This is a genomic window from Blautia sp. AF17-9LB, from assembly GCF_003479185.1.
GTDB lineage: Bacteria > Bacillota > Clostridia > Lachnospirales > Lachnospiraceae > Fusicatenibacter > Fusicatenibacter saccharivorans.
In genome coordinates, this window is the sequence record NZ_QUGU01000012.1 from 57,554 (window position 1) to 111,670 (window position 54,117).

A 54,117-nucleotide genomic window follows, 5' to 3' on the forward strand; every position below is an offset into this window, starting at 1 on the left:
AGGAGAACCGGAGCTCCTCTCCCGTATGCAGAACCGTCACCCTTTTTACCGGTGTTTTAATGCCTTTCACACACAGTGTCTCCTGCGGCTTATCATAGACGAAAAGATACATCGTCTTCTTATCCGCCGAAATCGTGCTTCCGCCGAGGAAATGATTGTAATCCAGTCCTTTTTCTGTTCCAAATACCGCTTCCTTATGGTCATGAATCCATCCGCCCAGATCCAGAAGAACTTTCTCCTGGCGTTCATCCAGCGTTCCGTCCTCCTTCGGTCCGATATCCAGCAGCATTCTTCCTCCAAGGGTGATACAGTCGCAGAACATGCGCACAATCTGACCGCTGCTCTTGTAATCATTGTCCGATGGACGATATCCCCAGGAATCGTTGATTGTCGTACAGAATTCCCACTCGCCTTTCGGTCCGTACAGCGGAATTCCCTGCTCCGGTGTCTCATAATCTCCATAGCCCTGCATTCTCGAATTCAATACAACGTTCGGATTCAGGGTATGCAGATATTCCCTGAATTCCGGCATCTTCCACTGTGCCGCGCTCCGTTCCCAGTCACCATCAAACCATAAAAGATCCACCGTTCCGTAATTTGACATCAGTTCTTTTAACTGATGATTGTTGAATTCCAGAAACTCCTGCCATTTCTCCGGCTCCTCCTCTTTTCCGGCCGGGGAACCATAGATATCGTTCAGACAGTCTTCTTTTTTCATTCCTTCCGGGTAAACCGTGCGGTACCGCGGATCCGACCAGTCGATCAGCGAATAATAAAGGCCGACCTTCAGACCTGCCTCACGCATGGCAGCTGTATACTCTTTTACAAGGTCGCGCGCTGCCGGTGTTTTCTTCACAACACTTAAATCACTGTATCCGGTATCAAACAGTGCCACGCCGTCATGGTGCTTCGCTGTCATAACCACGTACTGCGCACCTGCTTTTTGAAACAGCTCCGCCCATTTTTTCGCATCAAACTTCGATGCTGTAAAGCCTTCACACTGTTTCATGTAATCTTCATAAGAAATATTTCCGTTGTGGAACGACCATGACTCTGACACATCACCCACCGCATAAATCCCATAATGGATAAAAATGCCCAGCTTCGCGTTCCGAAACCAGTCCTGCATCATCTCTTCCAGCTCCTCCTTTTTTTGTACTCCCGGATTAAAAGACTCCGGGCATAGCTTTTTTATCCGATCTAATTACCCCTTTATTGTTTCTTCCCATTATATCAGTTCTTGCCCAAAAAGAAAGGCATATTACCGTTTTACACTGTAATATGCCTTTTTTCACGCCACAGGAAATATCGTTACCTTTTCCTGTTTATTTCGCGATTTCCTCGATACCCTGAGTTGCTACCCAGTCCTCAAGTCCCAGAGAGTACATACCATCTACATAAGCCTGCCAGTCAGCATCGTTGTCAATGTCAAGCTCGCCGCATACGAACTGCGCCTGCTGCTGCTCAAAGAAATCTTTGATTGCTGTGTTCGTATCAGAGAAGGTATCAATTTTATCCAAGTCAATCCAGTAGGACGGAATAATTTCTTTGGTCAGATTTGCCTCATAAGCTTCCTCTGTTGCTTTTTTCTCATCATACATCGGATGCTCTTCTACAAACTCGAAGTCTACCGGCAGATATTTCGGCAGAGACTGCGGCCACAGATTGCCCCAGGAATATTTTTCCTGATCTTCCTCAGACAGTGTGGTGGTGTCAATCGCATGGTATCCGTCATCCTCTTTGTTTACAATCACACCAACCGGTCCTCTGTTGCAGCCGATGCCGTTCTCCAGTGCGAATGCATTGTCAAACCAGCGGCAGATGATTTCCGGATGCTCTGCCTTGTTTGTGATGACAGCCTGGGTTCTGTATACGCTGAAGCCTTCCGTATCGCGCAGCCAGATTCCGTCTTTGTCTGTGTTCAGAACAGGCATGGAGTCGAAATCGCCTCTTTCCTCTGCAGCCGGGATTCCGGTAAACTCGTTGCTTCCGTATGCGATGGAAACGCCGTACAGGTCCTGATTTCCTTTACCTTCCCATGTGGAGCTGTCCTGTGTGTAAAGCTCTACGTCTACGAGTCCTTCTGCATACAGTTTGTGGAACCAGGAAAGGAACTCACGGTATGTATCGCTGACACCGCCGTAAACAACCTTTTCATTCTGGATTGCAATACCAAGTTTGTTCATCGGAAGTCCGAAGTAACCGGCCATAGCCTCGATATGTTTGTTGTTCGGGTCGGTAGAGAACGGGATTTCATCGGAAGCGTCACCGTTGCCGTTTGCATCCTGCTCTTTGAAGGCTTTCAAGACTGCCTCAAACTCGTCTGTAGTGGTCGGCATGCTCATGCCAACATTCTCCAGCCATTTCGTATTGATGTATGGGCTGTATCCAACGGTTGTATCGGTACATACGTACGGAATTGTGTAGATGTGTCCGTCCGGTGCTGTCATTTTTTCTCTTACACCCGGCAGATCCAGGATCGCAGAAATGTTCGGGCAATATTTCTCAAAATAATCTTCCAGCGGAATGAATACGCCCTGGTTTACACCATAGGTGAGGATTGCATTATCGCTTAAGGTCCATCCGCCGATCACATCCGCGTAATCTCCGGAGTTCAGATCCAGATTCAGTCTCTCCGTTGCTGTTTCGTATGGATAAATTTTCAGGTCAACGTCTACATTGGTCTGTTTTTTGAACTCATCGAGCATGATAAACTCGCCGGATTCGCTGGAATCATCGCAGAAGATGGAGAAGGTGTAATCTCCCTCGTCTACCAGCGGAAGACCTTCCTGATACATAATGCCGTTTACTTTTCCGTCCTCATCCACGGTGTCGTTTGCTGCGGATGCTGCGGATGCTGCAGAAGCACTCTTTGCCGAGCTGCTTCCATTATCACTTCCACATCCGGTAAACATAGATGCCACCATTACTGCAGTTAAAACTGCTGCGACTGCTTTTCTTTTCATGATTTTTCCCTCCTGTGTTGTTCCGGCGGCATTTTCCCGCCGGAAGCGCTTTTGCCTGTCCGTTGTCCGGACTCTTTATTTACATACCGCCGTTTCCCGTGCGGCAGATAAATCGTTAAAAAAACTTCTTCTTGTAAATCAACCCTTCATGGATCCGATCATAACACCCTTTACAAAGTGCTTCTGCACCAGTGGGTACATAACCAGAACCGGGATACTGCTGATGATGATCAGCGAGTATTTCATAACGTCGATCAGCTGCTGTTTTTCCTGCAGTGCTGCTCTTGCTGCCGCAGTTGTTGCTGTCTGGGACAGCGCGGTCTGGTTCGTGATCAGGATGTTACGCAGAACCAGCTGCAACGGATACTTTGCTTTGTCCGAAATATAAACGAGTGCTGAGAAGTATGAGTTCCAGTGACCGACACCATAGTACAGAACCAGAATTGCGATGATCGCTTTGGAAAGCGGAAGTGCAATCTGGAAAAAGAATCTCGCCTGGGTGCAGCCGTCAATTTCAGCTGCCTCATACAGCTCTTCCGAAATGTTCGACTTGAAGAAGGTTCTTGCCACGATCATGTTGTATACGCTTAAGCATCCCGGAAGAATCAGTGCCCAGATCGTGTTCAGCATCTGCAGTCTCTGAATAACCAGATAGGTAGGGATCAGACCGCCGCCGAAGAACATGGTGATCAGGTAAAAAATGGTGATCGGTTTCTTTCCGGAGAAATTGCTTCTGGAAAGTGCATATGATGTCGGAAGCGTTACGATCAGGTTGACCATGACACCGCAGAAGGTGATGATCAGGGAGTTTAAAAAGCCTCTCATAACCTGGTCGTTTTTAAATACTTCTGCGTAGCCCTTCAGGGTAAATCCGATCGGGTGAAGCAGTACTTTACCACTCGATACGGCGCTTGGCGCACTGATGGATGAAATGATAACCCAGTACAGCGGATATGCCACAACAAACAGAACCAGCGTCAGGATAATGAAGCAGGCTGCGTCAAAAACGACGTCCTCTTTGCAGCGTTTTATTTTCTTTTTTGTCACTGCGGTATTTTCTTTACTCATGTTTTTGTTTCCTCCTACCACAGGCTGTTGCCCGAAAGTTTATCAGATATCGTATTGACAATGATCAGCATAACCATGTTTACGATGGTGTTGAACAGACCGATTGCTGAAGAATACGACATATCGTTGTTGATCAGACCGACCTTATAGACGTAGGTGGAAATGATCTCGGATACACTGGCATTCAGGTTGTTCTGCAGAAGGAAGGCTTTTTCGAAGCCGACGGAAAGAATGCTTCCGCAGTTCATAATCAGAAGAATGGTCGCGGTCGGCATGATCAGCGGAAGGTCGATGTGACGGATCAGCTGTAATTTCGTTGCGCCGTCTACCTTTGCCGCCTCATGCAGCTCCGGGCTGATGCCGGCGAGTGCTGCGAAGTAAATAACAGAGCTCCATCCTGTACTCTGCCATACGCCGGTCCACACATAAATGTGTCTCCAGTAGGCTTTTTTCGCCATGAAGTTGACCGCCGGAATTCCGATTGCTTCCAGTACGTGGTTGATAACACCGACGGACGGAGACAGGAACAGAATGATCATACCACACATAACTACGGTGGAAATGAAGTTCGGCGCGTAGGTGACGGTCTGGATCACTTTCCGGTATCTCTTATGGCGGAAGGAGTTCAGCATCAGTGCCAGGATGATCGGAATCGGGAATGATACAACCAGTCCGTACAGACTCAGGATCAATGTGTTCTTGATGGTGGAAGCAAAGTATGGAGAGTTGAAGAATCTCTCAAAGTAGTACATGCCTACCCACGGGCTCTTAGTGATTCCGGCCGTCGCATTGAAGCGGCGGAACGCGATCTGTACACCATACATCGGAATGTAGCTGAAGATGAATGTCAGGATCACGCCCGGAACACAGAAAAGCCAAAGCGAGATGTCTCTCTTAAAGGCGCGGATGGTACGGCCTTTTTTCTTTGCTTTTGTTGGTTTCTCTTTCATTTCTCTCTTTCCTCCCTTTTAAAGGTTTCGTGTTTTCCTTGATTGTCGCATTTCCGGTCGTAAACATTTTGAACATTTTGCTTTCGCATCATCCTCGCGTGTTCCTTCTTTTTTGTGCAACTGCTACAATCAAATCTGTGATTTAAGATTTATCCAACACTGTTTTGTTGAATTTATTTTACCTTTTGTTACCTTATTTGTCAACCATTAATTGAACATATATACCAGTTTGTTACTTTTACGCAATTTAAGCAGGCGTTTTTTAGGCACTTTTCCTATATTTCGACGCGTTTTTCGGTTTTTCTGTCCCTTGCGGCCGTGATCCATGTTATCTTTTTTCGTATTTTCGTCCATTTCAAAGAAACAAAAAGGGAGAAAATACGTCGTTTTGTTTCGCAACATATTTTCTCCCTTTGTTCAGTTTTATTACTTTTTATATTATCTTCCGTCAAGCCTTACATTTCAGTTACATTTCCGCTCCACCATTTCTCTGCTCCATCCTCGAGCATCAGCTCATAGTCATGGCAGATCACTTCCGGTTTTCCCGGAATCTGGACAAAGTTCATCTCCTCTTTGGAAAGCTGGAACGAAACTTCTTTTTTCTCACCCGGTGCAAGAGAAATTCTGGTAAAAGCTTTCAGCTCTTTGATTCTCGCTACCACACCGCCGGAACGTTTCCGCACATACAGACACGGAACGGAGGTTCCTGCCATGGCACCGGTGTTCTCTACGGTAAACGAAACGGCAGCACCGTTTTCTTCTTTGTTCACGGAAACATCGCTGCACGCAAACGTCGTGTAGGATTTTCCCTCACCGAACGTATGCAGCGGCTGGCTCGTCATATCGCAGTATGCCGGAACGACGGAGGTACGGTAATTGTAGCACACCGGAATCTGACCGGCGTGGCGCGGCATGGATACCGGGAGACGGCCGGACGGATTCGTGGTTCCGTAGAGCATCTCTGCAACGGCCTTGCCGCCCATCGGACCCGGATAAAACGCATACAGAAGGGCATTCGAAGCATTTTCGATATCCTCGATGCAGTATGCTCTTCCTGCGATCACAACGGTTACCATCGGCTTGCCAAGGCGGGCAAGCTCTGCAACCAGTTCTTCCTGTGCTGCCGGGATGTGAACCTTTGCGGTGTCCATTCCCTCGCCGCAGTCCATCGAACGGCTGCCGGTTCCCTTGGATGCTGCACCGTTTGCATCGAACACAGCTCCGCCGAAACGGGAAGAAGAACCGCCGACAACAGCTACGATCACATCGCTCTTTGCTGCAAGTGCCAGTGCTTTTGCTTTCTCGTCCTCGTCAGCCTCTGAAAATTCACTTCCCATTGCATAGGAAACTTCCACGCCCTCCGGTGCTTCCTGTTTCATGCCCTGAAGGACGGTGACGCACTCGCTTTCCGGAACCGGCGGGGTGTAGTCGCCGAGCATGCAATAACGGTCTGCTGCGTGATAGCCGATCACAGCTACTTTTTTGTACTTCTTAGCAAGCGGCAGCACACTCTCCTCGTTTTTCAGAAGAACAGCGGACTCCCGTGCCAGGGAAAGAGATACTTCCGGGATCCCGGCTTCTTCCGGGGTGAGCATGTTTTCTTCCATATAAGGATGTTCAAACAGACCCTTTTCAAATTTCAGCTTCAGAACTTTGAGAACAGACTCGTCGATCTCGCTCTCATCGAGAAGTCCCTGCTCTACGGCCTCGCCGAGACGGCTGAACGCTTCATCCCAGAGGCTCACATCCACACCGGCTTTTCTCGCTGCAACGCCTGCATGCAGAGTATCACCCTCGGTATTCTTAAGGAAATCTACAGCCAAACCATCTGCCATCACAATGCCGTCAAAGCCCATTTCACCGCGCAGAACATCGCGGAGCAGCCATGCGTTTCTGTGGCAGTACACGCCGTCGATCTCGTTGTATGCCGCCATGATGCCTTCCACGCCTGCTTCACAGCACGCTTTTGCCGATGGAAAATGGATTTCCCGCAGCTCCCGCTCGCCGATTCTTGCAGCACTCGCGTTCACACCTCCGGTTGTCTCGCCCTGTGCGCAGAAGTGTTTTGCCACACTGCCGACACCGGTGGACTGCATACCGGTGACTGCCGCTTTTGCCATGGATGCGGCAAGGCACGGGTCTTCAGAGTAGCACTCCTCACTTCTTCCCCATCTCGGGTCGCGCGCCATATCGAGCGCCGACATCAGCGCCAGATCCACATGACCGCTCTTTAACTGTTTTCCGCATGCCTTGTAGCCTTCGGAAAGAAGTTCCGGGTCGAATGTTGCGCCTGCTGCCAGGTTGACCGGAAGCAGACCGCCGCCGAGCGCCTGATGGCCGTGCGGGCACTCGGTGCTCATCATCATCGGGATGCCGAGGCGGGAATGATCGATCACATATTTCTGTACTATATTATAGGCTTTTGCGGAAAGTTCCAGCACAATGCCGGTCTTCTCATCTTTATCTGCCCACGGATCGGCACGGTACAGGCCGTACAGGACGCCAAGCCCTCCCATGCGCTCTACTTCCTCTTTAAATTCCTCTGTCAGTGTAAACTCCTCACCCTGTCTCTCGTAAATCCGGAATCCGTACAGACGCTGATTTAACTGTCCTACTTTTTCCTGCAGCGTCATTTTTCCGAGCAGGTCTTTTGCGCGCTCTTCCGGGGAAAGGGCCGCATTCTGATATGCTTCCATTGTTTTTGTTTCCTCCTTGTCCTTCTCCTTATTTCAAGTGGCTTTATTGTACCGCATTCTTTTCATTTTGTCCACAGTAAGTTATCTTTCGTTCATTTTTGTTCATTTTAATGTTGAATTTTATTACTTCTGGTGTTATGATACCTTTTGTCGACACGTTTTCCGCGTGTTTTCTAAAAAAGCTTAACAGTAAATATTTGAAAGGGAGATTTTTACTATGAGTACAAACATCACAATTCCGGTTCCGGCAGTCCCGTTCGCACCGCCGGTTTACACCTGCCACCGCGCAAAAAAGCCGTTCGAGTTAGACGGAAACATCAACAAACCATTCTGGGAAGATGCCCCGTATACCGACGAATTTCTCGATATCGAAGGAAGCCACATGCCGCTTCCGCGCTTTGTCACCCGTGCAAAAATGCTCTGGGATGACGAGAACCTTTACGTAGCAGCCGTGCTTGACGGCGATGAAATCTGGGGACACCAGACCGAGCGCGACTCCGTCATTTTCCTCGACAACGATTTTGAAATCTTCGTTGACCCGGATTCTGATACGTACCATTACTATGAGTTCGAAATGAACGTTCTGAACACGGTATGGGATCTGTTTCTTTCCGAGCCATACCGTGACGGCGGAAGCGGCCTCAATGGCTACGACATGCACGGTCTGCGCACCGCTGTTCATGTAGATGGCTCCATCAACGATCCATCCGCAGAAAACAAGTGCTGGAGCGTTGAGGTTGTCATTCCGTTCGCTGCTCTCTATGAGTATCAGAAAGAACGCCGCGCACCGAAAAACGGAGAATTCTACCGTATGAACTTCTCCCGTGTTCAGTGGAAAGTGGACATCAAGGACAACACTTATGTAAAACGTACCAATGAAGCCGGAAACGTTCTCCCGGAGGACAACTGGGTATGGGCTCCGACCGGTGTCATCAACATTCATTACCCGGAACTCTGGTCTTTCGTTTTCTTCTCTGACGACCGCGACGACGCACCGTGTGACATCACGATTCCGGAGGACGAATACCGCAAATGGGAACTCCGCAAGCTGTATTACGCAGAAAACATTCTGTTTGAGACAACCGGTTCCTACAGCGACAGTCTTACCGTCTTACAGGAGACCCTTGCCGCTTACGCTCCAAATGACTTCAACAAAACCGTCAAAGCTCTTGACTACACCATTGAGACCACAAGCCACTCTTACCTGATCACCTGCCCGAGTGCCGACGGAGCACATTTACTCCTTCTGTCTTCCAATGGAAAGGTTGAAAAAGTTACACGTTAAGTGTATAATATGTGTTAGCACTCAAAATTTGTAACAGGATCGGTTTAAACTATGAAAAAAGTAACGTTACAGGAAATCGCGAACTCCCTGGGCATCTCCCGGACTACGGTCTGGAAGGTGTTCAGCGGACACGAAGGCGTCTCCGATTCCCTGCGCACCAAGGTCATCGCCAAAGCCCAGGAACTCGGCTATGCCATCCCGGAGGATTTTCAGTATCCGCAGAGCGCAGAGGAGACCACGCCGGTCAACATTGCAGTTGCCGTCTGCAGACCGGAAACCTCACTTTTCTGGATGACCATCATCCACCAAATTGCAAAAGTATTTTCGACACACAATGTCAATCTCGTTTACACGTATCTTCCGACTTCGGCGGATAAAACGTATTTTCTCCCGCCGACTCTTACAAACGGAAATGTTCACGGCATCATCGTTCTGAATGTGTACAACGAGCGTCTTCTGCGCCTGCTCGCAGAGACACAGATTCCGAAAGTGTTCCTGGACACTTCCTCTCTTGTTGCCCCGGATGAGCTGAACGGCGACCTGCTTCTCATGGAGAGCCGCACCAGTGTCCGCCGCATCACCTGCCATCTGCTCGAGCAGGGACGCACCCTTCCGGGCTTCATCGGTGATATCAGCTACGCACAGTCCAACCGCGAACGATATGAAGGTTTCTGCCAGGCTCTGGCGGATGCCGGTAAAAAGGTGGATTCTTCTCTCTGCCTGACGACACCGCTCGGCATCGATACGTACCGTGAAGAAATCGATACCTTCCTTTCTTCCCTGTCCCGCATGCCGGACGCTTTCGTCTGCGCCAGCGACTACGTTGCCTGCATTCTGATGCAGCTTCTCGAAAAACGGGGCTTACGCGTACCGGAGGACGTTGCAGTATCCGGCTTCGACAACAATACAGAGGATCTTCTGGCAGAACATCTGACGACCGTTCAGGTCTTCAACGAAGAACTCGGCGCACGTCTGGCACTCCAGATTCTGTACCGGATCAAATATCCGAACACGCCGCATGAAATTACGTATCTCGGCACCAACGTGCTGTACCGCGATTCCACCGGTGACTGATTTTATTTTTCATCTGTTTTCAAAAAAGACACCGTCTTCCCTTCCGGGACACGGTGTCTTTTTCTGTTGCTCGGCATATCAACAATTGGTCCAGTGGACCAATTGTGATTTCTATATTTTATTTCTGTTTTCTTACTTCGCGGTGCGGATGCGGATCGTACGGATCTCATACGGCTTGATCGTAAGCTCAATCTCGTTCTCCTTCACACCAAGCGCGCCCTCGATCGGGTTCTCGAGAAGGTCGGTCTCCTCAGCGGATGCAATTGCCTCTGCGCAGTGCAGGGTCACTTTCGTTCTTGCATTCTCCACCTCGTACAGACGAACGATTACGCCGTCGCCGTCCTCTGCCTTCTTCACAGTCTCAAGCACTACGTCGCGTTTGTCTACAGACAGGAATTCCATGCGGTCTTTCTCTGCTGCACCTGCAACTGCTTTTGCCGGTACGTTCAGGTTCAGAGCTTCCTGCTCGGTGCCTGCCTCACGCCATGTTCCTGCGTGCGGATACAGAGAGTAAGTAAAGAAATGCTCTTCCTGGTCTGCGGTCAGGTTCGGCTCAGTTCCGGATTTGATCAGAGTCTGCGTCATCACACGGTTCTTCATGGAATAGCCGTACTTGCAGTCGTTCATCAGGCTGACGCCGTAGCTTCCCTCTGAGATATCAGCCCATTTGTGGCCGCATACTTCGAATCTTGCCTGATCCCAGCTTGTGTTGGTGTGCAGTTTTCTTGTCACATTACCGAACTGGATATCGAAAGTTGCCTCGTCGCTGTGAACGTCTACCGGGAAGTGAACTTTCAGTACATGCTCGGCGAACTTCCAGTCAACGTAGGTTTCGAAGTCGATTCTGCGGTCTTTTGCATAGAAATGGATCTGCTGGCGGATGACGGTGTCCATCACTTCGCGCTCAATTTCCAGTGTTGCGCGGACCGGACCGTTTTCTGTCCACTCCATGCGGCGTACACCCTCCACCTTCCAGGATTTCTCGGTATGGAAGATATCCAGGTTCCATGCGCTGTACTGCAGAGGTTTGTCCTCATAGATACGCAGCTCGTTGCCGGTTGTTCCGCTCTGAAGCACTTCGCGGTCATTCTCTTTATCAAACAAGGAAGTGAATTCACCGTTTGCATCGATCTGGATCGTGTAGAACGGAGTCTCAAGGGTATAGCCCTCTCCAGCTTCTGTTACAGCAAATGGCGTTTCCGCAGCGGCTCCGCTCGTCGGGCGCAGAACCTGATATCCTTTGGACGGCAGGTTTTCTGCATAGACAATGGCTCCGTCTTTCGTCTGCTGTACCGGATATACGGTGGTTCCGTCGGTCATGGCTTCTGCCGCGGTCTCACCGAGTACAACAACGTCGTTTCTTCTGTGGCCGAGAGTGTTCCATACGGTCACGCTCTCGTCTTTTGTTCCGCAGAGTGCTTCCATGCGCTCGCCGATCAGTTTTGCTGATGTCTCCGCAATCTCTGCATATTCTTTCTTCGTCTGCTCATATACCTCATGGATCGAGGAGCCCGGCAGAATATCGTGGAACTGGTTGGTCAGGATCATCTCCCACATGCGGTTCAGTTCTTCGGTCGGGTATGCTTTTCCGGCGTTTTCGGCCAGAACGGACAGAAGCTCTAATTCCATCATCGCGTACTCGCTCTTACGGTTGCCGCGTTTGTTGCGTGCCATCGAGGTGTATGTTCCGCGGTGGAACTCAAAATACAGTTCGCCGATCCAGGTTGGGAGGCGTTTGCTGTCTTTTACCTTCTCATGCAGCTCGTCGAAATACGTTCTCGCAAATGCCTGGCGTACTTTCGGCACACCTTTGATGCCTTTTTCCATACGTTTGGATGTCTCCAGCATTCTTCTGGTCGGGCCGCCGCCGCCGTCTCCGTAGCCGTAGCTGATCAGGATATCGTTGTTGATGTCCTTGTTCTGGTAGCGGTCCCATCCGCCCATGATGGCATCCGGGTGCAGCATTCCGTTGTATGTGGTAAAGAAGCTCGTCTCCGGCTGTCCGACGCCGAGCGTTGTGATCATATGAGTGAATACTTCACTTCCGTCGATGCCTTCCCAGTTCATCGTATCGTACGGCACTTTGTTGAACTCGTTCCATGCCAGTTTGGTCGTCATGAAGTAGTCAATTCCGCATTTTTTCAGAATCTGCGGCATCGCTGCGCTGTATCCGAAGACATCCGGCAGCCACAGGATCTTGTTGTCCACGCCAAACTCTTCTTTGAAAAAGCGTTTTCCGAACAGGAACTGGCGCACGAGGGACTCTCCTGAAGTCAGGTTGCAGTCTGCCTCAACCCACATGCCGCCTTCCGGCTCCCAGCGTCCTTCTTTGACTCTCTGGCGGATTTTCTCGTACACTTCCGGGTGTCTTTCTTTGACAAAGCTGTAGAGCTTCGGCTGGCTCGACATGAAGTGATAGTTCGGATACTCCTCCATCAGTTTTAATACCGTTGCAAAGCTTCGGCAGGATTTCTGGCGAACCTGGTCAATCGTCCACAGCCATGCCACATCAATGTGGGTGTGGCCGATGCACGTTGCCACAACTTCGTCCCAGCCGCCCATTTTTTCATAGATCTCTTCCTGGATGCATTTTTCTGCCTCTTCGATGGAAGCGTAGAACTCTTTACTGTACGGCTTGCGCAGGTCCAGCAGATTGATCGTGTTGGTCAGTGCGGTTTCGAGATCCAGACGCGTTTTATTATCCTCGTCCATACGGTTCAGGCCCTGCATCGGAACGATAAGGTCGTAATAGATCTCCTCGATTTTCGCATCATGCTCCTCAAGGTCTGCCAGCAGACGGAACTCGCTGTGCAGCGTTCCGGTGTAGGACTGCAGGTCAAGCTGGATTTTTTCACCGGCCTTTGCGTTTTCTCTTACAAGTACTTCGCGGTGGTTGATATCCATACCCTGGATCACTTCGCCGTTTGCAAACAGCAGGAACTGCGGGTTTCTTCCGTCATCCCAGTCGTCCAGTCCTGCATGGACTCTCATCCAGAGATTTTTTCCATCGAAACTCTCCGGAATGGTGATGGTGGTGCGGAACCAGTAATGTTTGTCCGGTCCGTACCAGCGGTCATTGACCGTATCAAACGATGTCCACGGCTCTTTTGATGCATCGGCCTCTGCCGGTGTGATATAGCATCCGTTTTTCACCTGCATATCGGTGATTTTGATTTTCTGTGAAATCGAAAGTCTTGCCAGTTCCTGGCAGATCACGTTCACACGCTCTTTTACAAATTTCATAGTGCCTCCTTATGCTTTCCATGGGGTCATTTTTAAAAAGAAAGTCCGCCGGACCTGCAGGCTTCTTTCACCCGTAAGCCCGGCGGACTTGTCGCTTTTTAAGTTATCTTATAAATCAAAGGCTATTCTCTTTCACATAGTTCAGCAGCTCATCTACGGTTGTGAATGCCATACCGGTTACAGTATCTGCGCATCCGTAGTAGATAGTGATTCTTCCGGTTGCTGCATCGCTTAAGGTTGCGCACGGGAATACTACGTTCGGAACATCACCCATGCACTCGTACTGGGTGATCGGAGCCATAATATAGTCTTTCGTTCTGTATTTTACTTTCCACGGCTCGTCGATATCAAGCAGTGCGCATCCCATACGATATACGTATCCGTTGCAGGTTGTGATAACGCCGTGGTAGATCAGCAGCCATCCCTCATCTGTTTCGATCGGAACCGGGCCGGCACCGATCTTGGTGCACTGCCATGCAGACTCATCGCCGCGGACCGGGCTCATCATGTGACGGTGTCTTCCCCAGAATTCCATATCTTTACTCTGGCTGACAAAGATATCGCCGAACGGTGTATGGCCGTTGTCGCTTGGACGGCTCATCATCATGTAGTAGCCGTTGATCTTTCTCGGGAACAGCACGCCGTTACGGTTGAATGGAAGGAATGCGTTCTCAAGCTGAACGAATTTCTTGAAGTCATAGGTGTAAGCAACACCGATGGTCGGGCCGTGATAGCCGTTGCACCAGGTTACATAGTATTTGTCGTCGATTTTGCAGACACGCGGGTCATAACGGTACTCTCTTGTCAGAATCTCCTCGTCAGCGCCCTCAAATTTGATCGGTTCATCCTCGATCTCCCAGTGGATACCGTCTTTACTTCTTCCAACGAAGATGTCCATGCTGATGGAACGGCTGTCGCAGCGGAATACACCTACGTATCCGTCCTCGAACGGTACGACTGCGCTGTTGAAGATACTGTTGGAACGTTTCTGCTCGTAACGGCCGATGATCGGGTTCTGATCATAGCGCCATACCGGCATGTGCTCTCCTGCTGGTTTTTCCTGCCAAGGCATATCCGGCAGATTGTTTCCGATGATTTTACTCATGATTGTTTCCCTCTGTGAAAATTATTTTTTTCTTTCTCTCTTGTCACGCCATACGGACATTTTTGATCTTTCGATCCGATACTTCTATCTTCGTCCATTTCTGCGCAAAAGTCAAGTGTTTTTGTTCACTTTTATGTAAATTTTCGTTTTCTTTGTTACTTTTTATCGTTCATTTATTCTCTTTTTCTGTTCATTTTGTTTACAAACAGATTTTTTTATTTTTCGTACGGTTTTCTTCCCCGCAGAATATCGGCATACCAGAATACAATTTCCGCAATGTGGTGCAGATCGCCTTCTTTGCTGATGCTTCTCCAGGACGCTTTATACTTCATAAACCAGGTTTCCAGCCGTCCCGCAAGTGCCGCGCAGGCTGCCTCATCTTTTTCTTTTCCAAGCTCGATATCACACAGTCTCGCACCCGTCTCATTCCAGATGTCAATCGCTTCCATCGTGAGTTCCAGCACCGGAACCATTGGACGGCAGGATTCTTCCAGAGCACCGGCTGTCTTTTTCAGTTCTTTTTTCAGAGCCGCAATTGTTTCCTTTGCAGCTGCACGCTTCGCCTCATCCTGGATTCTCGCGTCAAACAGCGCATTCCGGTTGTTCGGATGACCGAGCACTTTTTCCTCGTAAACGACGTTGGCATCCCACCAGTCAAAGATGGAGCATTCTGCCGTTTTTGCCATATAGGAAACGAATTTTCCGCTCCGGTCGCCGTAGGCCAGACGGGAAATCTGTTCATTCAGCTCCTCAAAGCTGTCGGTATCGTCTCCCCAGGAGAAGACGGCTCCATAGATCATGCCAGGAAGGGAAAAGTCCGGCTGATTGATGTGGCCGCAGTCACCCCAGTCTGTGTTCAGAACACCTTCCGCATGGTATTTTCTCGCATAGCCGCACATCCGTGCGATATTTTTGTAGCTGTTCTCCACCAGGTTCATCCACTGGTTCCAGCCGCCGACCCCAGGACAGAGATACTGTCTTGCACCAGCTTCCGCCATCACTTTTGCCTCATGCTCTCTCTGCTCGGCTGCATAGCCCCAGGTCAGGCAGACGGTTTCCTCTGGCAGCTCTTTGATCAGCTCCGGCTGTGCGCAGATGATATCGCCCCAGAACATCGGCTTTTTGCCTTTTGCCACGAGAAACTCGCAGAGCTCTTTTACATAGTCGATATACAGGCGGTGAACGCCTTTCTCGTCTGCCAGCGGTTTCGATTTTCCTTTTCCAAGGTCGAACGTTTCGTCCGCGCAGATGTTGAATTTATCCGTGGCAAAAAGCGCCATGTACTCCTCGATCATGGCCTTGATCAGCTCGATCGCTCTGCCGCCGGAGACATCCACCGTGTGATGCTGCATCCGGTCCCAGAAGGAAAACGGCTCTTTCCAGCTGTCTGGGAATTCACAGAGGTCGCCATAGCTCTTTGTGGAGAGCAGCATGTACAGATGGCCGAACGTTGCGATCGACGGCACCAATTCGATATGAAGCTTTGCGCAGTACGCATCCAGCTCGCGGATTTCCTCTGCCGTAAGCGGCGTCTCATCGCGCCACATCTCGGAAAGTCCGGAGAACAGATACGTGTGCTCCACATAGAGCTGCAGCTGGTTCAGCTTGTAGTACGCCATGCGGTCTGCCACCTGTTTTAAATAGGAAAGTGTCAGCACACGGCCTCTCGTCTCATCGAGATAATAGCCGCGCACCGGCAGATCCGGCTCATCCTCGATCCGCACGGCAGGAAGCAGTGCACCGTATTCGTGCATCATCTGGCACAGCGTCTGCACACCGTAGAGCACGCCGGCTCCGTCTCCGCCCTGGATGCGGATTTCCTCCTCTGTCACCTGCAGCACATACTGCTGGCTTTTCCTTGTCTCATCCAGTTCCAGCACAATCGCGCCGGTCTCTTTTCTTCCCGGAACGCCGTATCCGATATCGTACTGCATTCCGGTTTCCTTTTTGATTCCCTTCTGCAGCACTTTCGCATACGTATCCCCATTTCCCAGCAGTCTGCCATCCAGTACAATTCTGCCGTCATAGCAGAGTGCATGTTCCCCCGTCAGGAGTTTTACCTCTTTTGGTTTTGGTAAAAATTTCATTTTCCTTCTCCTCTTGTTTTTTGTTTTCTTTGTAACCATAGAACTTTCACTGAACGTTAAGTAACATTTTGAAACCACTTTTCTCTTCTCCCCCATCCTACCATATTTTTTCCACATATTCCACAATAATTTGTAATTTTCTTCAATTTTTTTCAAAATTTCTTCCTGTTCTGCTCTTTTATATGTAAAGTAACTTTTGTTTCCCATTTTCATTCCGGAACAAAATCTGTTTTTTCGGATGAATGCGATCATCGGCTTTACCGCTCTGGCTGCCGCCCACGTCAATCAGCCGGACCAGGTGCAGGAATACCTGAACAAGATTTCCACCTCCGGCCAGCACCTTTTTCCGCCTGAACCAGATTCTGCTGAATCTGCTGAGCAATGCCACGAAATTCACACAGAACGGCAGCACCATCATTGTCCGTATTATTCAGAAACCGTACTATAAAAAAGGGTATGCGCTCTACGAATTCCACGTCCGCGACAACGGCATCGGCATAAGCCGGGAATTCCAGGAGCACCTCTTTGAATCGTTTACACGCGAGGAGACTTCTACGGTCAGCGGCATTCAGGGTACGGGACTTGGCATGGCGATCAACGTCAGCCATATGGTACAGGAAATCGCGATGGAGCTCCTTTCGAACGCCGGATTTTCCGTCAGCCTTGCAGACGACGGCGATGTTGCCGTTGAGACGCTCCGCACCGCAGCGCCGGATCAGTTCGATCTGGTGCTGATGGATATTCAGATGCCGAAACTCGACGGATACTCTGCAACGCGCCAGATCCGCACGCCGGACGGCGCCATTGCCAAAGTGCTTGGCTGATTCCCCTTTCTTATCTGCCGGAACCGTGAATTTTCTCTTACTCGAAAAAGAGGAGAAAAAGTTCACGGTTCCGGCAGATTTTTTCTTGCATTCTTTCGGGGAAGTGTGCTAGAGTGAAGATATCATATTTTATAAGAGGTGCTTATTTTGGATATTAATTACGAGTTATATAAGGTTTTCTATTACGTTGCCACCACACTCAGTTTTTCCGAGGCCTCCAAGCTGCTTTTTATCTCGCAGTCGGCGGTCAGCCAGTCGATCAAGGTTCTGGAGAAAAAGCTTGGAATCACGCTCTTTATCCGCAGTACAAAGCGCGTGCAGTTAACGCCGGAGGGAGAAACGCTGCTGCGCCACGTAGAGCCTGCGATCAACCTGATTGCGCGCGGTGAAGCACAGATTATGGAAGCGGGAACGCTTGGCGGCGGCCAGCTCCGCATCGGCGCGAGCGACACAATCTGCCGCTATTTCCTTGTTCCGTACCTGAACCGTTTCCACCGCTCCTTTCCGAATGTCCACATCAAGGTGACAAACCAGACTTCGACCCAGTGTGTCGATCTGCTGGAATCCGGCCAGGTGGATTTCATCGTGACCAATTATCCAAACTCGCATCTTTCCAGCCGTCTTCACACGATTCCGATTCATTCGTTCCACGATATCTTCATCGCGAACGGCGAATATTACCCGGAACTGGAAAACAGGCCGGTTCACTTAAAAGAGCTGCTGCAGTACCCGATTCTGATGCTCGACCGCAAGAGTACGACGAGTGAGTTCCTGCACAGCCAGTTTCAGCGGTTCCAGCTCGACCTCGTGCCGGAAATTGAGCTTGGCAGCAACGATCTTCTGATCGACCTGGCGAGTATCGGCCTTGGCATCGCGTTTGTGCCGGACTACTGCCTTGTAAAAGAGACGGCGGCCTTCCAGCTCGACCTCGTGGAGGAGCTTCCGCCGCGCCAGCTTGTCGTTGCCCACAGCTCCCATCTGCCGATCCCGCAGGCGGCAAAAGAGTTCATGAGCATGCTGGAAAAAGGCGCCGAATAACTTTTTCCGATCTATACGTCAAAAGAGGCAGGATCCTCAAGAAATTTTTCTGGATCCCTGCCTCTTTTTCTGTTTTTATGATCCGTTCTGGATTTACTGCTCGCTGCCGTCTTTCTGCACCGGTTCGGATGCTTCCGCTTTTTCCGGGCTTTCTGCATCCGCTGCTGCCTTTCCGGCTTCTGCTTTCAGATACTCTTTGAGCTCTTCCGGGCTGGAGATCTGAATGTTGCGGTTTACTTTTGCATCGTATGTATCGGCTCTCATGATTTCGGAGAGATCGACACCGGTCGCCTCTTTCATCGACTCAAACAGCTTTGCCATCACCACCGGCACATTGCCCGCTACGGAGCCGATGCCGTTGTCTTCGCTTCCGCCGCCGATGATCGTAATCTTGTCGATCTGGCTGAGCGGCTCTGCGATCTTTCCGGCGATCTCCGGCAGAACCTTGATCATCATCTCTGCCATTGCGGCTTTGTTGTAGCGCTGGTAAGCCTCAGCTTTCTTCTCCATACCTTCGGCCTCTGCAAGTGCCTGGGCACGGATGGATGCGGCTTCCGCCTCACCTTTTGCCTTGATACCGAGTGCTTCCTGCTCCATCGCATAGCGCTGGGCTTCTGCCTGGGCTTTCTTTGCCTCCGCCTCGCGGATTTTTTCGAACTGGTCTGCCTCTGCGTCTTTCTGACGGCGGTACAAATCTGCCTCTGCCTGCTGCTGTTTTGCGTAACGCTCGGCCTCGGCTTTCTTCTTGACTTCTGCCTCGAGGGATTTCTCGGTTACTTCTACTTCTCTGGCACGGAGCTCAACCTCGCGCTCCTGACGGGCGATGTTCGCATTCGCGGAAGTGATTTCCAGCTCTTTTCTCTGCTGCTCTTCCTGAATCTTGTACGCTGCATCTGCCTCTGCCTTTTTGATATCGGACTCTTTTTTCAGCTCTGCCGACTTGATTGCCAGATCGTTGTTTTTCTTTGCGATCTCAGTCTCGGCAAGAACGCGCTCATCGTTCGCCTCTTTATTTGCACGCGCCTGGGCAATTTTGATTTCTTTCTCGGAATTGGCACGGGCGATCGCCGCGGATTTCTTGATTTTTACGATATTGTCGATACCGAGGTTTTCAATGACCTGATTGGAATCAACGAAATTCTGTACGTTGAAGCTGATGATGTCAAGTCCCATCGCAGCCAGGTCCGGTTCTGCATTTTCTTTGACCAGCTCCGCAAACTTCTGACGGTCGGAAACCATCTCTTCCAGACGCATCTTTCCAACGATCTCACGCATGTTTCCTTCAAGGACTTCTCTTGCAACCTTGGCAATATATTCGCTGTCGCGGTTCAGGAAGTTCTGGGATGCTTTCTGGAGCTTCTGCGGTTCGTCCCCGACTTTGATGTTGACGGCTGCATCCACCTGAATATTGATGTAGTCAGCGGTCGGCACGGCGTCGCTCGTCTTCACATCAATCGCTACCAGCTTCAGACTCAGCTTGTCCAGCCGCTCAAAGAATGGGAGCTTGATGCCGGCTTTACCGATCAGGATCCGCTGGCCTTTTTGGAAACCGGAAATAATAAATGCGGTATCCGGCGGCGCCTTCACATAACCGCTCGCCAGAATGGCAAGAATGATCACCACAACGGCGATCACGGCAATCATGGTTGCATGTTCGAATACAAATTCCATCTTGTTTCCTCCCTTTTTTCTGCGGATGCTTTTCGCTCCGCGTTCTGCTTTTGTGTCTGTGTTATTTTCACTATAGCATTTTTTGCGGGATAGATACAACTGCATTATTATTACGATTTTGTAAGATTTCTGTTCGGGCAAAAACAATCCGCTGGAGCAGATTCTGATATGCCTTGCAACAAAAAAACGAAGGAGCTTCTTTTTACAGAAACTTCTTCGCCTTTCCTTTTTTTCACTGATCCTGCTCTTATGCTCTTTCGACAATCTTCTCCAGCGCTTTTGTGATCGCTGCTTTCAGCTCCGTCTGATCTGCCGGTGTCTTGACGGCCAGCTGACGGATCAGTGCTGTTACGTGATCGTCTCCAACCTCACCAAGGCTCGTAACGGCCGCGATTTTTACGTCTACATCGTCTACTTCCAGAAGAGAAGTCAGAATATTAACAGAACCATCATTTCTCGAAGCTGCACAGGCTTTTGCAAGCGCTACCTGCGTTGTCTTGTCCGAATCCAGATACTGTTTTCTTAATTTGTCCCATTTTCCTTTTTCCACCATTTTTTTCAGCTTGTCTTCCGATGCCTCTTTTGAACCAAACATTGTAAATCCTTCTTTCTTTTTGCTCTTATTTTTGGTGGATGCAGCAACTGCCGCGGCGAATCAAAAAGGTTCGTAGTGTTTTTGCTGTCGTCCCTGTCATGTCCGCCACATTGTAACCATGCTCTCGTCCATAACAGAAATTATACTCCTTTTCTTCTGGTTTTTGAACAGAAATACTATAAAGTTTTTATAAAAATTGTTACTTTTTCACATTTTTTTCTTGTTGTTCTGCTTTTTATTTCAGATATCCCGTATATTCCGCCGTATGCAGCAGTTTATTGGCGTTTTCCACGCGCTCTTTGGTCGGCGGATTGATGCCTTCGAGTTTGTATGGGATTCCTAAGGTTTCCCATTTGAATACGCCGAGGGTGTGGTATGGGAGAACCTCTACGCGCTGTACGTTGTGCAGGCTGTGTAAAAACTCATCGAGGCGAATCAGATATTTGTCGTAGTCGCTGCGTTCCGGGACGAGGACGTGGCGGATCCAGACTGGTTTGCCGATCTCGTCAAGGTAGCGCGCCAGGTCGAGGATGTTCTCGTTGGTGCAGCCGGTCAGCTCTCTGTGCGCCTTGTCGTCAATCAACTTGATATCGAGCAGCAGCAGGTCGGTGTATTTCATCAACTCATTAAATTTGCTGAAATACGGCTCCTCTCTTGTGAACGGATTTCCACTGGTATCCAGCGTTGTGTGAACGCCGTTCTTTTTTGCCTTGCGGAACAGCTCGATCAGGAAGTCGATCTGCAGCAGCGGTTCTCCGCCGCTTACAGTAATGCCGCCCTTTTCGCCCCAGTAATTTTTGTAGCGGAGCGCCTTTTTCAGCACCTCATCTGCGGTCTGCCAGTCGGCATCTTTCATCGTCCAGGTATCCGGGTTGTGGCAGAACTGGCAGCGCATGTTGCAGCCCTTCACGAAAATCACGTAGCGTACGCCAGGTCCGTCGACGGATCCGAAGCTCTCGATCGAATGGATCGCGCCCTTTACCGGGCCATTGTTATTCTGATTCATTTCACTCATATTTTTTCCTCTTCTTTCCAACTTACTATCTTTCTATTTTTCTGTATTTTCCGGTCAAATTTCAGGGTTCTGCTTGATTATACGGAAATCCGCGGTTCTTTTCAAGGCTTTTCCATGTACAAAATCGAACACATGGCAGGATAAAAATTTGGTTTGCTATATTGCATTATGATATAGTGTGTGTTATGATCTACTCAACAAGGAGGTGTTCATATGAATCCACAACTCAAAAAGGGCGTCCTAGAGCTCTGTGTCCTCTCCCAGCTGACAAAAGAGGACAAATACGGCTATGAGCTGACAGACGCCATTTCCCGCGAAATGTCCATCGCCGCAGGAACGCTCTATATGATTTTAAAACGACTCAAGGAAGCCGGTTACGTGGAAACGTATCTACAGGAATCCGCATCCGGCCCTGCCCGGAAATATTACCATCTGACTGAAGCAGGAACAGCTTATCAGCAGGAGAAAAAACAGGAATGGCTGGATTTCACCCAGCAGATCAACCGACTGATTTCAGATGAAACGATCTGACGATAGAAAGGAAAATCATGATGAATACAACGTATGAAACTTATATGAATGCATTGAAACAGGGCCTTGCATCCTTTGATTCTGCCGCCGCAGAGGAAATTTTAAACGATTTCGAATCCCATTTCGCCGACGCCCGCAGCCAGGGTCTCTCCGATGAGGAAATCTGTGCGGAACTCGGCAATGTCGACGATGTCCTCGAATTTTTCCGTCAGGAATATGCCACAACGGAGCAGCCTGTTGCAAACGTGCTGCCACAGGAGAAAACCCACTCCAATTCTGAAGAAACACATCCGAACTACCCGTACGCCCCTTCCACCGCCATCACCGCTATGGAAATCTCCCTGCGGAACGCTTCTGCCGACTTTGCTCCGGGCACTTCCGCTTCGGTTGAGTTTGACTTTTCCGGCGACTTCGATCCGGACCGCTTCGAAGCAGGCATTGAGGGCAATACGTTCTGTCTGCGAGAGAAAAAGCTCATCCCTTCCGTATTCTGGAAACATCTTTTCTGCAATAATCACCAGAAAGAGGTGTTCTCCTTCCAGGTGCCGTCCACCGTACAGAAGCTGACGCTCCGCTCTTTGAACGGCGCGACCGGGCTTGATACCCTCTCCCTTACTACGCTCGAAATTTCCGCCACAAACGGCAAAATCACCGGCGATTCCCTTTCCGCATCCAGCTGCCGCATACAGGCTGCGAACGGAAAGATCGTCCTGACCCGTCTGCGCACAGACAGCCTCGATGTTTCCGCCACAAACGGCAGACTTGAAATCACCGGCGACTGCTCCCGCGCAGCTTTAAACGGTGTCAACGGCAAAGTCCTCTTCGAGGGAACCTGTTCCGAGTCCCTGACAGCAAAATCCGTCAACGGTTCCGTGAAACTCCATCTCCCGCACGACCTTGCCGATGCGTCCATTCATGCATCCACGACAACCGGAAAAATCCGCCTCGTCTCCAATGGAAGAACGGAATCCTACACAAAAACATTCACCCGCTCCGGTATTTCTGCCTTCACCATTCAGGCAAGTACCGTCAACGGAAATGTCCTGCTCTCTGACTTGCCGGCAGAAAACTGACAAAAAAGAATGGACTGGATAAAATGTTTTTCTTTAGTCGACTGATATGTAAGAAGAACACTGACTACAAAATCAGTGTCCTTCTTTCTTCCTTTACATATATTTCATAATAGTCGGCAATAATACATTCATATCTATTGGTTTTGCAACATGATCATTCATGCCACTTGCCAAAGCCATCTTCTTATCTTCTTCAAACGCATTTGCTGTCATTGCAACAATTGGAATCTGCGATTTGTTACCGTCTTTCAGTTCTCGAATTCTCCTGGATGCTTCATATCCGTTCATAATCGGCATCTGAATATCCATCAGAATCAGACTGTAGTAATTTTGCTTTGCTTTGTTAAACATATCAATACATGCAACGCCGTTCTCCGCTCTTTCTATCATGATTCCCTCTTCCGTCAAAAGTTCCGTTGCAATTTCTGCATTCAAGTCATTATCTTCTACCAAAAGAACCCTTTTTCCTTCCAGTTTTTTGATATTCAACTGACCGTCTGCATGTTTCGGATTCCTTTCTTCCGCATTTGCTATTTTTAATGGAAGCGTGATTGTAAAAGTAGAACCTGCTCCCGGTTTGCTCTGAACTGTGATCTTGCCATCCATTAAATCCACCAGTTTCTTCACGATTCCCATGCCAAGTCCGCTACCTTCTATTCCGCTGTCTGACGAAGATCGTTCCTGTGAAAATGATTCAAAAATATGTTTTTGGAATTCTTCTGACATTCCGATTCCGTTGTCTGCTATGATAAGCTCTAATACACTCCAACCTTCTTTTTCGCCGGGATATTGGTTCAATGTACAGCTTATGTTACCGCCTTCACCCGTGTATTTCACAGCATTACTCAAAATGTTAATCGTAATTTCAGATGATCTTGCATCATCCATATACAGGTATGGATATCGAATGTTCTTATTGACTTTCAGTGTTTGATGTTTTTCTTCTATCGGTTTCCTAAACATATCAATACATAAATCAAAGTTTTTAGAAACATCTGTTATTGTTTCATCCAGCGTTGCTTGGTTGTTTTCGATTCGTGCTAATTCAAGAATGTTATCAATCAAATGCAGCATTTTCTTTCCGCACAATAATATTTTTTCAAAGTAATCCTCTAATATAGTTGGCTCCTTTAAATGTTTCTCTCCCAATTCTGCATATCCAATGATTGCATTCATAGGGGTACGAATATCATGAGACATATTAAATAGAAATGTTGATTTTGCTTTGTTAGCTGAATCGGCCAGTCTTGCAGCTTCCTGCAACAGTTTTTGCTGTTTCTGCTCATTTTCTTTTTGCTTCTTATATACAGAATATCCACAGGTACATAATATTACCAAAATACACGCTGTAATGCATCCCAGTACAATACTTAACTTATTCGTCTTCTCAACCATTCCATACGCTTTCTGCATATCCATTTCTATGCAGAAAGCACCTATCACTTCATTAGATTCATCTTCCGCTGTCACAGGATAACAGGCTGTAAAAATAGGTCCCCATGTTGTATCAACAATATCCTGAGAATATACTGTTTTTCCAGAAAGTGCTTTTTCTATATAAGGAACCATCTCCTTTTCAATCGGATCTCCTGGATGTCTGACGTCACCAGCCGATGGATCCAGTCCGTCTACAACGTAAATCAATCTACCGTCTTCATTTCTGGTTGCTGTGTAAATATATCTCGTAGAATTCAGCGTTCTGATTTCATTCATATATGTCGACATATTCTTGAATAGTTCTGTATTCTCATCAGCTTTACTTTTTATTTCATTAAAATCTTTTCGTCCCAGTCTGTTATTTACCAGCTTATGAACCGCATCTGCACTGGAAATATCTCGTTCAATTTCTGTTTTCAGAGCAGTTTTGGTATATGCTTGTTGTAAAATAAAAGTATATGCAACAACAGCCAAAATCACCATTGCCAGAAGGAATACCAACCGTCCCTCAAAAATTTTCCAATGATTTACCGGATTTTGATCTTTTCTTTTTTGTTTTATATAGTTATTTTTCATCATCGTATTTCACATGCCTTTTATCTAATTTTAATTTAATACAAAAACGTCTCAACTCTTCACGTATTTTGCAAACATGGGTTACATTTCCAGACTCATCCCTTTTTTTACAGTAAAAAGCATCCTGTGCCAACTGCCATCACACATACGGTATTCTGTGGAAATGCATTCTTCCGCCTTCAATCTTGCTGAAAGTGTAGAGATATCCAGAAATGGACGGATCAGCGAGCGGTATTCAGATGCAGCCATTGTATCACAAAACTGATACAGTTTCTGTTCTGTCATAACAAAATCCTCTCTCTATGTTTCCTGTCTGCTTATCCCATGCAACTGGAAGGCTCCTGATTGCTGCGGTTGCCTCATAATCATTCATGACAGGCATTTTGCTTTCTCAACTCTTCGCTTATGGTCTGCTTAATTTTTTCATCATCCAACGGCTTTGCAAGATGTGCGTTCATTCCTGCTTCCATACACCTTTCGGCATCTTCCCTGAATGCATTTGCAGTCATAGCAATGATAGGAATTGTTTTTGCATCCTGCCGATCCAGAGCTCTTATTGTTCTTGCAGCTGTAAGACCATCCATCACCGGCATCATAACATCCATTAAAATAACATCGTATGTTCCCGGTTCGGAAGCTTCAAAATGCTGAACAGCTTCTAACCCATTGTTCACTGTTTCTACTTTAGCTCCATTTTCCGTCAGCATAAATTCTGCTATTTCCACATTCAGCTCATTATCTTCAACCAGCAATACCCGGATATCTGATATATCTGCATCAAAATCTTCTTTTTCTTCTGGCCGTGCATTCGTATCAATTTTAAATGGAAGTATTACAGTAAAACAACTTCCTTCACCAAGCTTGCTTTCAACGGTTATGGTTCCGCCCATCTTTTCTACAAGTTGTTTCACAATAGGCATTCCCAGACCTGTCCCATTATAATCAGAACGTGGGGAATTATCTGCCTGTACAAATGGAGTAAACAATTCATTTTTTATAAATTCTTCTGACATTCCAATTCCATTATCTCTTATTTTAAATTCACATGTCATGTGATCTTCTGATCTTTCAATCGTTCTCATACTCATGTAAATAGAACCATTCACCTTATTGTACTTCATACTGTTTGTAAACAGATTCATCAATACTTTTTTCAGATGAACTGCATTGCTCCAAACATATATACCACTGTAATCATCATGTTCTCCTATAACATGAAGTCCTTTTTCTTCTGCCTGAAAGTATAGCGACTCCGTGATTTCTTTACATACCTGATCCAGATTGATGGATTCATCACCAAAAACCACGGTATCCGATTCTAACTTTGCCATATCCAAAACATCATTTACCAATGATAATAGCAGTTTCGAAGACTCATTTATTTTATTCAGGCAATCTTTTGCCCGCTCACCATCATTTCCGCTTTTTTCAAGAATTGTAAGCATGCCCATAATGCCATTGATCGGTGTCCTGATGTCATGAGACATGTTATTTAAAAAGGAAGTCTTAGCCTTATTGGCACTCTGTGCTTCTACAAGTGCATTTTGTAATTCCTGCCGTTTTTCTTCCAGTTCCTGATTCAGTTTTAATGCCTGTTCAGCAGATTTCTTGAATCTTTCCTCCGCACGTTTTGACTTCTTCCAAGAACGAAGAATGATACACAAAACAATGAAAAAAGAAATTCCAACGATAAGTGAAACTGGCAGTAAATTATCCTGAATAAAATCCCTCACTGTAACTTTTCGTGAGGAAACATTATACGAAACTACTGCACCCGAAAATTGAGCTGTAGGCATAGATGTCAGTGTTTTATTCAGAATGGACAAAAGAACCGGTTCTCCCTGCTGAACAGCAAATGAAACATCAGCTTCTTTTGTCAGGAAAGCGCTATGAAGCTTATTATTTTTCAAATAGTTTGAAACAGTACCTGAATTGCTTACAATACAATCTGCCTCCCCTTTCTGCATTGCTTTTACTGCTGCATCTGATGTCTCATATTCCATAACCTTCCATTGTGGATAATTGTATGAAAGATATGCTTTCAATACAAAATTATCTTTTTCAACAGCAGCTACATTCTCTTTATTCTCATCAAAAGAATCCTTTGCCGTAATTGCTGCCATATTGAGAGTCAACAGCGTATCCGACAAAGCAAATCCATTTGTTTCCGCAAAGTATGGATTCTGGTTTGCATGAAAAATCAGGTCTATTTTTCCATCCTGCAATGCCTGAAGCAGTTCACTTCTTGTATCATACCCCTTTAATTCAAATTCCAGAGTCTGACCTTGCAGACAATTTTCTGCAAGATCCACATAATCTGTAATAACACCTGTCAGTTTACCTGTTGATGGATCTACACTGCTGATACCTCCATCCTGATTCAGATACCCTATCCGGATTGCACCATGCTGCCCGATCCACTCACTTTCTTCTTTTGAAAGAAACGAGCTGCTCTGTGCAGAAAGATAACGCCTGTAGAGATCATCTGTGTAAAATGGGTTGTCATCCTTGATTCTGCGCATAGCACTATCCAATGCTTCTTTGATATCCGGACGTTCTGGATTTATAGCGAAATAGATTTCTGTCTCTCCAATACTTGTAAGCGGTGAAATATCCGATTCTTCCCAACGGGATTCTTCTACCGAAACGAAGCAGTCAATTTCATGTTTCGATAGTTTGTCCATAATTTCTGTGGTTGTAGAAACATTGATATGCTTCGTATGCAGACCATATTTTGATTCCCATTCATTAAGCACATCCTCCACTATATTATCTTTAGACACACCAATATTTTTTCCCTCAAAAGAATCCAAATTTCCTGCTGTAAGATCCATATTGGATGCATCCGTATAGATGTAGTATTTCTCTTCCCCCATAGGCATATCGGAAAAAAGCATATTTTCAGCACGTTCGTCTGTATAGGAAATGCCACCAAGAATATCAATCTCTCCATTTTCCAACTGTGTAAAGCAGTTTTTCCAATCACTTGTTATGTATTTATATGTCCATCCTGCATAACCTGCAATATCTTGAAGATACTCATAACCATAGCCGCTTCTTTCTCCCTTTTCATTGACTACATTATAAGTTTCCTCAAAAGATCCTACCCGGATAACATGATCAGAATTTTCTTGGGCAGATGTGGAAACAGGAAAAACAACCAAACATATCATTATGCAAAATATAAAATAACAAAATTTGAAATTTCTTATATTCTGTACTAATTTGCACTTCTTCATCTTTCTCCCACCCTCCAGGCTACAGTCGCTTGCTTGCTTGCAGATTTTAATTTTACATTCATTAATGTTCAATACCCCCACAACATTTTTATAAATATCTTTGCGACAGCTTCTGCTGTACTTTTACTATAATTATACTCTACAGCCAACTTGTGTCAATTTACTAACAGAGTAATTACATTCTTTTACTCTTTATTATATAACTATAAATGAGCAAGTTCGTGATTTTGCATAAAAGAAAGACACCTTGAATTCGATTGTATTGTATAATGAAAGTGACCAAACCAACATTTACAGCATTCACGAAAGAAGGTGCCTCCTGCAAATACTATACATCATTCAGCATTCATATACAACCAGTTTAAAAAATTAGATTTATGCAAATCGTATTCTAATCGAATGATCAATCATTTTATGAGTATCCTGATTAGCATCTTTCTTTCTGGATACCATGGAAAAACCACGGATTTTGCTAAAAACAGTTCCTGCCACAGAACTACAATTGCCCATTTCCTCAACTCTGGAAAGTGGGATGAATTGTTGCTTTCAGATACATTAAAACGGTCTGTCATTGAGATTATTTATTCAGAAGCAGCCCGCACCGGAAAACCTGTTTTCTGTATTGTTGACGATACGATAGCTTCAAAGACAAAGCCTTCGTCACGGGCTCTGCATCCGATTGAAGATGCGTATTTTCATCAATCTCATTTGAAAGGCAAACAGGACTATGGGCATCAGGCAGTTTCGGTTATGCCTTCCTGTAACGGCATTGTTTTGAATTATGCTTTTGTGCTGTATAACAAGGCAATTTCTAAAATCGACATTGTTCAGGATATCGCAAAGGAACTGCCAGCTCCTCCGGTACAGTCCTATTTTCTTTGTGACTGTTGGTACGTTTCTGAAAAAATAATCAACACCTTTGCCGTACAAGGATTTCATACCATTGGTGCTTTGAAAATAAATCGTTTGCTGTACCCGTCAGGAATGAAAAAGAAGCTCAGCGAATTGGCTGCCGAATTATCCGTGACACATAAAAACTTTGACCTTGTGACAGTTAAAGGCAGAAACTATTATGTGTACCGATATGAAGGCAATCTCAACGGTATAGAAAACGCAATTGTTCTTTTCAGCTATCCCGAAAAAGCATTTGGAAAACCGAAAGCACTAAGGGCCTTCCTTTGCATGGATGTGTCTTTATCCACAAATGAAATCCTGGACAATTACGTATGCAGGTGGCCAATTGAGGTATTTTTCCGCCAATGTAAGGATAAACTGGCGCTGGACAGCTATCAAATCCGTTCTGCACAGGGAATCCGAAGATACTGGTTGATTATGTCATTTGCACACTATATGTGTGTTGTTGGAACTGGCAAAGTCTGTCCTTTTGAAACAGCGTATCGCAGGATCAGTGACATAATCCAGATGGAAAAATATCTCACCCTCTATCAATGTGCGAGGGAATGCATTGGTTTTGACTCCTTTGTAAAGGTCGTGGCGTAGTTTTGTGCATTTTTTCAAATTTGCTCATTTATAGCTATATATATCATTTCAACAATACTGTCTGCATCAATGTCAGATGTAATAATTTTTTCATTAAAAACTGATGAAAAATCCTTTTCTCTCCACCATCTACGCATATCTTCTTCACCAAATTTCTGTTTTTTATCTCGTGTATTATGCCGCCTGACCGTCTCTTCAAATGGTATATCAAAATAGTACGCATATATATCCATTCCATACAATTCATTTGCCGTTTTGAACAAAGGACTATACCACTCATCATACATGATGCCCTCTAAAATAACCACATCACAATGCTCATACCCATATTTCATAAGTTCTATCATAAGTGGTAATGCCTTAGTATCAACGCCATCTTTAACCCACAAGATATTTCTCCTAATCTCATCTTGTGAAATCACCATTGTATTGTATCCAAATTTCTTTTGTAACGCTCTAGCTACTGTTGTTTTTCCACTTCCAGAGTTACCTCTTAATATAATTATCTTTTTCATAATTTCTCCTTAATCTTGCTATTACTCTCCCCACAAATAGAGGCCAAACTAGAGCCATTCGATAAAACAAATGCCGAAAACCCGCATAAATACAGGCTTTCGGCATTTTAATCCGTTATTCAAACTCGACAATTACTAATCAATTTTGTTTAGAGATTATTTATTGCCGTGTTCGCTTTTCTTTCGATTCTTTGATTTATCCATATTATCCTGCCTATAGGGCCTAATGTTATCAGTTTGTTATCGCTGTTGATAACATCCGCTCCGTAACTGTGGATAATAGCAATATGTTACGACTCAGATTATAAGCGAGTTTACTTAGGAAATCAACCATTTGTTTCTGTATCTTCAATAAGATTTTTCTTTAGTGCCTCTATCGTATCTTGGTTCTTTCTTAAAAGTTCTAATTGTCTGTACGCTTTTTCTCTTAATATTTTCAGCCTTTCAATTTTAGGTACTTCCTGTCTTATCAGGTCTGCATTTGTATCTTCCAGATTGATAAGCACAACCAATTCTTCCGCCGAAGCAAAATCTCGGATATTAGGAATTTTCCCTTTTATTCCTTTTTCACTTCTGCATTGTGCTGCTGTTTTCCCAAACAAAGCCATATTTAGAATATCTGCTTCTGAAGCATATGTATATGCCATTTCCTGCGGAGATAATGTGGGCGTTATCAAAAATTCTTTTACCGCATCTGTATGGATACGATACCGATTGCATCCATTGCTTTGATCCACTGCTGCGGTGTCAACGTAAACGCATTATCACCAGACTCTGCTTTAAACCTATCGAATTCGATAGGTTTAAAATTGGGATTGTGAATTTGTTCCCACAAGCCCAAAAATGAAATCGTAGAATGATTACGCATCCAGTTTGCCACCACGATAAAGGCATTATCTGGATTTTTATATTTTGCAATATCAGTGAGCGAAATGTAAGCTTCTTCATTAACAACATCGCCCATCACTCTGATTTCTGTCCCATTGGCATCTATTTTCATGTTTTTCATATAATTTTCATTTTCCTTTTTAGCAATAAACCCAACTCTTTATTTGTACCCTAACACATATCATATGTTCTGCAAGAACAATTGTAATTTGAATCTTATTTTATAGACTCATCCCCTATAAATATTTTAATACATCAGATAAGTTATTAATTTCCATATCAGCTTTTTCACTCTCATCTGTTATATTCCACAAACTTCCAAATCCCTGTTTTACCCATATAGTTTTCATACCCAACTGTTTTGCGGGTACAATATCATTATCAATACGGTCACCAATCATGACTGCATTCTCTGGCTTACAACTGCTTCTTTCCAATGCAATTTCAAATATGCGCCTATCTGGTTTTGAAACGCCTTCTTCTGCTGATGCGATAATCAAATCAAGATATTTTCTTACTCCAAGATTTTCTAAGCTCTCAGAAGTTCCTAATGATTGGTCTGCAATTACACCAATTTTATAAATTCTACTTAACTTTTTCAAACAATCTTTAGTATCTGTATACAGCCTCTCGTATTGCGATTCCCATTTAGGTAATTTCACCCCCAATTGCCTTGCTACCTCTAAATCTCCTTTTTTGTTTTCTTTATAAAACGACATGGCATATTTATAAATTTGCTTGTAAGTTAAACCTGATAAATCCGCTATCCTTTTCATCCTGTCTTCATAAACTTTGCTTTCATCAACCAATGTCGACCCAACATCAAAAAATAGTCATTTTATTTCGTCCTTTTTGGGTCAAAATCCTCTTTTTCTTGCTTCTTCTAGCAGTTTGGGTTGAATTTCTGGGTAAGTCCAATTAATCGGTAGTTCATCCATAATTGCTATTTTTTCAATTTCACTGTGAAGCTCTTTTTCAAATGTATGTATATCTGAGAAGAATAATTTTCCAAAAGTCTCCATTCCATCGAAATTATCTGGTGCAGTCACAGAATATATACAAATTGGAGTAATATCAAAAGTTATTGCTCCTGTTTCTTCATATAGTTCTCGTTTGGCTGTTTCAAGAATATCCTCACCATCTTCTCTATGTCCCCCCGGTGCCTCCCATGTATTTCTTTCCTTGTGCTTGCAAAATACCCATTTACCATTATGTCTGGCAATAATAACTGCAAACTTCAGCATTGAATCATTAATACTATCATAAAAATTCACTTTCGTCATATAATGCTCCTTATTAGATTTCATCTGTTTTCTTGCCATTATTGCTCTCACAAATAGCGCCAAACTAGAGCCATTTGATAAAACAAATGCCGAAAACCCGCATAAATACAGGCTTTCGGCATTTTAGTCCGTTACTCAAACTCGGCAAATCCAAAGATGTTCTTAAATATATTTGTTTAAGTTTTGTATCTTTTTCGCCGGTATTTTATTTCTGTTGCATATATTATTTTGGCTCACTGATTTTCTGTTGCCAATTTGTTGCCAGCTATATGTTAATAAATCACATCCTTTAATACAAACACACTTTACAAAATTCTTTTCCAAATTCACTTAGTTCATACATACTTTTCTTTTCCACAATATTGATTTTCTCATTTTCTTCTATATGCGGAAAATATGGCTGATGTTTCAATTCTTCATAATACTTTTCATCTACCAAAAATCGCTCGTAATATACCTCAACAATTCCCAACCTATGTAAATTATCTAAATATTCCGGAAACTTTTGTGGATATTGGCAATCAGCTTTATAACATATATCACTAAAATATGGCAATATATCACTCTCACCAGCACCATTATCCAATTTGACTCTAATCTTTATCATCGGTTGTTTATCGTCCTGGTATAAGTACTTAATCATTTTCCCTTCATCTGGGGATAATTGTTTTATTATGTCTACAAACGCTGGATGGGCATCAATAGAATCCGCATTCATAGCTGCCCCTAATAAGTTAGTAAACATCTCTCTTAATTCTTCTTTATGCGAAGTATATCTCATTGCCTCAACTACTGGAACTGCAATCATAGGATCTGGAGAAATAATCTTTTCTTTTTCTATTTTTCTTTTTTCAAAATATTCAGGTATCGCAACATCTAAGTAATCTGCGATTTTATCATACCCCCATACTAATGCAGATATTGGTGCTAACGCTAATTTAGTTACCCCTTGCAATCCCTGTCCTACTGTACTTAACGCAGGATGTGCCAAATCATTATATATATCCTTAACTGGTAATTGCTTTGCTATTTCTCCACCAAATGTTTCTTTTTTATCCATATCGCAGATTTCTCCTTCTTTATCAATTACAGTCATGGTAACAATACATCTATAAAATTGTACTATAAAAAATCATTCAGTCACCTATGAATATCTATCACATAAAATCAATTTATGCTATTCACTTTTCATATATGTTGTCCTGACATACCGATTTTTATTTTCATACATTGACACTCCATTATAACTGCATTAAAAACTTTCACAATCATTATTTTGAATACACTGCATCATTTCTGGAAAGAAGATACACACAGTATTGATTCATGCTGATTCCTTCTCTCTGAGAATGTTCTGCCAGTGATCTGTGCAAGCTTCGTGGAATTCTCAATTTAAACTGTCCGGAATAATCTTCCAAACTGTCTGGTTTATGAATCTCTACACCGTCTTCCAATGCAGCTTCAATCCATGCTTTTTTTGCATCCAATGCATTTGCTACCGCACTCTCCACTGTCTCACCACAAGTAATACAACCAGGCAAATCCGGATAAGAAACTACAAATCCGCCTTCATCTTTATCTTCCACGATTTCCATACGATAGGACATTGCCATATAATCATTCAGTGTCTTCATCATTCTTCGCCTCACTTTCTACAATCTGCCTTACCATTTCTACATATACTTTCTTGATTGGTTCATGCTTTGGTATTGTAATTGGCATACACCCTTGCTTTCTGAAAGTGTAATGACTGCTTCCACTTCTTGGTGCATTCATTTCATATCCGTAGCTTTCCAATACCTTCCGTAACTCATCAAACCGGAGGTCTTTCGATAAATTGCATATACGTGTTATCAGTTTATCCCATTTTGACATTTGTTATACCTCCTATCTATATTATATGTGGTGTCGTATATGGTGTCAATATTTTATTGTCTATTCCAAAATATTTCATTTGCTCGCATAAAATAATATAAAACATACCTATGTCAATGTTTCTTTGAGCTATCAACATTCTGTTCTAATTTGTTACTTCTGTTTTCCACTCATCTTCTGACAACTCCATTACATTGACCAACTGTTTGCAGAAATTATATATATGACTTGCACTTAAATTTGATTCATAATAATATTCATTGCACAACTCTTTAGGTCTTCTAAAAATTTTTGCATTTTTTCCAACGAGCGATGGATAATCCGTTTCTATGTTTTCAAGCTTATCCGGGGCTAAATCAGATACAACTTTCAATGTATACATTAAAACATCTGCCCATGTCTTTACATTAAATTCTTGTCCAAGAACTACTAACGAATAAGGTTTTGTTCCAGTTACACTTGACAGATCGCTACTATTGATTGTTTCACCAAAATATGGATATATTTTCATCAATTTACTTGCAAGAATACCTGCTCTTTGTTTTATTTCTATATCGCTCCATTTTTCAACCGTTGAAAAATACTTATTCATCTCTAAATGAGATTCATTGTATATTTCACGCTTTCTTTTAAAACTATCATTTGACAATTCTGAATTATACGCCGTAAGCGTTAAATTTCCCAGCGTGTTTAAGTATAATTCATGGGTTTGTTCACAATCATCACCTAAATGTATTTTCCATTCGTCAGAAAGTGTTTGTGGCATAACATGCTCTATTGTCATATTATCTAAGCTGCTTATTTCTTTATGTTTAAAAGATTGTTCTATCCGTTCTAATATAATTTTAGTTTTCTTTACTCGATCACCATTCCCATAAAGTTTTGCAGTCTTTAAACATTCCCTAAAATCATAGTCCTTAGGATAATTTTTCGCCTGTAATGCTTTTTTTAATTTTAATAAATATGAATCCTCTTCAATTTTTTGCATTTGGGAAAAAATCGGTGGGAATATTTTATTCAATTGATTAGATGGAACGCCACATACAAATCTTCTTATAATGTAATTTTCAATAACAAATAACATCTGTACCAGTTCTTTCGCTTCAATTATCTTTTGTTTATACAGACTATATAAATTCAGCAATAATGGATACGATGTTGAAATATCTAATTCCTTTAAAACTATCAATTCATTTCTTATTTCTATATTATCTTCTTTTTCTGGATGTAAAAAAATATCATACATTTCTGAATATATGCATAGCCTTTCCAGATATTCTTCTGCACCTTCATTATCAATCTGTTCTTTTAAAACATTATAGACGTCACCCGTATTAATATACTCACCTCCCATCATTAAATAATGCCGTACAAATTCAGGAATTGACTCACCTAATCGATCTTGCATAGGTTTCCATTTTTCTCTGTATACTTCCTCTTGCTTTTCTATATGTATGCTCATAAAAACATAATTTCGAATTAAATCCGCAACCGATAAAGGTTTTCCTTTATGATTCAAACTCTCAAAAACAAGATATGGATTGTCTGATGAGTCTAATACAATACTTACTATAGATAGCTTTGTTGTAATTATATTTTTCATACGATCCAAATCAATATTTAATGCCAATTTTTTTCTAAAAAAATTATATGCATTCCACATTTCATGTTCAATTTTCACTTCCGGATTTGAACTAATGCTTTTAAAAACGTCTCGGTCAATTTGCGTTGGTAAAATTTTATAATAATCATTTCCCTTTTTATATGGATTTACCAAATATATATTCTTAATTTCTTCATATTTTTCTATTTGTCCACTTTCTTTATACAAATCACCCATTGCCATTAAAATTAAATATAATGTTGTAATTCTCTGTTGTCCATCTATCAATGAAAACTTTGCAACACCTTCCGGCACAGATTTTGCTGGAATTGTAACCAATGATCCCATAAAATGTTGTCTTGGATTTTCTGAATCATATAGTTCCTTTATATCCGTCCATAAAATCATCCACTCTTTCTTCCCCCAGCTATATGATCTTTGAAACAACGGTACAACATATTGCTTTACACCTTCAAATATTGGTTGAAATATTGTTGACGATACATCCATAATTCATTCTCCTCTTCTGTTTTCTTTTTAATTTTTCCAATATTTATACTATAATATCATTATATTTATCTATATCTATAACATCGTCGTTACTCTCACCTTTTACAGAAAAATCTCCTGTCATAAACCATTTGTATGCACGATCTGCGATAACCTTCGTTTCCACTAAATCCAGTCCGCCACCTACAATAGCACCTACTCCTGGTAACATCTTTCCAAGATTTACAATTCCTTTTGACCCAAATTTCGTAATAAATCTGAAACCAACCTTCTGATTAATCTTCGTCAAGACCTTTCCCGGTATCTTTTTTATAACACCATTTGCAAATTTTACGCCAAATTTGATTCCTGCCTGTTTTAACAAACTATTCACTGCAACTCCTGCAAGACAAGCATATACAAAGGTTTGTGTCTGATCACTATTCAAATCATAATCAGCCATATATGCTGTACAAGCTATCATCCGCATTTGTACATAAATTACACTTCCAATATTCGCTGGTATCGCAACTGGCATTGTTATAAAGCCACCAAGTCCTGTTACAACTCCTGATGTTGTACATTTGGCAATTTGATTTTTCAGCATATCCCTACAAGCTTTTTCCTTTGTCTCGTGCTTTGACAAATAATCATTTGCCATATCTTCAACACCGGGACTGACCATCGGTATTCCATTTAAACATTTTTCATAGCAAGAGTCTAATAATTTCATAATGTCTTCTTGCGTCATTTTTTTCTTTTCCATATTTCTCATAATTCCAATCTTCACATTCTTTATAAGCTCATGAATTATATCCAAAGCAGACATAGTTCTATTCAAATTTTATCATAATTGTGAGAATTGCTCCATCCTATTTTCACAAATATGCTCCACCTACAGTTAAAAAAGGTGGCAACTATAACCACCTTTTCCATTTATCTATATACGATTTTCTTCAATATAATCTCCTCCGCACATGCCCGGATATTATTCATTCTCCCAACCCATGCCATCTGATCCTGCATCTTCAGTTCTTCCGTCACTCCCTGCTTTTCTTTCATCTGCTCTACCAGTCTGTCCATCATCTGATTACACTCTTCATCAATCTGATGCAAATGTTTATTTAACTTCCCGGCAAATACCAGCTCCAGATATAATCCCTTCCGATGTTCCTGCAAATATGACTTTCTCAACATTCCATACTTTCCAATCGGATACTCTGTCTCTTCCGGAAGATACAGATCTGGATAATACAGACCGTCCTCTCCTAAAGTATAGCTGATTCCATTTTCTCCCATAATGTGTTTCTCCATGATTGTCCTCCTATCTTGCTCCCCGATCTTTGTTCTGACTACGGGTATGCTGTTTATTTTTCTGTTCATTCTGTATTTCTTGTTTCTTTTCTGCCAGCTTTGCTCTAATACCATGTGCTACTGGCTCTTTGCCAGTTTCTTTCTTCCATTTTGCTATTGCAGTTCGATACTCGCTATACTCAGTTTGAGAAACCTTAAAATCTTTTAAAAAATCCTGTACACTTCTATAACCGATCTTCTGCACAATCCTCGGAAGGTAATCTTTCATATCTCTGATCTGGCTTTTCAGTTCATCAATTTCTTTCTGCAATTCTTTTTTCTTTCTTCCTTTAAACCATCCCGTAACTTCTGACAGTTCTTTCTTCTTTGCAGAAAGCTGTTTTTGTTTCTGTTGAATTGCACCGTTTTGATCTTCCAGTTCTTTATTCACTTTAAATAGTTTCGGATACTTTGCTGCAAGCCTCGTCATTTTAGGTTGTTCCGGTTCTGCCTTTTCTTCTTTTGTTGTCTTGACTGCTGCCGTGCTATTTTCAGCAACATGCTCTGGGTGTTCTGCTTCCGTTTGCTCTGTCTGTTTTGGCACTTCCCTGGGTTTCTTAAAAAGCACACTTGCTATCAAAAACTCCAATGCCTCAACAGCCACTGTTACAACTCTGGAAAATAATCGTGGTCTGTTTCCACGCCGGGCAATTGATTCCCTGATTGGCTCCGTGATTTCTTTCCGCTTCACTTCCATTATCTTCGGTTCCGGCACTCCACTAATCAATGCCATATCAACAGCTCTGTTCCATTCCCGGCGTTTTTGATTATCCGCTTCTATTTCCTGTGCCTTCGGATTATTTTTTCCGATTTTCTTTGTTGCAAGATAAACACTGCCACGCTCAAATACCTGTAGTTTCTGTTTCTCGTCCTGCACATAAATATTGATTAAATCTGTATAAGAATGCTTTACCTCATCCAGAAATGAATTGCACTTGAAGCGTTCATCTTTCGCAGTAAACAGCTTCTTCTCATAGACTTCTCCTTTCTTCACAATACTGCAGCCTTCTCGGATCTCGCCATCTTCTCCTAATATCTCTTTCTTGGTTCGGACATGTTTTCCATTTTCATCATAAAACATATTTCTGCCGGCAATCTTAATGATTGGTTCATCCAGTAGTTTCCGTTCTGCAAATATCAAATGAATGTGATAATTGGTCTTTCTTTTATTGTGGTGCAAAGCAGCAATACACTCTGTTCCATAATTCTGTTTAAAATGATTTGTAAAAAGCTGTAGCAATCTATCCGGCTGATATTCTGTAAAACTCTCTGGCAAAGCAATGATCAGTTCTCTTGCCTCAATACATTTTCCTTCTGTTCCACTTTTTGCAAATTCTTCCTGATTACATTTTGCAAGTTCCCGCCAGAATTTCCGTTCTATGGTTTCATAAACTGCATAAAGATTTTCCTGTTTTGCGTGACTGGATATATAAGTGATTCTGCCTTTTACATTGCTTAGTTTTGTCATTTGAATAAATGAATTTCTTCCGATAGGCACTCCCTCCTTGTCTTCGGCAAAATAAATTCTGCCATATCATTTGTGAGTGGATGCATCGGCATCCGTTTACGAACTTACTGCCGTTTCCGGCTATAATAGCCCCCTGCAAGGGCGAAATACACAGAGCATAAACGAAGTTTGTGCGATGGGTGTATTTCGCTCTCAAACGCCGAGGGCTTTGTGAGATGCTTCTTACATCTACCACAACTTGCTTTCGCTTTTCATTTTGGGCGTATCCGCCCTCTTTTTCTGCCCATATCCGGGCTTATTTTTTCACTAACAACAAACCGACTATTACTCTTCCTGTCTGCTTTATTCCCGTATCCTTGCCCGTACATACTCCAGATCTCCACAATACGGTGTTCCCACCAAATACCATTCTCTCGCCAGATTCATTTCCATTCGTGTCTTTACCCACTGATCATCAACTAGAACTTCCAGACATTCTCTGCAGTGAAATCCTGGATCAATCCATAAGTCGGATGACAATAATCCATATCTTTTGTTATAACTGTTGTAACCTAATCTTCCTTCTCTCATGGTGTCATTCTCCCTTCATTTATCATTTCCGCAGGGACGCCCTGAATCAGGGCCCCCTTTTGAAAAGTTTTTTCTTCGCCAATCAACTACCGGCTACACCTTACAAACCTTCTCTTTGTCTGCTATTTACAGGTGCGTGGCACGCTCCTGTCATAAGGTCATCAAGCAGAATCTTTACCAACGAAAGTTCTCATGCATTCCACACTTATCCAAATACTCTTGTCTTGCCTTTTCCCGTTCTTCCTCGGTTGGTGCTGTTTTGAATGTTGTATATAACTGACGTTTTACCATACTGTCTAATTTTTCCATCAATGCTTTTTCTATCTCCGGCAGATATTCCTCATTCCCGGCAAGATGGTACTGGAACAATGCCAGTAATAAATCTTTTGGTATCTGCACCTGTGACTTTCTTTCCATGTTTCTCCTTTCCGTGACGGTCGTGACGATAGTGACGATATTTTCACTACCGACACACTATATAAAATACCGTCACAACCGTCACATATCGTCACGCTTGTTTTCCAACAAAGGCTAATCTGATCTTTCTTCCATCATGTCCTCGTTCCGCTTTATACTGGATTCCATATTCCAGAATCAATCGTTCCAAGCTGACATTTAATTTTCGTGATAATGCGTTCGGCTGCATTTCCACCTGCAATACTTCCACAAGCTCTGTTGCTGTTCCTGCCCACTCTGGCGTAGTTTCTGTTACAAGTTCTTTGATTTTTTCCAACACTGGATCTTCTGGTTCTTTCCAAAGTTCTGTTTCTGTCTTGGTAAGTTCCCATACACATCTCTCCCGATTAAAGTTCAACCACAGTTTCTGATCCTGCTGGTCACGCCCTGCCACTTCCAGAACTGCCTTATTATCTGTCCGTTTTTCTTTCTGCATGACGAATGCTCCATCCGCAGCTCCAAGCAATCCATTCGTGCCAGAAATCATATCAAAACTATCTGAAGATTCCATTTTCCTTGTATGATGCACAACCAGAAAACAGATACCATATTTATCACTGAATGCTTTCAGCTTCGTTACAATCTCATAATCACTGGCATAACTGAATTTATCTCCACCAACCTCACGCACTTTCTGAAGAGTATCAATGATAATCAGTCTTGCGTCTTTATGCTCCGTCACAAATGTTACAAGCTGCCTTTCCAGTCCGTCATTGAGCGATTTTGATTTTGTAGCGAAATAAAAATTCTCACTGCCTTCCATTCCAAACATCTGTGATAATCGCTTTTGTAATCTTGCATAATCATCTTCCAGTGCCAGATAGAGAACCGTTCCCTGTCTGACTGAAAAGCCCCACAATGGAAGTCCTTTACTGATGTGATACCCGATCTGTGCCATAAAGAATGATTTTCCAATTTTCGGCGAACCAACAAACAGATAAGTTCCGTTATACAGAAGTCCATCTACAATCGGCAATTTTGGTGGATATGCAGTATCATATAATTCCATCATGGAAACTGTTTCCAGATCATCTGGATTCTTTTTATTTGCTGATTTTGCTATATTTTCCGCATTATTTGTGGCTTGCAGATTGCCCTTACCGGGCAAATCTGCTATACTTTGGTTGGTTAATTTATTACTTGATGACTGTTCCACATCTGCGCCAACAGATGCAATCGGAGCAGTCATTTTTTCTTTTTCTGTCATTCATTATCCCCTTTCAATCCATACAATGTCTCTGCGACCAATTTCAGGGTACTCAGCAACTCTTCGTTTTCCTCACCGCATTTTTCCAGACGTTTCAATTCTTCATAAATCTCTGCCATCTGATTTCGCAATGCTTTATACACTCTTGGATTTCCTTGTACCACAATTTCTCGATTAGTTAATCGTTTTGTGATATAGTCCTGCTTGCTAAGTCCTGACAATCGGACACATGCATCAATCTGCTCTGCTTCTTCTGGTGATACCCGGAATGCTACGATTTTGTTTCTCCATCTTCCTTTACTGTCCAGATTCTTCTCCATTTGATTTTTCCATCCTTTCAATATCCAGCTGTTCTGCCATCTGTGTCTGCTCACTTGGAAACAGATGTGCATATCGGTAAGTGATATCAATGCTCTCATGTCCCATTCGGTCTGCGATTGCTAATACCGTAAATCCCATATTGATCAATAACGATACATGGGAATGCCGTTACGGTATAATAACGACAAACAGAAAAAGCCTTTATTTTCAAGGGGTTTGAGCGTTTGTCGTCTTTTATTCAATTCCTTTTCCAAGTTGAAAATTGACGAAAACTATAAAGAAAAAAGGAGGCTGTTTTATTAACGACAAAATTTAATAGTGCCAGCGGTCCGGCTTTATGTCTGACCGCTGGTTGCCGTGGGCGTTTCACTTTTATAGGTGGACGCCCTTTTTTCATACTCATTTTCGAGAGAAAGGAGATCCCCATGGAATTAAACGAAATGGAAAAAAAGCTGCTCTTTCAGGTTGAGGGCGATTATCAGACAAAGATCCTGAATGAACTTTATATGACCGTGCGGTATTCAAATAATTCCGAACAGCGGGAGGCGGCAGAAGGTCTTATGGCAAAACTTCGTGTTCTGTCAAATGCAGAGTGCATGGACTTGGTAAAAGATATTCAGAAGAATTACCGTCTGCCCTATCCAGCCCGGACGATTGGAGAAAAGATCGCCGAGGCCAGACAACAATCAGGTGCAGAAAAATTGAAGGGGCATGACATCATGGCGCTTGAACGTTTTGACCCGGAGGTAAGGCACATGATCATTTTTGATGTATTGTCTTACGATTCCCCTGTTGGCGACAAAGGCGATAAGATGCGCTTGTTCCTTACAGATGCCGGCTATCAGAAATTTTTAGAGAGCCAGGAACGGGGCGAAGTGAAACTGAAAAACCATGCGAAGGTCTCTGGCGGTCATCTCCATTATGACCACAGGGATCATGCCTTGTAACGGAATAGTCGAAGAAAGGAGGCGATACAATGGCAGTATTCCGTGTAGAGAAAACAAAGGACTTTACGATAATGAGCAATCACCATCTGCGCAATACGGAGTTGTCCTTAAAGGCAAAGGGGCTTTTATCACTTATGTTGTCGCTGCCGGAAGATTGGGATTATACCACGAAAGGACTCGCCCATATCTGCAAGGACGGTGTGGATTCTATCACTACTGCCCTGAAGGAACTGGAGCGGCATGGTTATCTCACCAGGCAGCGCCTCCGCTATGATAACGGGCAGTTGGGAGACATTGAATATACGATCCATGAGCAGCCTGTAAGCACCGAAAACACAGGGCTTTCACCTAAACGGGAAAATCCAAGACAGGTAAAACCTGAACAGGCAAAACCTAAACAGGCGGAACCTGAACAGGCAAATCCGGTACAATTAAATACTAATCCATTAAAAACAAAAAAATCAAAAAAAGATAAATCAATAACTTATCCATCAATCTATCCGGCAGAGCCGGAAGCGGCAAGCCGCACGGATGGGATGGATCGGATAGAGCTGATAGAAGCCTATCGTGAAATCATCAAAGAAAATATCGAATATGACTTACTGGTCTTACGGTATGGCAGGGAACGTCTGGACGAAACCCTTGAACTTATGCTTGAAGTGATTTTGTCGAAACGCCCTTACATACGCATCGCCGGAGATGATTTTCCGCGGGAGATCGTCAAGAGCCGGTTCCTGAAGATCAATTCCGGTCACTTAGAGTATGTCTTTGACTGTATCGACAAGAACACGACGAAGGTCGGAAATATCAAAGCATATCTGCTGGCGGCGCTGTATAATGCCCCGGCTACAATGGACAGCTATTACCGTGCCGAGGTCAATCACGATCTGTACGGCTGTTAGGCACCTTTGGGTGTCTTTTTTCATTCCATCACAGGAAGGAGGCAAAGCACGATGAAAAGAATCACTGTGCCGGTACAATGCCCGGCGTAACCAAAGAACAGATTCAGGCAGCGCGGGAAGCTGATCTGTTTACTTACCTGCAGTTCCATGAACCCGGTGTGCTGAAACGGGATGGACCTAATTTCCGGCATAAGGAACATGACAGTCTGGTATATGTGACCGGGAAAAGGTACTGGTACTGGAACAGCCGTGGACGGAGTATCAATGCGCTGGACTACCTGATCCAGATTCGGGGATATGGTCTTGTGGATGCGGTTCATGCTCTGGTAGGTGGCGAAATCCGACATACACCGGCTTACCGAAGTACGGCAGAAATACAGGTATCAAAAGAACCGGAAAAGAAAGCATTCTCTCTCCCCTGGGCCAGACGTTGCGCGACCGCTGCGGTCTCCTATTTGCAGAAACGGGGAATCAGCTCAGAAGTCATTCGCCAGTGTTTACAAGCCGGGATTTTTTACGAAGCCCGGTATCATGGAGAACCGGTTTGTGTATTTGTAGGGAAAGATGATTCCGGGAAAGCGAAGTTCGCCTGTATGCGCAGTATCGGCGGCAATCTCAAAAAGGATGTCTATGGCAGCGACAAAGGATATAACTTTTGTTATCCCCCGCAAAGTCCGGGTAGCCGGCATGTGGCAGTCTTTGAAGCTCCTATTGATGCGCTTTCCCATGCAACGCTTCAAGAGCTGGAGGGATGGAAATGGAATGGTTACCGCTTGTCTTTGGGAGGTACTTCCCATGTGGCGCTGACTTCTTTTCTGGAACGCCACCCGGAGATCCGGCGTGTTACCCTTTATATGGACCACGATCTTGCCGGATTTGTCAATGCCCGGAAAATCAAGACCATGCTCCACGAGGATAAACGTTTCCGTCATATCCGGGTAAGTGTCAACCCTCCCCGGATGGGAAAAGATTACAATGAAAAATTGCTGGAGGTTCGGGAACAACTGCAAACCAGCCAGCACCAACGCCGCCCAAAAGAGGCGGCTGTTTCAATTTAGGGAGGATTTCAACATGAATGGATCTCAACAGATCTGCTTTACAGACAGCGCCGGAAAAGCGCTGTTTTCTATTCCTGACAATGGTTTACTTTGCCTGTTCTATGGAAACGGGGACAGGCATTTTGCTGTTTGCCATCGTCTGGATGACACCCATGCAGAAATTGACGGGGTAAATTATTCGATGCCGGACTTTGCCAAAAGGATGAAACACAACCAGATCGGCTTTGCCCCGGCATAGGGCTGGAAAACAAATAACAGGAGGATTTGAAAATGAAAAAAATTGAAAATACCGCTTTGCAGATGATTGCCGAGGCTTCCCGGTGTCCAGACTACGGCCCCGATATGGTTAAATCGCTGATGAAAAAGCTGGACATGAACGAAAAGGGCTTTGCGCTTTTGATGAATGTTGCCCCATCCACAGTGCGTCTTTGGACCAGCGGAGCTGCACAGCCCTGCGGCACAGCAAAACGCCTCATGCAGATTTATGAAACCGGTCCGGAGATTGTTGGCAAGATTGCCAGAGGGCAGCTACCGGCAGATGGGAGGGATTGATGAATGACGGAGACAGATAGCCAGCCGATTGCGGAAAATGAGCAGGTCAAAGAGCTGCTTGCTCTCCTAAAAGACAACAATACACCGGGATATGAAGAATTTGCCAAGCTAATCGAGCATGTGACCGGGATGGAGCAGCGTCTTTTGGAGGCAACCGAGGAACTAAAGGCAGTGCGTCAGGAAATGCAGGGATTACAGAACCATTCCCTGAAAGATACTCTCCAAAAGAGCTGTAAAGCTATGGAGATGAATATTTCCGTTATGCGTCACCGTCTTTCCGAACTCAAAGGCCAGATCATAAACGGGTGCAGGAATATCCTTGCCGATTTCAGGGAACGAGGTACTGTTGCTTTGAATGGGATCACACAGTTTTTACATGTCAGACCGGTGTTGGAGTCCATTCAAAGTGCAGCAGAAAAAAGTATGCAGGCCAACAACAGGGCTGTTGCCAGAATTGACGCTTTCAGTACGGAATATCACGAAATGGAGCGGCATCTCAAAAATATGGGCCGTGCTATTCAAGGAAAACCTGCGGAGACAGACGCAAAAGAAAATGGAAAGATTGCCAGGGTGTTCAAAGGTGCTTTCAAAGTGGAGGGCGCTCTTATATCCTCCATTAACCGTAATGCGGAGTGGGCACTTAATACCCTTGCCCGGTTGGAACAGACTGCGGAAAGGCGCCCTTCTGTTTTGGAAGCAATGCGGGAACAGGCAGCAAAAACGGAACCGGCAAAAAAGCAGCCGGCATCTTCCCATGATAAGGAAAGCCGGTAATTGTCAGGTTCACATGAAAGGAGGAATTTGATTGAATCAGGAACCACTACCGCAGATTCATTTGATCCGTGATACAGACTTATCCATCTTTGCGTATGAGCTCCATATTTTTGCCGGAGATTTTCTTAGGGAATGCGAATTTAATATGCGTTCTCTGGCGACAAATACCGGGGCTGATTCCATTGCCATCATGGAGAAAAATCACATGTGGCTTTCCGACGCTTTGTTTGCTTATTGTTCTACGGCGGATCTTCATCAAATGATCTCAACAACGGAGTTTATCGGAGCGAGGGTTTTCCTGTTTCATACGGATCGCAGAGAGGGCGGTCACTTGTACGGAGATGTCCTGATGATGGATTTAGACACGCTGCGGCAGGATATAAAAAGAAATATCCTCTATCCCTGCGGCGTCAATGTCGAACGCAAAGATGGTTCAGCGGCTACGGTCAGCCTGAAAGAATGGACTGAAATGGAGCTTTACGAAAAAGATGCTCTGAAAAGTTGGGGATTTTCTTATGCCCCGAATCAAGTTACGGAATGGCAGTACCACTATTCCACGATGTTCAGACAGTGGATGGATCAGGCATTTCGTTATATGCCCCAGGATTTAGAAGAACGCCTGAATATGCAATATATGGAGGCAGCCCAGAACCCGGATATGGATAAGTACCGCATACCACAGGGAACGGCAAAACAGATGCTTCTTTATGACGAAGCCCCTGTGTATCGCCTTCTTCCATCCGGTTCGGAGAAAATTGCGCCCATTGCGGCAGTCTCTACGGGCCTGTGGTATGAAAATTACCGGGAGTTTGCCATTGCACCGGAGGATTTAGGCGCTCTGGACAAACTGATCCGCAGGGAAACTGACCGGCTCACAGGAAACCTCCCACAACTTCTCAAAAACGAAGAACGCCGCCCTGCCCCGGAGCGATAAGAATTCTACACAGACTGGAGGTGATGAAGATTGGCAGGAGTGCATGAAGATTTCGGCGAAAAGATCGGCGGTGCGAAAAAAGACCTGTGGAAAGACCGCGGGCTGTATGCGGATGATCTGGAAGCCATGAATGAGCGCGAAGCCGAAAAATTTGTGAAAAAGGATAATGTCTGGAAAAAGCCGGACTATGCAGCCATGCTGGAGGAAGGGATTCCTCTTGGCGTGGTCTATTTTATCAAAAAAGCGAGGGACGGCTTAAACGCTTCCCCTCAGTATTACCGCACGGATGACACCCCGGAAAAACGGACCGCGAGACAAAAGGAATATATAAAAACAGTCCGGGAATTGCAGACAGTGCTTTCAGATGTCCGTACTGTGGAGGATGCCATAAGAGCCTATGACCGCTTTTTCGCTGACAATGGATACTTAGAAAAGGTACAGGGCTGGGGAAGCGGAATCCATTACCGGGCAACGAAAAAGGGACAGGACAATCCCGTGATCACAAACAAATTGTCCAATACCATGCTGATCCGCTCGGCTGAATATTTTGAGCGCAACTTTGCTCAGAAAGCAAAAAAGGAACAGTTTTGTGTTTCCAAAGAGCAGAAAATACCGAAAGGTTATGCGATCCACTTCAACGACGGGAAACAGACCTATTCTAAAAATGGGGACTGGAAACCCGGTACCTACTATGTGACAAAAGGCTATTCGATCCTGCGGACCAATTTTGAGACCAAAGAAGCTGCCCTGAAATGGGTGCAGGAACTTGCCAAAGGCAGGAACAAAAACGGAAAGATCCGTTTTGTCCCTCCACAGCTTGCCCATGTCAAACGTACCGGACCGGATTATCGGAATGGCGTGGAGATCACCGGACAGCATTATCTTGATACCTTTGGGTTCCGCGGCGGTGAGTTTGGAAACTGGATGAACCAGAACGACCGGCAGACCTCCCTTAACATGGGATTTGAAGCACTAAAGGATCTGGCGTCAGCCCTTAAGATCAGCGATAAAGATATTGCTTATCAGGGAACACTTGCTATCGCTTTTGGTGCAAGAGGCAGTGGCAATGCTGCAGCTCATTATGAACCTTTGCGTACAGTCATCAATCTTACAAAAATGCACGGGGCCGGTTCCCTGGCACATGAATGGTGGCATGGACTTGACGATTATCTTGGTACAAAGATGGGAGCAAAAGGGATGCTGTCAGAACAGCCCCACCTCTATGCGCCGTTCCAAAAACTCATTGACACCATGAAGTATAAACCGGAAACACCGGAACAGGCAGCAAAGCGCACGGAAGCACAAACAGAACGCACCCGGAAAAATGCGGCAAGCTGGCTGGATTCCTCGGTTCTTGCCTCCCTGAAACGGTATGGCAATGAGGAACAGATGGAAACCTACGCAGTCTTGCGGGAAGCATTTTTGTCCGGCGAACCCGGCTCTGTGGAACAGATCAGCGCATTTAAGAAGAATGTTACCGGCCGGGTAATTCCCAAAAGTGAACGGGAACGGCTGGAAATTTTTGAGCGTATGCTTTCCGGGATGCAGGCGCAGGAAGCTCCGCAGATTGGACGGACGGAAACTGATTTTTACCGTAATTCGGTACGCATGGGAAAAGAATGTGAAAAAGACGGCGGTTATTGGGACAGCAATGTGGAAATGACAGCCAGAGCCTTTGCCTGTTATATCAAGGACAAACTGCCCTACACATCGGATTATCTGGCAGGCCATGCCGACTGTGCCCTTACCCTGGTTTCCGGTAAAGACGGAGAAATGGAGGTATTGAAAGCCTTCCCTGTGGGGGAAGAACGCCGTGCAATCAACGCTGTTTTTGACGAGATCATTCAGGATTTGAAACGGGAACAGCTATTGACCCATGCCGATGTAACGCTTCCCCTCTCTGTTTCTGAACTTCGTGAGGCGGCGGACGGGCAGCTATCCATGTTCGGCGTCGGCCGTCCTTCCGTGATGGATCAGCTTGCGGCAAACAGGCCGGCAGATAAAAAATCACCGGCACAGACGTTTTCCAGAAAAAACCACGAGCCGGAAATATAGCAGGAGGTGAACAGCATTTTGGAAGAAAATAAAGATTATCATGCCTACCGGTATGGCGACCACTTGACGCCGGGATTGGAGCTTAAAATTGAGCACAGCGTAGTTTGTGAAAATGTGGATATTTCTACACTGATCACAATGGGAACAGATAGCCTGGAAGCCATGCGCCAGGGAAGTATCGACGGGGAGCAGAAAGCCTATGAAATCGTGGTGGCTGCCGCAAAACAGTGGGAACAGCAGGCAGCGGCAACACAGACGATCAACCGGGCTTTGGAATATCTTCGTACACCTGAGATTGAACATACCGGCAATCAGTGGAAAGACACCGATAACTGGAGGGCGGATCAGAAAATCAGCAACCGGGTCTATCAGATGACCTGCAGTATTTGGGAAGATACGAAATATGACAGGGAAACAAAACAGAGTATTCCGGTTGCCTGGTATGTGACATGGGAAGTCCGTATTCATTCCCCGAAGCAGGGATATGGAGAAAAGATTGCCGGACAAAACCAGAAACGATATACAGATAAGAATGCAGCCATAAAATACCTGGACGGGCGGAAGAAAGCCTATTCCCATTTATTCACGGAAATTTCCCCGCCAATTCCGAAAGAATATGAGCGTCATTTTATGGTTCATGGCACTCTCTTACCTGGTTATACGGTTGAAGGACTGGAACAGACCAAAACGGAACATGCCGCCGCCGAGGTTTCGGAGGGCGGTATTTTTACGCCCCAAAACCAGGAGAAGCCTTCCGTCCTGGGGAAGCTCTCTGTGGCAAAAACCCAGGAAAAAACGCCAGCCGCTCCCGGTATGGCAATGAAAAAGAAGGAGGATATACAGTTATGAAAGTGTTAATGGTAGAGCCGGGCAAGTCCCCTTATGCTGCGGAGATTGAAAGCGGTCTGAAATCTTTGCAGGCGGCAGTGGGTGGAGACATTCAGGCGGTCTATCCGTATGAGGACCCGGTGGCTCTGATCTGCAATGATGAAGGCAAGCTGATGGGACTGCCTCTGAACCGGGCTCTCTTTGATGATGACGGCCACGTTTATGATATTGTGTCCGGGAATTTTCTGATCGTTGGTCTTGGCGAGGAAGATTTTACAGACCTTTCCCCGGACTTGATGGAGAAATACGGGGAGCAGTTCAAGTACCCTGAAAAATTTGCAAGGATTGCCGGCGAGATCATTGCAGTCAAGCAGCCTGCAACCAATGAACACCGGGAAAAACCGATGATGCACCATTCCGGCCCGGATTTGTAGAAAGAAAGGAGCCAATTATGTTAATGGCAGTAAATGAACCTTATGCCCTTATGGTGCAGCCGGACGATATTCTGATCTCTCCCCGTGAGGTAGATGAACATTTTGGGACGATGGTATGCTTCCATCCCCGCTATGCGCTGGGCGACCATCACAACTATATGGACAAAGACGACTTCCTGCGGGAAATGTATTTAGATACCGTAGGACATGATGAAGCCGGCATGAAACGCTATGAACGGATGGTAAACATTGTAAGCAGCCGTTTCCGGCATGGACCAAAGACAGAGGAACGGGCGATCGATGAAGCAATGCAGAAAGTAATTTCGGAAAAGTATCTGATGCTCCCCCTCTATCTCTACGACCACTCAGGTCTTGCCATGAGTACAGAAAGTTTCTCAGGCAGGGCCCCTCATGCAGAATGGGACAGCGGACAGGTCGGCTGGATCTATGTTTCCAAAGAAGATGCCCTAAAGGAATTTGACGCTGACAAGATGACCGGCGCCATCCGGCAGAAAGCGGACGCACTGATGCGCAGTGAAGTCGCCGCTTACGATTCCTATCTGCATGGCGAATGTTATGGGTTTGAGCTTTATAAAAACGGGGAGCTGTCGGATAGCTGCTGGGGCTTTATGGGTAACTTTTCCGATGTGTTGAAAGATATGGCGGAATACCTCCCGGATGAGTGCAAAGGGATGGTCGATCATCTGGAGGAACAGGAACGCCCGGCTACGATCATCAAGACGCTTTTGAAACATGCTAAAATTCAGGTCGATCAGGCAGCAAAAGCCTTTGAACACGCTTCCCGACAGCAGGTTCTTGGGGAAAGCCGGTAAAAAGTTATTTCCATATTATAAATACCGATTTTATCAGAAAGGAGGATGCTCTTGCAGGAAGATCTCGAACAACGAACGGTTTCTGTTTCTATACAGGCAGCAAAACTGTCAGGGCGGGTACTGCGTGCGGCTATTGCTGCGGTACTCCAAAAGATGGAACAGGAACGCACAATGCCAAAAGTCGGGCGCAACAGCATGAAGCGGCTGACTTATAAAGACCCCGGAGCCAATACCATTGAAGTTTCAGGGCGAATCCGCTCTTTTGAACGGTATGCCAGGAAACATCAGGTACGCTACCATATAGAAAAGGAACTTGGGACCGATCCCCCAAAATGGACGGTATATTTCAAGGCAAACCAGGCGGATGCACTGACGGCAGCTTTTAAGGAATATACGAAGAAAGACCTTACACGCAGCACCAGACCGTCGCTGCTTACACAGCTTCATAAGTTCAAAGAACTGGCGCAGTCGCTTGGCCGTGACCGTGTAAAGAACAAAGAACACGGAGGACCGGAACGATGAAGATTGATGCAGAAACACTGAAAAAACAGGTCATTCTCCATCTGCCTTATATTCTGTTCCTTCTGGTATTTGCCAAGCTGGGCGAGGCGGTGCGTCTGGCTCCCGGAGCAGACGCTTCCCAAAAGCTGTTAGGACTGTCCGAAGGCTTTGCCCTTGCGTTTCAGAGTATGTGGCCGGGAGCGGCAATGGACTGGCTGATTGGTTTATGCGGTGCAGCCATTATGCGGCTGGCAGTCTATCTTAGAGGGAAAGACGCTAAGAAATACCGCAAAAATGTGGAATATGGTTCTGCAAGATGGGGAAATAAAGCCGATATTGCCCCATTTATGGACCCAAAGCCGGAAAACAATATCATTCTTACCCAAAGTGAAGGACTGATGTTAAACGGACGGCCCAAAAATCCGGCCAATGCAAGAAATAAAAATGTACTGGTAGTCGGAGGATCAGGTTCGGGAAAAACGCGCTTTTTCATCAAGCCCAATCTGATGCAAATGCACAGTTCCTACGTCGTCACCGATCCGAAAGGTACAGTCCTTGTGGAATGCGGAAAGATGTTGCAGCGAGGCACACCAAAGCTGGACAAGGACGGAAAGCCTATGCGTAATGAAAAAGGAAAGATTATCTATGAGCCCTATAAAATACGGGTATTCAATACGATCAATTTTCAGAAAAGTATGCACTTTAACCCATTCGCCTACATTCATTCCGAGAAAGATATTCTGAAGATCGTCACTACCCTGATCGCCAATACCAAAGGCGAAGGAAAAGCCGGAGACGATTTCTGGGTCAAAGCAGAAACCTTGCTTTATACGGCACTGATCGGATATATCTACTATGAAGCTCCGGTAAACGAACAGAATTTTGCCACACTGGTAGAAATGCTGAACGCAATGGAGGTCCGTGAGGATGACGAGTCATTCAAAAATGCCGTTGACCTTCTCTTTGACGCTCTGGAACAGAAAGACCCGGATCATTTTGCCCTGCGTCAATATAAAAAATATAAGCTCGCTGCCGGAAAAACAGCGAAGTCGATCCTTATTTCCTGTGCTTCCAGACTGGCTCCTTTTGACATTAAAGAAGTCAGGGAAATTACCATGTATGACGAGCTGGATCTGGATATGCTGGGGGATGAACGGACCGCTCTTTTCCTTATTATGAGTGATACGGACGGAACCTTTGCATTTTTGATCAGTCTGATCTATTCCATTTTGTTTAACCGCTTATGCGAGCGGGCGGATGATGTATATGGGGGCAGGCTTCCCATCCATGTGCGCTGCCTGATCGACGAGGCGGCAAATATCGGGCAGATCCCGAACCTGGAGCGTCTTATGGCGACCATCCGAAGCCGTGAGATCTCTGCCTGCTTGGTGCTGCAGGCGCAAAGCCAGCTCAAAGCCCTGTATAAAGACAACATGGACACCATCATCGGTAACTGTGACGCCTCTCTTTTCTTAGGAGGCAAAGAAGAAACTACCTTAAAAAGCTGGAACTCCCTATTAGGGAAAGAGACTATTGATCTGTATAACACCAGTGTCACAAAGGGAAATCAGGAATCCCACGGACAAAATTTTCAAAAGCTGGGAAAGGACCTGATGTCGGTGGATGAACTGGCAGTTATGGACGGGGGCAAATGTCTGCTGCAGATCAGGGGTGTGCGGCCGTTCCTCTCCCGGAAATACGATATAACCAAACACCCAAATTACAAACTGCTTTCCGATTTTAATGAGAAGAACGCTTTTAATATCGAAAAGTTTCTTTCTACCCGGATGCCGATGCGTCCCGGTGAACGATACCGTAATTATGAAGTCACAGCCGAAGATCTGGCTTCCCAGACTTTATAGAGTTGTTCCTGCCTGTCAAAGCATGACGCCCTGGCAGGCTTTGTTTTTGTCACGATGAAAGGAGGATATTTTGAGGATTCGTGATTCTCCCTGAAAAGTAAATAACCGCAGGATTTTTCCTGCCCCATGCCGCCGTGCTGTTTGAAACAGATTTTTTTCTAAAAACAGTGCGGCGGCTTTTTTTGTTTCCGGCCTGATACGGCCATATCACAAATTAAAATTTCTGAAATTAAAGGAGGAACTATATGGCATTTTTTGCAAGCGCGATTGATACTTTGAAGATCCTTGTGATCGCCCTGGGCGCAGGTCTGGGCGCATGGGGTGTTGTAAACCTTCTCGAAGGTTACGGAAATGATAACCCAGGTGCAAAATCCCAGGGGATCAAGCAGTTCATGGCTAATTAAAGGGAACAAAAAGAAAGGAAAAGCACAATCCA

At 44.8% G+C, this 54,117-nt stretch carries 49 protein-coding genes and 4 pseudogenes (1 of these 53 running past the window's edge); 23 read left to right on the plus strand and 30 right to left on the minus strand.

The annotated features are described in order from the left end of the window. The 5 genes from DWX00_RS13450 to DWX00_RS13475 all read right to left on the minus strand — a co-directional run. Positions 1–1,195 carry the 5' portion of an alpha-L-fucosidase gene (locus DWX00_RS13450; protein WP_330376962.1) on the minus strand. Its footprint begins 158 nt before the window's first position, so the window shows 1,195 of its 1,353 coding nt (coding positions 1–1,195); the start codon lies at positions 1,193–1,195; its stop codon lies off the left edge, out of view. A 130-nt stretch (positions 1,196–1,325) separates the two neighbouring features. Next, complete coding sequence (locus DWX00_RS13455) at positions 1,326–2,966, minus strand: extracellular solute-binding protein (RefSeq protein WP_055264780.1); 1,641 nt, start codon at positions 2,964–2,966, stop codon at positions 1,326–1,328. Positions 2,967–3,104: 138 nt separating this feature from the next. Continuing rightward, positions 3,105–4,034 carry a carbohydrate ABC transporter permease gene (locus DWX00_RS13460; protein ID WP_022463175.1) on the minus strand — a complete coding sequence of 310 codons (930 nt, stop codon included), beginning with the start codon at positions 4,032–4,034 and terminating at the stop codon, positions 3,105–3,107. Between the two features lie 14 nt (positions 4,035–4,048). Beyond that, positions 4,049–4,984: an ABC transporter permease gene (locus tag DWX00_RS13465; RefSeq protein WP_022463174.1), complete on the minus strand. Its 936-nt coding sequence runs from the start codon at positions 4,982–4,984 to the stop codon at positions 4,049–4,051. Between the two features lie 455 nt (positions 4,985–5,439). Then, positions 5,440–7,680: a glycoside hydrolase family 3 N-terminal domain-containing protein gene (locus DWX00_RS13475; RefSeq protein ID WP_022463172.1), complete on the minus strand. Its 2,241-nt coding sequence runs from the start codon at positions 7,678–7,680 to the stop codon at positions 5,440–5,442. A gap of 217 nt (positions 7,681–7,897) precedes the next feature. Here DWX00_RS13475 and DWX00_RS13480 point away from each other — a divergent pair, with 217 nt between their 5' ends. Then, positions 7,898–8,965: a carbohydrate-binding family 9-like protein gene (locus DWX00_RS13480; protein ID WP_022463171.1), complete on the plus strand. Its 1,068-nt coding sequence runs from the start codon at positions 7,898–7,900 to the stop codon at positions 8,963–8,965. Positions 8,966–9,016: 51 nt separating this feature from the next. Then, positions 9,017–10,039, plus strand: a complete 1,023-nt coding sequence (locus DWX00_RS13485) for a LacI family DNA-binding transcriptional regulator (protein ID WP_022463170.1) — start codon at positions 9,017–9,019, stop codon at positions 10,037–10,039. Positions 10,040–10,171: 132 nt separating this feature from the next. Here the strand turns inward: DWX00_RS13485 and DWX00_RS13490 are convergent, their stop codons facing one another. The 3 genes from DWX00_RS13490 to DWX00_RS13500 all read right to left on the minus strand — a co-directional run bounded on the left by DWX00_RS13490 (position 10,172) and on the right by DWX00_RS13500 (position 16,474). Beyond that, positions 10,172–13,282, minus strand: coding sequence for an alpha-mannosidase (locus DWX00_RS13490; protein WP_117802517.1), 3,111 nt, complete (start codon positions 13,280–13,282; stop codon positions 10,172–10,174). A gap of 115 nt (positions 13,283–13,397) precedes the next feature. After that, positions 13,398–14,387: a glycoside hydrolase family 130 protein gene (locus DWX00_RS13495; RefSeq protein WP_055221374.1), complete on the minus strand. Its 990-nt coding sequence runs from the start codon at positions 14,385–14,387 to the stop codon at positions 13,398–13,400. Between the two features lie 215 nt (positions 14,388–14,602). Further along, a complete protein-coding gene (locus tag DWX00_RS13500) occupies positions 14,603–16,474 on the minus strand; it encodes a beta-N-acetylhexosaminidase (protein WP_117802545.1) in 1,872 nt (623 codons plus the stop codon). A gap of 238 nt (positions 16,475–16,712) precedes the next feature. Here DWX00_RS13500 and DWX00_RS20160 point away from each other — a divergent pair, with 238 nt between their 5' ends. From DWX00_RS20160 to DWX00_RS13510, 4 genes and pseudogenes are all read left to right on the plus strand, one after another. After that, positions 16,713–16,922 (plus strand): hypothetical protein, encoded by a 210-nt coding sequence (locus DWX00_RS20160; protein WP_226906391.1) that lies wholly within the window; start codon positions 16,713–16,715, stop codon positions 16,920–16,922. Then, positions 16,849–17,010, plus strand: a pseudogene (locus tag DWX00_RS20730) (ATP-binding protein); the annotation flags it as partial. The gene DWX00_RS20160 and the pseudogene DWX00_RS20730, both read left to right, overlap by 74 nt. Positions 17,011–17,061: 51 nt before the next feature. Further along, positions 17,062–17,298 carry a response regulator gene (locus DWX00_RS20170; protein WP_242998512.1) on the plus strand — a complete coding sequence of 79 codons (237 nt, stop codon included), beginning with the start codon at positions 17,062–17,064 and terminating at the stop codon, positions 17,296–17,298. Positions 17,299–17,445: 147 nt separating this feature from the next. Then, positions 17,446–18,336 (plus strand): LysR family transcriptional regulator, encoded by an 891-nt coding sequence (locus DWX00_RS13510; protein WP_022463164.1) that lies wholly within the window; start codon positions 17,446–17,448, stop codon positions 18,334–18,336. A gap of 93 nt (positions 18,337–18,429) precedes the next feature. Here DWX00_RS13510 and DWX00_RS13515 read toward each other — a convergent pair whose 3' ends face one another. The 3 genes from DWX00_RS13515 to pflA form a co-directional block, all read right to left on the minus strand. Further along, positions 18,430–20,007, minus strand: coding sequence for a flotillin family protein (locus DWX00_RS13515; protein ID WP_226906392.1), 1,578 nt, complete (start codon positions 20,005–20,007; stop codon positions 18,430–18,432). A gap of 247 nt (positions 20,008–20,254) precedes the next feature. After that, on the minus strand, positions 20,255–20,602 hold the full coding sequence (locus DWX00_RS13520) for a HEAT repeat domain-containing protein (RefSeq protein WP_022463162.1): 348 nt from the start codon (positions 20,600–20,602) through the stop codon (positions 20,255–20,257). Between the two features lie 235 nt (positions 20,603–20,837). Further along, on the minus strand, positions 20,838–21,617 hold the full coding sequence (gene pflA, locus DWX00_RS13525; RefSeq protein ID WP_330415499.1) for a pyruvate formate-lyase-activating protein: 780 nt from the start codon (positions 21,615–21,617) through the stop codon (positions 20,838–20,840). Between the two features lie 213 nt (positions 21,618–21,830). Here pflA and DWX00_RS13530 point away from each other — a divergent pair, with 213 nt between their 5' ends. After that, positions 21,831–22,148, plus strand: a complete 318-nt coding sequence (locus DWX00_RS13530; protein WP_022463160.1) for a PadR family transcriptional regulator — start codon at positions 21,831–21,833, stop codon at positions 22,146–22,148. Between the two features lie 17 nt (positions 22,149–22,165). Next, a complete protein-coding gene (locus tag DWX00_RS13535; RefSeq protein ID WP_082424725.1) occupies positions 22,166–23,221 on the plus strand; it encodes a DUF4097 family beta strand repeat-containing protein in 1,056 nt (351 codons plus the stop codon). 93 nt (positions 23,222–23,314) lie between these two features. Here DWX00_RS13535 and DWX00_RS13540 read toward each other — a convergent pair whose 3' ends face one another. The 3 genes from DWX00_RS13540 to DWX00_RS13550 all read right to left on the minus strand — a co-directional run bounded on the left by DWX00_RS13540 (position 23,315) and on the right by DWX00_RS13550 (position 28,473). Further along, positions 23,315–25,237, minus strand: coding sequence for a hybrid sensor histidine kinase/response regulator (locus DWX00_RS13540; RefSeq protein ID WP_118595529.1), 1,923 nt, complete (start codon positions 25,235–25,237; stop codon positions 23,315–23,317). Positions 25,238–25,315: 78 nt separating this feature from the next. After that, positions 25,316–25,519, minus strand: a complete 204-nt coding sequence (locus tag DWX00_RS13545) for a hypothetical protein (protein WP_022462380.1) — start codon at positions 25,517–25,519, stop codon at positions 25,316–25,318. Positions 25,520–25,599: 80 nt separating this feature from the next. Further along, positions 25,600–28,473, minus strand: coding sequence for a response regulator (locus DWX00_RS13550; RefSeq protein ID WP_118595530.1), 2,874 nt, complete (start codon positions 28,471–28,473; stop codon positions 25,600–25,602). Positions 28,474–28,872: 399 nt separating this feature from the next. Here DWX00_RS13550 and DWX00_RS13555 point away from each other — a divergent pair, with 399 nt between their 5' ends. Beyond that, on the plus strand, positions 28,873–29,973 hold the full coding sequence (locus DWX00_RS13555; protein ID WP_243038016.1) for a transposase: 1,101 nt from the start codon (positions 28,873–28,875) through the stop codon (positions 29,971–29,973). Between the two features lie 14 nt (positions 29,974–29,987). Here the strand turns inward: DWX00_RS13555 and DWX00_RS13560 are convergent, their stop codons facing one another. The 16 genes and pseudogenes from DWX00_RS13560 to DWX00_RS13630 all read right to left on the minus strand — a co-directional run. Further along, positions 29,988–30,488 carry a kinase gene (locus DWX00_RS13560; protein ID WP_118595531.1) on the minus strand — a complete coding sequence of 167 codons (501 nt, stop codon included), beginning with the start codon at positions 30,486–30,488 and terminating at the stop codon, positions 29,988–29,990. 326 nt (positions 30,489–30,814) lie between these two features. Then, positions 30,815–31,497: pseudogene (locus tag DWX00_RS20605) on the minus strand (KilA-N domain-containing protein). Positions 31,498–31,612: 115 nt separating this feature from the next. Beyond that, a pseudogene (locus tag DWX00_RS20185) lies at positions 31,613–32,194 on the minus strand (HAD family hydrolase); the annotation flags it as partial. Between the two features lie 39 nt (positions 32,195–32,233). After that, positions 32,234–32,698, minus strand: a complete 465-nt coding sequence (locus DWX00_RS20190) for an NUDIX hydrolase (protein ID WP_330416966.1) — start codon at positions 32,696–32,698, stop codon at positions 32,234–32,236. 250 nt (positions 32,699–32,948) lie between these two features. Beyond that, positions 32,949–33,719, minus strand: coding sequence for a DUF4393 domain-containing protein (locus tag DWX00_RS13575; RefSeq protein ID WP_158578868.1), 771 nt, complete (start codon positions 33,717–33,719; stop codon positions 32,949–32,951). A gap of 211 nt (positions 33,720–33,930) precedes the next feature. Then, positions 33,931–34,293 carry a type II toxin-antitoxin system HicB family antitoxin gene (locus tag DWX00_RS13580; protein ID WP_118595533.1) on the minus strand — a complete coding sequence of 121 codons (363 nt, stop codon included), beginning with the start codon at positions 34,291–34,293 and terminating at the stop codon, positions 33,931–33,933. Continuing rightward, positions 34,277–34,534: a type II toxin-antitoxin system HicA family toxin gene (locus DWX00_RS13585; protein ID WP_118595534.1), complete on the minus strand. Its 258-nt coding sequence runs from the start codon at positions 34,532–34,534 to the stop codon at positions 34,277–34,279. The genes DWX00_RS13580 and DWX00_RS13585 overlap by 17 nt, the downstream gene beginning before the upstream one ends. Positions 34,535–34,679: 145 nt before the next feature. After that, on the minus strand, positions 34,680–36,647 hold the full coding sequence (locus DWX00_RS13590) for a DUF262 domain-containing protein (RefSeq protein WP_118595535.1): 1,968 nt from the start codon (positions 36,645–36,647) through the stop codon (positions 34,680–34,682). Between the two features lie 43 nt (positions 36,648–36,690). Then, a complete protein-coding gene (locus tag DWX00_RS13595) occupies positions 36,691–37,401 on the minus strand; it encodes an EcsC family protein (RefSeq protein ID WP_118595544.1) in 711 nt (236 codons plus the stop codon). A gap of 161 nt (positions 37,402–37,562) precedes the next feature. Next, positions 37,563–37,940 carry a TnpV protein gene (locus DWX00_RS13600; RefSeq protein WP_118595536.1) on the minus strand — a complete coding sequence of 126 codons (378 nt, stop codon included), beginning with the start codon at positions 37,938–37,940 and terminating at the stop codon, positions 37,563–37,565. Between the two features lie 10 nt (positions 37,941–37,950). After that, on the minus strand, positions 37,951–39,447 hold the full coding sequence (locus tag DWX00_RS13605; RefSeq protein ID WP_199669512.1) for a coiled-coil domain-containing protein: 1,497 nt from the start codon (positions 39,445–39,447) through the stop codon (positions 37,951–37,953). 342 nt (positions 39,448–39,789) lie between these two features. Then, positions 39,790–40,017 (minus strand): DUF5348 domain-containing protein, encoded by a 228-nt coding sequence (locus tag DWX00_RS13610; RefSeq protein WP_118595537.1) that lies wholly within the window; start codon positions 40,015–40,017, stop codon positions 39,790–39,792. A 174-nt stretch (positions 40,018–40,191) separates the two neighbouring features. Next, the gene (locus DWX00_RS13615) at positions 40,192–40,434 is read right to left on the minus strand and encodes a hypothetical protein (protein WP_055284201.1); all 243 of its coding nucleotides are present in this window, start codon (positions 40,432–40,434) and stop codon (positions 40,192–40,194) included. 91 nt (positions 40,435–40,525) lie between these two features. Beyond that, positions 40,526–41,680, minus strand: coding sequence for an AAA family ATPase (locus DWX00_RS13620; protein ID WP_118595538.1), 1,155 nt, complete (start codon positions 41,678–41,680; stop codon positions 40,526–40,528). Then, entirely contained in the window at positions 41,677–42,000 is a 324-nt protein-coding gene (locus DWX00_RS13625) for a plasmid mobilization protein (RefSeq protein WP_118595539.1), read from the minus strand. The genes DWX00_RS13620 and DWX00_RS13625 overlap by 4 nt, the downstream gene beginning before the upstream one ends. After that, positions 41,978–42,169: pseudogene (locus DWX00_RS13630) on the minus strand (site-specific integrase); the annotation flags it as partial. The gene DWX00_RS13625 and the pseudogene DWX00_RS13630, both read right to left, overlap by 23 nt. A gap of 257 nt (positions 42,170–42,426) precedes the next feature. Between DWX00_RS13630 and DWX00_RS13635 the strand changes: the two are divergent. The 14 genes from DWX00_RS13635 to DWX00_RS13700 all read left to right on the plus strand — a co-directional run bounded on the left by DWX00_RS13635 (position 42,427) and on the right by DWX00_RS13700 (position 54,085). Further along, on the plus strand, positions 42,427–42,948 hold the full coding sequence (locus tag DWX00_RS13635) for a DUF5720 family protein (protein WP_117514329.1): 522 nt from the start codon (positions 42,427–42,429) through the stop codon (positions 42,946–42,948). Between the two features lie 29 nt (positions 42,949–42,977). Beyond that, the gene (locus DWX00_RS13640) at positions 42,978–43,850 is read left to right on the plus strand and encodes a DUF6017 domain-containing protein (protein WP_117514327.1); all 873 of its coding nucleotides are present in this window, start codon (positions 42,978–42,980) and stop codon (positions 43,848–43,850) included. 77 nt (positions 43,851–43,927) lie between these two features. Next, positions 43,928–44,908 (plus strand): DUF3991 domain-containing protein, encoded by a 981-nt coding sequence (locus DWX00_RS13645; RefSeq protein ID WP_117514325.1) that lies wholly within the window; start codon positions 43,928–43,930, stop codon positions 44,906–44,908. A 13-nt stretch (positions 44,909–44,921) separates the two neighbouring features. Beyond that, positions 44,922–45,146, plus strand: a complete 225-nt coding sequence (locus DWX00_RS13650; protein ID WP_117514323.1) for a hypothetical protein — start codon at positions 44,922–44,924, stop codon at positions 45,144–45,146. A gap of 32 nt (positions 45,147–45,178) precedes the next feature. Further along, positions 45,179–45,460, plus strand: coding sequence for a helix-turn-helix domain-containing protein (locus DWX00_RS13655; protein ID WP_117514321.1), 282 nt, complete (start codon positions 45,179–45,181; stop codon positions 45,458–45,460). Between the two features lie 3 nt (positions 45,461–45,463). Continuing rightward, entirely contained in the window at positions 45,464–46,234 is a 771-nt protein-coding gene (locus tag DWX00_RS13660; RefSeq protein ID WP_117514319.1) for a DUF6674 family protein, read from the plus strand. A 31-nt stretch (positions 46,235–46,265) separates the two neighbouring features. Further along, positions 46,266–47,168: a hypothetical protein gene (locus DWX00_RS13665; protein WP_118427270.1), complete on the plus strand. Its 903-nt coding sequence runs from the start codon at positions 46,266–46,268 to the stop codon at positions 47,166–47,168. Positions 47,169–47,294: 126 nt separating this feature from the next. Continuing rightward, positions 47,295–49,223 carry an LPD1 domain-containing protein gene (locus DWX00_RS13670; RefSeq protein ID WP_223387514.1) on the plus strand — a complete coding sequence of 643 codons (1,929 nt, stop codon included), beginning with the start codon at positions 47,295–47,297 and terminating at the stop codon, positions 49,221–49,223. Between the two features lie 18 nt (positions 49,224–49,241). After that, positions 49,242–50,072, plus strand: a complete 831-nt coding sequence (locus DWX00_RS13675; RefSeq protein WP_118427274.1) for a hypothetical protein — start codon at positions 49,242–49,244, stop codon at positions 50,070–50,072. After that, positions 50,069–50,485, plus strand: a complete 417-nt coding sequence (locus DWX00_RS13680) for a DUF3846 domain-containing protein (RefSeq protein WP_064786913.1) — start codon at positions 50,069–50,071, stop codon at positions 50,483–50,485. Before DWX00_RS13675 ends, DWX00_RS13680 begins: the two co-directional genes overlap by 4 nt. Before the next feature lie 23 nt (positions 50,486–50,508). Further along, the gene (locus DWX00_RS13685; protein WP_223385989.1) at positions 50,509–51,318 is read left to right on the plus strand and encodes a hypothetical protein; all 810 of its coding nucleotides are present in this window, start codon (positions 50,509–50,511) and stop codon (positions 51,316–51,318) included. Between the two features lie 45 nt (positions 51,319–51,363). Then, a complete protein-coding gene (locus DWX00_RS13690; protein WP_223385988.1) occupies positions 51,364–51,840 on the plus strand; it encodes a PcfB family protein in 477 nt (158 codons plus the stop codon). Continuing rightward, positions 51,837–53,681, plus strand: coding sequence for a VirD4-like conjugal transfer protein, CD1115 family (locus DWX00_RS13695; protein WP_117552645.1), 1,845 nt, complete (start codon positions 51,837–51,839; stop codon positions 53,679–53,681). The genes DWX00_RS13690 and DWX00_RS13695 overlap by 4 nt, the downstream gene beginning before the upstream one ends. Before the next feature lie 245 nt (positions 53,682–53,926). Further along, positions 53,927–54,085, plus strand: a complete 159-nt coding sequence (locus DWX00_RS13700) for a Maff2 family mobile element protein (protein ID WP_055156893.1) — start codon at positions 53,927–53,929, stop codon at positions 54,083–54,085. The last annotated feature ends 32 nt before the right edge of the window (positions 54,086–54,117 follow it).

What these genes read in the sequence shown, in the direction of transcription:
- DWX00_RS20190 (WP_330416966.1), bottom strand. Translation starts at nt 32,698, where the DNA reads ATGGCAAGAAAACAGATGAAATCTAATAAGGAGCATTATATGACGAAA.
- DWX00_RS13615 (WP_055284201.1), bottom strand. Translation starts at nt 40,434, where the DNA reads ATGGAAAGAAAGTCACAGGTGCAGATACCAAAAGATTTATTACTGGCA.
- DWX00_RS13580 (WP_118595533.1), bottom strand. Translation starts at nt 34,293, where the DNA reads ATGAAGACACTGAATGATTATATGGCAATGTCCTATCGTATGGAAATC.
- DWX00_RS13645 (WP_117514325.1), top strand. Translation starts at nt 43,928, where the DNA reads ATGCCCGGCGTAACCAAAGAACAGATTCAGGCAGCGCGGGAAGCTGAT.
- DWX00_RS13515 (WP_226906392.1), bottom strand. Translation starts at nt 20,007, where the DNA reads ATGGAATTTGTATTCGAACATGCAACCATGATTGCCGTGATCGCCGTT.
- DWX00_RS13695 (WP_117552645.1), top strand. Translation starts at nt 51,837, where the DNA reads ATGAAGATTGATGCAGAAACACTGAAAAAACAGGTCATTCTCCATCTG.
- DWX00_RS13495 (WP_055221374.1), bottom strand. Translation starts at nt 14,387, where the DNA reads ATGAGTAAAATCATCGGAAACAATCTGCCGGATATGCCTTGGCAGGAA.
- DWX00_RS13655 (WP_117514321.1), top strand. Translation starts at nt 45,179, where the DNA reads ATGAAAAAAATTGAAAATACCGCTTTGCAGATGATTGCCGAGGCTTCC.
- DWX00_RS13550 (WP_118595530.1), bottom strand. Translation starts at nt 28,473, where the DNA reads ATGAAGAAGTGCAAATTAGTACAGAATATAAGAAATTTCAAATTTTGT.
- DWX00_RS13595 (WP_118595544.1), bottom strand. Translation starts at nt 37,401, where the DNA reads ATGAGAAATATGGAAAAGAAAAAAATGACGCAAGAAGACATTATGAAA.
- DWX00_RS13460 (WP_022463175.1), bottom strand. Translation starts at nt 4,034, where the DNA reads ATGAGTAAAGAAAATACCGCAGTGACAAAAAAGAAAATAAAACGCTGC.
- DWX00_RS13640 (WP_117514327.1), top strand. Translation starts at nt 42,978, where the DNA reads ATGGCAGTATTCCGTGTAGAGAAAACAAAGGACTTTACGATAATGAGC.
- DWX00_RS13635 (WP_117514329.1), top strand. Translation starts at nt 42,427, where the DNA reads ATGGAATTAAACGAAATGGAAAAAAAGCTGCTCTTTCAGGTTGAGGGC.
- DWX00_RS13545 (WP_022462380.1), bottom strand. Translation starts at nt 25,519, where the DNA reads ATGACAGAACAGAAACTGTATCAGTTTTGTGATACAATGGCTGCATCT.
- DWX00_RS13585 (WP_118595534.1), bottom strand. Translation starts at nt 34,534, where the DNA reads ATGTCAAAATGGGATAAACTGATAACACGTATATGCAATTTATCGAAA.
- DWX00_RS13485 (WP_022463170.1), top strand. Translation starts at nt 9,017, where the DNA reads ATGAAAAAAGTAACGTTACAGGAAATCGCGAACTCCCTGGGCATCTCC.
- DWX00_RS13520 (WP_022463162.1), bottom strand. Translation starts at nt 20,602, where the DNA reads ATGTTTGGTTCAAAAGAGGCATCGGAAGACAAGCTGAAAAAAATGGTG.
- DWX00_RS13490 (WP_117802517.1), bottom strand. Translation starts at nt 13,282, where the DNA reads ATGAAATTTGTAAAAGAGCGTGTGAACGTGATCTGCCAGGAACTGGCA.
- DWX00_RS13620 (WP_118595538.1), bottom strand. Translation starts at nt 41,680, where the DNA reads ATGACAGAAAAAGAAAAAATGACTGCTCCGATTGCATCTGTTGGCGCA.
- DWX00_RS13555 (WP_243038016.1), top strand. Translation starts at nt 28,873, where the DNA reads ATGATCAATCATTTTATGAGTATCCTGATTAGCATCTTTCTTTCTGGA.
- DWX00_RS13560 (WP_118595531.1), bottom strand. Translation starts at nt 30,488, where the DNA reads ATGAAAAAGATAATTATATTAAGAGGTAACTCTGGAAGTGGAAAAACA.
- DWX00_RS13540 (WP_118595529.1), bottom strand. Translation starts at nt 25,237, where the DNA reads ATGATGAAAAATAACTATATAAAACAAAAAAGAAAAGATCAAAATCCG.
- DWX00_RS13530 (WP_022463160.1), top strand. Translation starts at nt 21,831, where the DNA reads ATGAATCCACAACTCAAAAAGGGCGTCCTAGAGCTCTGTGTCCTCTCC.
- DWX00_RS20160 (WP_226906391.1), top strand. Translation starts at nt 16,713, where the DNA reads ATGAATGCGATCATCGGCTTTACCGCTCTGGCTGCCGCCCACGTCAAT.
- DWX00_RS13670 (WP_223387514.1), top strand. Translation starts at nt 47,295, where the DNA reads ATGAATGAGCGCGAAGCCGAAAAATTTGTGAAAAAGGATAATGTCTGG.
- DWX00_RS13455 (WP_055264780.1), bottom strand. Translation starts at nt 2,966, where the DNA reads ATGAAAAGAAAAGCAGTCGCAGCAGTTTTAACTGCAGTAATGGTGGCA.
- DWX00_RS13535 (WP_082424725.1), top strand. Translation starts at nt 22,166, where the DNA reads ATGATGAATACAACGTATGAAACTTATATGAATGCATTGAAACAGGGC.
- DWX00_RS13610 (WP_118595537.1), bottom strand. Translation starts at nt 40,017, where the DNA reads ATGAGAGAAGGAAGATTAGGTTACAACAGTTATAACAAAAGATATGGA.
- DWX00_RS13690 (WP_223385988.1), top strand. Translation starts at nt 51,364, where the DNA reads ATGCTCTTGCAGGAAGATCTCGAACAACGAACGGTTTCTGTTTCTATA.
- DWX00_RS13700 (WP_055156893.1), top strand. Translation starts at nt 53,927, where the DNA reads ATGGCATTTTTTGCAAGCGCGATTGATACTTTGAAGATCCTTGTGATC.
- DWX00_RS13600 (WP_118595536.1), bottom strand. Translation starts at nt 37,940, where the DNA reads ATGGAGAAACACATTATGGGAGAAAATGGAATCAGCTATACTTTAGGA.
- DWX00_RS13465 (WP_022463174.1), bottom strand. Translation starts at nt 4,984, where the DNA reads ATGAAAGAGAAACCAACAAAAGCAAAGAAAAAAGGCCGTACCATCCGC.
- DWX00_RS20170 (WP_242998512.1), top strand. Translation starts at nt 17,062, where the DNA reads ATGGCGATCAACGTCAGCCATATGGTACAGGAAATCGCGATGGAGCTC.
- DWX00_RS13625 (WP_118595539.1), bottom strand. Translation starts at nt 42,000, where the DNA reads ATGGAGAAGAATCTGGACAGTAAAGGAAGATGGAGAAACAAAATCGTA.
- DWX00_RS13650 (WP_117514323.1), top strand. Translation starts at nt 44,922, where the DNA reads ATGAATGGATCTCAACAGATCTGCTTTACAGACAGCGCCGGAAAAGCG.
- DWX00_RS13590 (WP_118595535.1), bottom strand. Translation starts at nt 36,647, where the DNA reads ATGGATGTATCGTCAACAATATTTCAACCAATATTTGAAGGTGTAAAG.
- pflA (WP_330415499.1), bottom strand. Translation starts at nt 21,617, where the DNA reads ATGAGTGAAATGAATCAGAATAACAATGGCCCGGTAAAGGGCGCGATC.
- DWX00_RS13680 (WP_064786913.1), top strand. Translation starts at nt 50,069, where the DNA reads ATGAAAGTGTTAATGGTAGAGCCGGGCAAGTCCCCTTATGCTGCGGAG.
- DWX00_RS13575 (WP_158578868.1), bottom strand. Translation starts at nt 33,719, where the DNA reads ATGGATAAAAAAGAAACATTTGGTGGAGAAATAGCAAAGCAATTACCA.
- DWX00_RS13605 (WP_199669512.1), bottom strand. Translation starts at nt 39,447, where the DNA reads ATGACAAAACTAAGCAATGTAAAAGGCAGAATCACTTATATATCCAGT.
- DWX00_RS13480 (WP_022463171.1), top strand. Translation starts at nt 7,898, where the DNA reads ATGAGTACAAACATCACAATTCCGGTTCCGGCAGTCCCGTTCGCACCG.
- DWX00_RS13475 (WP_022463172.1), bottom strand. Translation starts at nt 7,680, where the DNA reads ATGGAAGCATATCAGAATGCGGCCCTTTCCCCGGAAGAGCGCGCAAAA.
- DWX00_RS13660 (WP_117514319.1), top strand. Translation starts at nt 45,464, where the DNA reads ATGACGGAGACAGATAGCCAGCCGATTGCGGAAAATGAGCAGGTCAAA.
- DWX00_RS13500 (WP_117802545.1), bottom strand. Translation starts at nt 16,474, where the DNA reads ATGAAATTTTTACCAAAACCAAAAGAGGTAAAACTCCTGACGGGGGAA.
- DWX00_RS13685 (WP_223385989.1), top strand. Translation starts at nt 50,509, where the DNA reads ATGGCAGTAAATGAACCTTATGCCCTTATGGTGCAGCCGGACGATATT.